This window comes from Paractinoplanes pyxinae, assembly GCF_026626335.1.
Classification (GTDB): domain Bacteria; phylum Actinomycetota; class Actinomycetes; order Mycobacteriales; family Micromonosporaceae; genus Actinoplanes; species Actinoplanes pyxinae.
Window position 1 is genome coordinate 567,093 of the sequence record NZ_JAPNTZ010000001.1, and the last position, 56,754, is coordinate 623,846.

48 protein-coding genes and 1 pseudogene (2 of these 49 running past the window's edge) are annotated in these 56,754 nt (G+C 72.0%); 28 read left to right on the top strand and 21 right to left on the bottom strand.

The window, feature by feature from the left end; all coding sequences use genetic code 11:
* Together OWR29_RS02425 and OWR29_RS02430 are read left to right on the top strand one after the other, a co-directional pair.
* On the top strand, positions 1–6,703 hold the 3' portion of the coding sequence (locus OWR29_RS02425) for a non-ribosomal peptide synthetase (RefSeq protein WP_267560616.1). It extends 4,940 nt beyond the left edge of the window; the window shows 6,703 of its 11,643 coding nt (coding positions 4,941–11,643); its start codon lies off the left edge, out of view; its stop codon occupies positions 6,701–6,703.
* Positions 6,700–6,909 carry an MbtH family protein gene (locus tag OWR29_RS02430; RefSeq protein ID WP_267560617.1) on the top strand — a complete coding sequence of 70 codons (210 nt, stop codon included), beginning with the start codon at positions 6,700–6,702 and terminating at the stop codon, positions 6,907–6,909. Before OWR29_RS02425 ends, OWR29_RS02430 begins: the two co-directional genes overlap by 4 nt.
* Here OWR29_RS02430 and OWR29_RS02435 read toward each other — a convergent pair.
* Entirely contained in the window at positions 6,906–7,343 is a 438-nt protein-coding gene (locus tag OWR29_RS02435; protein WP_267560618.1) for a hypothetical protein, read from the bottom strand. The two genes, OWR29_RS02430 and OWR29_RS02435, sit on opposite strands and share 4 nt — an antisense overlap.
* 124 nt (positions 7,344–7,467) lie before the next feature.
* On the opposite strand from OWR29_RS02435, the gene OWR29_RS02440 reads away from it, so the two are divergent.
* From OWR29_RS02440 to OWR29_RS02460, 5 genes are read left to right on the top strand one after another with little or no spacing between them, the layout of a single operon-like run.
* Entirely contained in the window at positions 7,468–7,932 is a 465-nt protein-coding gene (locus tag OWR29_RS02440) for a DUF6069 family protein (protein ID WP_267560619.1), read from the top strand.
* A 9-nt stretch (positions 7,933–7,941) separates the two neighbouring features.
* Positions 7,942–10,641, top strand: a complete 2,700-nt coding sequence (locus OWR29_RS02445) for a cation-translocating P-type ATPase (protein WP_267560620.1) — start codon at positions 7,942–7,944, stop codon at positions 10,639–10,641.
* Complete coding sequence (locus tag OWR29_RS02450) at positions 10,638–11,048, top strand: hypothetical protein (protein WP_267560621.1); 411 nt, start codon at positions 10,638–10,640, stop codon at positions 11,046–11,048. Before OWR29_RS02445 ends, OWR29_RS02450 begins: the two co-directional genes overlap by 4 nt.
* Positions 11,045–11,500 carry an RDD family protein gene (locus OWR29_RS02455; RefSeq protein WP_267560622.1) on the top strand — a complete coding sequence of 152 codons (456 nt, stop codon included), beginning with the start codon at positions 11,045–11,047 and terminating at the stop codon, positions 11,498–11,500. The genes OWR29_RS02450 and OWR29_RS02455 overlap by 4 nt, the downstream gene beginning before the upstream one ends.
* On the top strand, positions 11,497–12,564 hold the full coding sequence (locus OWR29_RS02460; protein WP_267560623.1) for a carboxylate-amine ligase: 1,068 nt from the start codon (positions 11,497–11,499) through the stop codon (positions 12,562–12,564). Before OWR29_RS02455 ends, OWR29_RS02460 begins: the two co-directional genes overlap by 4 nt.
* A 38-nt stretch (positions 12,565–12,602) precedes the next feature.
* Here the strand turns inward: OWR29_RS02460 and OWR29_RS02465 are convergent, their stop codons facing one another.
* Genes OWR29_RS02465 through OWR29_RS02480 form a run of 4 tightly spaced genes read right to left on the bottom strand, consistent with a single transcriptional unit; the run spans position 12,603 to position 13,944 of the window.
* The gene (locus OWR29_RS02465) at positions 12,603–12,857 is read right to left on the bottom strand and encodes an SHOCT domain-containing protein (protein WP_267560624.1); all 255 of its coding nucleotides are present in this window, start codon (positions 12,855–12,857) and stop codon (positions 12,603–12,605) included.
* A 5-nt stretch (positions 12,858–12,862) separates the two neighbouring features.
* Positions 12,863–13,312 carry a DUF6325 family protein gene (locus OWR29_RS02470; protein WP_267560625.1) on the bottom strand — a complete coding sequence of 150 codons (450 nt, stop codon included), beginning with the start codon at positions 13,310–13,312 and terminating at the stop codon, positions 12,863–12,865.
* A 10-nt stretch (positions 13,313–13,322) separates the two neighbouring features.
* Positions 13,323–13,541, bottom strand: coding sequence for a hypothetical protein (locus OWR29_RS02475; RefSeq protein WP_267560626.1), 219 nt, complete (start codon positions 13,539–13,541; stop codon positions 13,323–13,325).
* Positions 13,542–13,548: 7 nt separating this feature from the next.
* A complete protein-coding gene (locus OWR29_RS02480; RefSeq protein WP_267560627.1) occupies positions 13,549–13,944 on the bottom strand; it encodes a DUF6325 family protein in 396 nt (131 codons plus the stop codon).
* Between the two features lie 85 nt (positions 13,945–14,029).
* Here OWR29_RS02480 and OWR29_RS02485 point away from each other — a divergent pair, with 85 nt between their 5' ends.
* Entirely contained in the window at positions 14,030–15,514 is a 1,485-nt protein-coding gene (locus tag OWR29_RS02485) for a hypothetical protein (protein ID WP_267560628.1), read from the top strand.
* Here OWR29_RS02485 and OWR29_RS02490 read toward each other — a convergent pair.
* Genes OWR29_RS02490 through OWR29_RS02510 form a run of 5 tightly spaced genes read right to left on the bottom strand, consistent with a single transcriptional unit; the run spans position 15,499 to position 19,251 of the window.
* Positions 15,499–16,881 carry a DUF2252 domain-containing protein gene (locus tag OWR29_RS02490; protein ID WP_267560629.1) on the bottom strand — a complete coding sequence of 461 codons (1,383 nt, stop codon included), beginning with the start codon at positions 16,879–16,881 and terminating at the stop codon, positions 15,499–15,501. The two genes, OWR29_RS02485 and OWR29_RS02490, sit on opposite strands and share 16 nt — an antisense overlap.
* Positions 16,878–17,372, bottom strand: a complete 495-nt coding sequence (locus OWR29_RS02495) for a DUF1269 domain-containing protein (protein ID WP_267560630.1) — start codon at positions 17,370–17,372, stop codon at positions 16,878–16,880. Before OWR29_RS02495 ends, OWR29_RS02490 begins: the two co-directional genes overlap by 4 nt.
* A 4-nt stretch (positions 17,373–17,376) precedes the next feature.
* On the bottom strand, positions 17,377–18,519 hold the full coding sequence (locus tag OWR29_RS02500; protein ID WP_267560631.1) for an AI-2E family transporter: 1,143 nt from the start codon (positions 18,517–18,519) through the stop codon (positions 17,377–17,379).
* 2 nt (positions 18,520–18,521) lie between these two features.
* Positions 18,522–18,965 carry a DUF7144 family membrane protein gene (locus OWR29_RS02505; protein WP_267560632.1) on the bottom strand — a complete coding sequence of 148 codons (444 nt, stop codon included), beginning with the start codon at positions 18,963–18,965 and terminating at the stop codon, positions 18,522–18,524.
* A gap of 13 nt (positions 18,966–18,978) precedes the next feature.
* Positions 18,979–19,251 (bottom strand): DUF8691 family protein, encoded by a 273-nt coding sequence (locus OWR29_RS02510; RefSeq protein ID WP_267560633.1) that lies wholly within the window; start codon positions 19,249–19,251, stop codon positions 18,979–18,981.
* A gap of 116 nt (positions 19,252–19,367) precedes the next feature.
* On the opposite strand from OWR29_RS02510, the gene OWR29_RS02515 reads away from it, so the two are divergent.
* The 4 genes from OWR29_RS02515 (at position 19,368) to OWR29_RS02530 (ending at position 26,791) form a co-directional block, all read left to right on the top strand.
* Positions 19,368–19,859, top strand: a complete 492-nt coding sequence (locus OWR29_RS02515; RefSeq protein ID WP_267560634.1) for a DUF1269 domain-containing protein — start codon at positions 19,368–19,370, stop codon at positions 19,857–19,859.
* Positions 19,860–19,937: 78 nt separating this feature from the next.
* Entirely contained in the window at positions 19,938–22,598 is a 2,661-nt protein-coding gene (locus OWR29_RS02520) for an MGH1-like glycoside hydrolase domain-containing protein (protein ID WP_267560635.1), read from the top strand.
* A complete protein-coding gene (locus OWR29_RS02525; protein WP_267560637.1) occupies positions 22,595–24,055 on the top strand; it encodes an alpha-amylase family glycosyl hydrolase in 1,461 nt (486 codons plus the stop codon). Before OWR29_RS02520 ends, OWR29_RS02525 begins: the two co-directional genes overlap by 4 nt.
* 114 nt (positions 24,056–24,169) lie before the next feature.
* Positions 24,170–26,791, top strand: a complete 2,622-nt coding sequence (locus OWR29_RS02530; protein ID WP_267560638.1) for a winged helix-turn-helix domain-containing protein — start codon at positions 24,170–24,172, stop codon at positions 26,789–26,791.
* Here the strand turns inward: OWR29_RS02530 and OWR29_RS02535 are convergent.
* Positions 26,778–27,239 carry a DUF7144 family membrane protein gene (locus OWR29_RS02535; protein ID WP_267560639.1) on the bottom strand — a complete coding sequence of 154 codons (462 nt, stop codon included), beginning with the start codon at positions 27,237–27,239 and terminating at the stop codon, positions 26,778–26,780. The genes OWR29_RS02530 and OWR29_RS02535 overlap by 14 nt on opposite strands.
* A 360-nt stretch (positions 27,240–27,599) precedes the next feature.
* On the opposite strand from OWR29_RS02535, the gene OWR29_RS02540 reads away from it, so the two are divergent.
* Positions 27,600–30,203 carry a winged helix-turn-helix domain-containing protein gene (locus OWR29_RS02540; RefSeq protein ID WP_267560640.1) on the top strand — a complete coding sequence of 868 codons (2,604 nt, stop codon included), beginning with the start codon at positions 27,600–27,602 and terminating at the stop codon, positions 30,201–30,203.
* On the opposite strand, the gene OWR29_RS02545 is transcribed toward OWR29_RS02540, so the two are convergent.
* Positions 30,175–30,999 carry a YhjD/YihY/BrkB family envelope integrity protein gene (locus OWR29_RS02545; RefSeq protein WP_267560641.1) on the bottom strand — a complete coding sequence of 275 codons (825 nt, stop codon included), beginning with the start codon at positions 30,997–30,999 and terminating at the stop codon, positions 30,175–30,177. The genes OWR29_RS02540 and OWR29_RS02545 overlap by 29 nt on opposite strands.
* Positions 31,000–31,084: 85 nt before the next feature.
* Between OWR29_RS02545 and OWR29_RS02550 the strand changes: the two genes are divergently transcribed.
* Genes OWR29_RS02550 through OWR29_RS02575 form a run of 6 tightly spaced genes read left to right on the top strand, consistent with a single transcriptional unit; the run spans position 31,085 to position 38,415 of the window.
* Positions 31,085–32,980, top strand: coding sequence for a phage holin family protein (locus OWR29_RS02550; protein WP_267560643.1), 1,896 nt, complete (start codon positions 31,085–31,087; stop codon positions 32,978–32,980).
* A gap of 4 nt (positions 32,981–32,984) precedes the next feature.
* Entirely contained in the window at positions 32,985–33,827 is an 843-nt protein-coding gene (locus tag OWR29_RS02555; protein WP_267560645.1) for a class II glutamine amidotransferase, read from the top strand.
* Entirely contained in the window at positions 33,824–35,227 is a 1,404-nt protein-coding gene (locus OWR29_RS02560) for an amino acid permease (protein WP_267560646.1), read from the top strand. The genes OWR29_RS02555 and OWR29_RS02560 overlap by 4 nt, the downstream gene beginning before the upstream one ends.
* A 14-nt stretch (positions 35,228–35,241) precedes the next feature.
* Positions 35,242–36,462 (top strand): arginine deiminase, encoded by a 1,221-nt coding sequence (locus OWR29_RS02565; RefSeq protein WP_267560648.1) that lies wholly within the window; start codon positions 35,242–35,244, stop codon positions 36,460–36,462.
* A 9-nt stretch (positions 36,463–36,471) separates the two neighbouring features.
* Positions 36,472–37,473 (top strand): ornithine carbamoyltransferase, encoded by a 1,002-nt coding sequence (gene argF / locus OWR29_RS02570; RefSeq protein ID WP_267560650.1) that lies wholly within the window; start codon positions 36,472–36,474, stop codon positions 37,471–37,473.
* 3 nt (positions 37,474–37,476) lie between these two features.
* Positions 37,477–38,415, top strand: coding sequence for a carbamate kinase (locus OWR29_RS02575; protein ID WP_267560651.1), 939 nt, complete (start codon positions 37,477–37,479; stop codon positions 38,413–38,415).
* On the opposite strand, the gene OWR29_RS02580 is transcribed toward OWR29_RS02575, so the two are convergent.
* Positions 38,396–38,887 carry a hypothetical protein gene (locus OWR29_RS02580; RefSeq protein WP_267560652.1) on the bottom strand — a complete coding sequence of 164 codons (492 nt, stop codon included), beginning with the start codon at positions 38,885–38,887 and terminating at the stop codon, positions 38,396–38,398. The genes OWR29_RS02575 and OWR29_RS02580 overlap by 20 nt on opposite strands.
* A gap of 86 nt (positions 38,888–38,973) precedes the next feature.
* Here OWR29_RS02580 and OWR29_RS02585 point away from each other — a divergent pair, with 86 nt between their 5' ends.
* Positions 38,974–40,362, top strand: coding sequence for an MFS transporter (locus OWR29_RS02585; RefSeq protein ID WP_267560653.1), 1,389 nt, complete (start codon positions 38,974–38,976; stop codon positions 40,360–40,362).
* 96 nt (positions 40,363–40,458) lie between these two features.
* Here the strand turns inward: OWR29_RS02585 and OWR29_RS02590 are convergent.
* Both OWR29_RS02590 and OWR29_RS02595 read right to left on the bottom strand, forming a co-directional pair.
* A pseudogene (locus tag OWR29_RS02590) lies at positions 40,459–41,298 on the bottom strand (YihY/virulence factor BrkB family protein); the annotation flags it as partial.
* Complete coding sequence (locus OWR29_RS02595) at positions 41,208–41,621, bottom strand: DUF7144 family membrane protein (protein ID WP_267560655.1); 414 nt, start codon at positions 41,619–41,621, stop codon at positions 41,208–41,210. The gene OWR29_RS02595 and the pseudogene OWR29_RS02590, both read right to left, overlap by 91 nt.
* Before the next feature lie 144 nt (positions 41,622–41,765).
* Between OWR29_RS02595 and OWR29_RS02600 the strand changes: the two genes are divergently transcribed.
* A complete protein-coding gene (locus OWR29_RS02600) occupies positions 41,766–42,305 on the top strand; it encodes a hypothetical protein (protein ID WP_267560657.1) in 540 nt (179 codons plus the stop codon).
* A 103-nt stretch (positions 42,306–42,408) separates the two neighbouring features.
* On the opposite strand, the gene OWR29_RS02605 is transcribed toward OWR29_RS02600, so the two are convergent.
* The gene (locus OWR29_RS02605; protein ID WP_267560659.1) at positions 42,409–43,728 is read right to left on the bottom strand and encodes a diacylglycerol/lipid kinase family protein; all 1,320 of its coding nucleotides are present in this window, start codon (positions 43,726–43,728) and stop codon (positions 42,409–42,411) included.
* Between the two features lie 118 nt (positions 43,729–43,846).
* Here OWR29_RS02605 and OWR29_RS02610 point away from each other — a divergent pair, with 118 nt between their 5' ends.
* The 3 genes from OWR29_RS02610 to OWR29_RS02620 are packed head-to-tail and all read left to right on the top strand — an operon-like array spanning position 43,847 to position 45,377.
* Positions 43,847–44,689 carry a M48 family metallopeptidase gene (locus OWR29_RS02610; RefSeq protein WP_267560660.1) on the top strand — a complete coding sequence of 281 codons (843 nt, stop codon included), beginning with the start codon at positions 43,847–43,849 and terminating at the stop codon, positions 44,687–44,689.
* 25 nt (positions 44,690–44,714) lie between these two features.
* Positions 44,715–44,933: a DUF8691 family protein gene (locus OWR29_RS02615; protein ID WP_267560663.1), complete on the top strand. Its 219-nt coding sequence runs from the start codon at positions 44,715–44,717 to the stop codon at positions 44,931–44,933.
* Positions 44,934–44,939: 6 nt separating this feature from the next.
* Positions 44,940–45,377, top strand: coding sequence for a hypothetical protein (locus tag OWR29_RS02620; protein WP_267560666.1), 438 nt, complete (start codon positions 44,940–44,942; stop codon positions 45,375–45,377).
* On the opposite strand, the gene OWR29_RS02625 is transcribed toward OWR29_RS02620, so the two are convergent.
* Genes OWR29_RS02625 through OWR29_RS02640 form a run of 4 tightly spaced genes read right to left on the bottom strand, consistent with a single transcriptional unit; the run spans position 45,365 to position 49,800 of the window.
* Entirely contained in the window at positions 45,365–46,696 is a 1,332-nt protein-coding gene (locus OWR29_RS02625) for a dipeptidase (protein ID WP_267560667.1), read from the bottom strand. The genes OWR29_RS02620 and OWR29_RS02625 overlap by 13 nt on opposite strands.
* Complete coding sequence (locus tag OWR29_RS02630; RefSeq protein ID WP_267560669.1) at positions 46,689–47,114, bottom strand: hypothetical protein; 426 nt, start codon at positions 47,112–47,114, stop codon at positions 46,689–46,691. The genes OWR29_RS02625 and OWR29_RS02630 overlap by 8 nt, the downstream gene beginning before the upstream one ends.
* Positions 47,111–48,532, bottom strand: coding sequence for a glutamate/gamma-aminobutyrate antiporter GadC (gene gadC / locus OWR29_RS02635; RefSeq protein ID WP_267560671.1), 1,422 nt, complete (start codon positions 48,530–48,532; stop codon positions 47,111–47,113). Before gadC ends, OWR29_RS02630 begins: the two co-directional genes overlap by 4 nt.
* The gene (locus OWR29_RS02640; RefSeq protein WP_267560673.1) at positions 48,529–49,800 is read right to left on the bottom strand and encodes a threonine/serine exporter family protein; all 1,272 of its coding nucleotides are present in this window, start codon (positions 49,798–49,800) and stop codon (positions 48,529–48,531) included. The genes gadC and OWR29_RS02640 overlap by 4 nt, the downstream gene beginning before the upstream one ends.
* 132 nt (positions 49,801–49,932) lie before the next feature.
* Between OWR29_RS02640 and OWR29_RS02645 the strand changes: the two genes are divergently transcribed.
* The 4 genes from OWR29_RS02645 to OWR29_RS02660 all read left to right on the top strand — a co-directional run bounded on the left by OWR29_RS02645 (position 49,933) and on the right by OWR29_RS02660 (position 55,858).
* Positions 49,933–51,426 (top strand): MFS transporter, encoded by a 1,494-nt coding sequence (locus OWR29_RS02645; protein ID WP_267560675.1) that lies wholly within the window; start codon positions 49,933–49,935, stop codon positions 51,424–51,426.
* Positions 51,423–52,520 (top strand): aminopeptidase P family protein, encoded by a 1,098-nt coding sequence (locus OWR29_RS02650; protein ID WP_267560676.1) that lies wholly within the window; start codon positions 51,423–51,425, stop codon positions 52,518–52,520. Before OWR29_RS02645 ends, OWR29_RS02650 begins: the two co-directional genes overlap by 4 nt.
* Positions 52,517–53,425, top strand: coding sequence for a hypothetical protein (locus OWR29_RS02655; protein ID WP_267560677.1), 909 nt, complete (start codon positions 52,517–52,519; stop codon positions 53,423–53,425). Before OWR29_RS02650 ends, OWR29_RS02655 begins: the two co-directional genes overlap by 4 nt.
* Positions 53,426–53,497: 72 nt before the next feature.
* A complete protein-coding gene (locus OWR29_RS02660) occupies positions 53,498–55,858 on the top strand; it encodes a M4 family metallopeptidase (RefSeq protein WP_267560678.1) in 2,361 nt (786 codons plus the stop codon).
* On the opposite strand, the gene OWR29_RS02665 is transcribed toward OWR29_RS02660, so the two are convergent.
* Positions 55,859–56,754 carry the 3' portion of a proline racemase family protein gene (locus OWR29_RS02665; RefSeq protein ID WP_267560679.1) on the bottom strand. 124 nt of this gene lie beyond the right edge of the window, so the window shows 896 of its 1,020 coding nt (coding positions 125–1,020); its start codon lies off the right edge, out of view; it ends in the stop codon at positions 55,859–55,861.

The following is a 56,754-nucleotide window of genomic DNA, read 5'->3' on the forward strand; positions in this document are numbered from 1 at the left end:
GCTCGACACCGAGCAACAGGTGAACGGTTCGCTCAACGTCGCGCAACAGGTGAACGGTTCGCTCAACGTCGCGCAACGTGCGAGCGATTCGCTCGACACCGAGCAACAGGTGAACGGTTCGCTCAGCGCCGAGCAGGACGTGAGTGGTTCGCTCAACGTCGCGCAACGTGCGAGCGATTCGCTCAATACCGAGCAACAGGTGAGCGATTCGCTCAACGTCGAGCAGCAGGTGAGCGGCTCGCTCAACGTCGCGCAGCAGGTGAGCGATTCGCTCATTGTCGCGCAACAAGTGAGCGGTTCGCTCAACGCCGTGCAGGACGTGAGTGGTTCGCGCAAATCGATGACTGCTCTGCCGGGGCCGCGGGATGTGGCGTATGTGATCTATACGTCGGGGTCTACCGGGAAGCCCAAAGGTGTGGCGGTTGAGCACGCGGGCATCGTCAATCGGTTGCGGTGGATGCAGGCTGAGTATGGGTTAACCGCGGATGATCGGGTGTTGCAGAAGACGCCGGCTGGGTTTGACGTGTCGGTGTGGGAGTTTTTCTGGCCGCTCATCACCGGGGCCTCGCTTGTGGTGGCTCGGGCCGACGGGCACCGCGACCCGGCCTACCTGGCGGAGCTGATCCAGCGCGAACGCGTGACGACGGTCCACTTCGTGCCGTCCATGCTCGCCGCCTTCCTGGGCGAGCCAGCCGCGGCTGCCTGCACCTCGCTTCGCCGGGTTATCTGTAGCGGGGAAGCTCTGCCGTCGGCCCTCGCCGAGCGTTTCCGGGAGCTGCTGCCGAACGCCGAGCTGCACAACCTCTACGGGCCTACTGAGGCCTCGGTCGACGTGACCTCATGGCGAGCCGGGCCCGGCGCGGGTGAAGTGGCGGCGTCCTTTGGCGCCACGTCGGAGCCGGTTGGGCGCAAGGCGGAGGAGTCCGTTGGCGTCATCTCGGAGCTGGTTGGGCGCGGGGCGGAGGAGTCCGTCGGCGTCGGCTCCGGGGTGGCTGAGGCGTCGGGCGGGGTCGGACGGAGCACTGTGCCCATTGGTGGGCCGGTCTGGAACACCCGCGTCACTGTTCTTGACGCCTTTCTGCGGCCCGTGCCGGTTGGGGTGCCGGGGGAGCTCTATCTCTCCGGTGTTCAGCTGGCCCGTGGCTATCGGGGGCGGCCGGGGCTGACGGCTGAGCGGTTCGTGGCTGATCCGTTCGGGGGGCCGGGCGAGCGGATGTACCGCACCGGGGATCTGGTTCGCTGGGTGGCACCGGGGGTCCTCGAGTTCTTGGGGCGCGGCGATGGGCAGGTGAAGATTCGCGGGCTTCGGGTTGAGCTCGGCGAGATCGAGGCTGCCCTCACGGCTCAGGCCGGCATCGACACGGCGGTCGTTCTGCTTCGCGAAGACCGGCCGGGTGTGGCGCATCTGGTGGCGTACGTCATCGGCAGTAAAGCCGTTGATGAGCCGGCGCTTCGGCGGGTGTTGCCGGATCACATGGTGCCGTCGGCTTCTGTTCGGCTGGACGCGCTGCCGGTGTCGGTCAACGGGAAGCTTGATCGGGCCGCGCTGCCGGCGCCCGACTTCGCCGCCGCCTCGGGTGGTGCGGCTGCGCGCAACCCGCGGGAGCAGCTGCTGTGTGACCTCTTCGCCGAAGTGCTGAGCGTGCCGACCGTGGGCGTCGACGACGACTTCTTCCGGCTGGGCGGCGACAGCATCATCTCGATCCAGCTGGCGGGGCGAGCGCGGGCAGCGGGGCTGTCGCTCACGCTGCGGCAGATCTTCCAGCTGCGTACGCCGGCCGCGTTGGCCGCCGCGGCCGGGGCCGCATTCACGGCTGAGGCCGGCGAGGGCTCGCTGATCGAGCTGACCGACGCCGAGACGGCCGAGATCGCGGGGCTCGGCATCGACGTGGCCGAGGTGCTTCCGCTCTCCCCGCTGCAGGCCGGTCTTCTGTTCCACGCCTCGTTCGACGACGGCGGGCTCGACCTCTACACCGTCCAGATGGTGTTCGACCTGCCCTCGTCCATCGAGCCCAACCGGCTGCGGGCGGCGGCCCAAGCCCTGCTGCAGCGGCACGCCAACCTGCGGGCCTCGTTCCACCAGCTCGGCTCGGGCCGTCCGGTGGCCGTGGTGGCTCGCGCCGCCGCACTCCCGTGGTCCGAAGCGGATCTCTCGAAGCTGGACGAGCGCGAGACCGACGAAGCCTGGCAGCAGTGCCTCGCCGAGGAGGGGCGCCGCTTCGACCCGGCCGTCGCCCCGCTGCTGCGGATGATGCTCGTGCGTACGCGTAACGGCTACCGCCTCGTGCTCACCCACCAGCACATGCTGCTCGACGGGTGGTCGCGCGGCCCGCTCATGGACCAGCTGGCCGCCCTCTATGCGGGCACCACCGACGCCGATCCCGTGCCCTACCGCGACTTCGTCGCCTGGCTGGCCGCCCAGGACCGCACCGCCGCCGAGGAGGCGTGGCGCACCGCGCTCGACGGGGTCGTGGACGCCACCCGGCTCGCCCCGGCCGACCCGCAGCGCGAGCCGCTCGTGCCGTGGCTGATCGAGCAGGAACTGCCGGCCGACGTGACCACGGCCCTCACCGCGCTGGCCCGTTCACGTGGCCTCACTCTCAACACGTTGGTGCAGGCGGCGTGGAGCATCGTGCTGGGTCGCCTCACCGGCCGCGACGACGTCGTCTTCGGCGCGACCGTCTCGGGCCGGCCGGCGCAGCTGCCGGGCGTCGAGCGCATGATCGGCCTTTTTATCAACACCGTTCCGGTACGGGTCAAGCTGGACCCGGCCGAAGCGGTGCTCAACCTGCTGGACCGCGTGCAGGAAGAACAGTCCTCCCTGCTCGACCACCAGTACCTGGGCCTGGCCGACATCCAGCGCCTGGCCGGCGCCGGGGAGCTGTTCGACACCCTGCTGATCGTCGAAAACTACCCCGACCGCTCCGAAGATGGCTTCGAGGACGCGGCCGAGGCCGGCGGCCGCGACGCCACGCACTACCCGCTGACCTGGGTGATCGACCCCGGCGAGCAGCTACGGGTGGGCCTCGAGCACCGCCCCGACCTGTTCCCGGCCCCGGTCGCGACCCGGATCGTCACGGCGCTCACCACGGTGCTCACGGCCTTCGCGACCGACCCGACGCGCCCGATCGGCCGCCTCGATCTGGTACCCGGCCCCGCTCACCCGGCCGCCGAAACGAACGGCTTCGCTCAGTCCGCCGCCGAAACGAACGGCTTCGCTCAGTCCGCCGCCGAAACGGACGGCTTCGCTCAGTCGGTGGTTGAAACCGACGGCTTCGCTCATCCTGCGGTTGAAACGGACGGCTTCGCTCAGTCTGGGGTCAAAGCGGACGGCTTCGCTCAGTCGACGGTTGAAACGGACGGCTTCGCTCATCCTGCGGTCGAAACGAGCGGCTTCGCTCAGTCCGGGGGCGAGGTGAACGGCTTCGCTCAGTCCGGGGACGAGGTGAACGGCTTCGCTCGGTCGGTGGCGGAAGTGAACGGCGGGGAAGGCGTCGAGGACCGTGCGGGCTGGAACCTGCCGGCGCCCGCGGTCGGTGAGGACCTGACGATCGCGCAGATCTTTGAACGGCAGGCGGCCGAATCGCCGGATGAGCTCGCGGTTGTGTGCGGGGGCGTGCGCTGGACGTTTGCCGAGCTGAACCAGCGCGCCAACAAGCTTGCTCGGCTGCTTGTGTCTCGGGGGGCCGGGCCGGAGGACGTCGTTGCGCTGGCTATGCCGCGTACGGCGGACGCCATCGCGGCTATCTTGGCCGTCCTCAAGAGTGGGGCCGCCTATCTGCCGATCGATCCCGCGTACCCGAAAGCTCGTCGCGAAGCCATGATTGAGGACGCCCGGCCGCTGCTGGTGGTGGGCGTCGACGGCCTGCGCGTGGATGACGCGGCCGTGATCACGCAGCCGGGGCACAACATCGGCGACGACGAGCGGGTTCGGCCGGCCAAGGCCCAGCACCCGGCGTACGTCATTTACACCTCCGGCTCGACCGGGCGGCCCAAGGGTGTGGTGGTCACCCACCGCAACCTGGTCAACCTGTTCCGGAGCCACCGCGAGCAGCTGCACCGGCCCGCCCAAGTCCGCACCGGACGTCGCCACCTGCGGGTCGGGCACGCCTGGTCGTTCGCCTTCGACGCGTCCTGGCAGCCGCAGCTGTGGCTGCTCGACGGCCACGCCCTGCACATCGTGGACGAGCAGACCCAGCGTGACCCCGAGCGGCTGGCCCGGCAGATCCGTGACGAGGGCATCGACTTCATCGAGCTCACCCCGTCGCACTTCGCGCAGGTGGCCGAGGCCGGGCTCATCCGCGACGGCCGCTGCCCGCTCGCGGTGGTCGGTGTCGGCGGTGAGGCGATCCCGCCGGCTCTGTGGGCTCGCCTCGGCAGCCTGCCGGGGACCGAGGCCTTCAACCTGTACGGGCCGACCGAGGCCACCGTGGACGCGCTGTCGGCGCGGATCGCGGACTCCCCGGCGCCGGTGATCGGGCGCGCTGTCGGCGGGGCTCGTGCTTATGTGCTCGACAACGCGCTGCGGCCCGTGCCGACTGGGATCGCGGGTGAGCTATACGTGGCCGGGGAAGGGCTGGCGCGCGGCTATCTTGGCCGTCCGGGGCAGACCGCCGAGCGGTTCGTCCCCGACCCGTACGGGCCAGCCGGAAGCCGCATGTACCGCACGGGCGACCTGGTGCGCTGGACCGAGCAGGGTCAGGTCGAGTATCTGGGCCGGGTCGACGAGCAGATCAAGATCCGGGGCTACCGGGTCGAGCTGGGCGAGATCGAGTCGGTGCTGGCCGCCCGGCCGGGGGTGGCCGAGGCTGTGGTTCTCGCCCGCGCCGACCGGCCGGGGGTGCACCTGCTTGCCGGTTACGTGGTGGCCCCGGAGAATTTCGACCTTGACGCGCTGCGGAAGTCCATCGCCGACGAGCTGCCCGACTACATGGTTCCGTCGGCCCTGATCCGCCTCGATCGGCTGCCCACGCTGGCCAACGGCAAGATCAACCGAGCCGCGTTGCCCGCACCGCAGGTGGCGGCGGCGGGTGAGGGCCGGGCGCCCGAGAGCGAGCGTGAGCGCACCCTGGCCGATGTCTTCGCTACCGCGCTGGGTGTGCCCGCGGTCGACGCCGAGACGGACTTCTTCCTGCTCGGCGGGGACAGCATCGTGGCCATGCGGCTGGTCGGGCTGGCCCGCGCGGCCGGGCTGCGGGTCACGCCGAGGCAGATCTTCGCCGAACGTACGGTGGAAAGTCTCGCTCTGGTCGCCACGGCGGCCGTGCCGTCGGAGGACCGGGCGGGCGACGGCATCGGCGCCTTCCCGCTGACGCCGGTGATGCGCTGGCTCAGCGAGGTCGACGGGCCGACCCGGGGCTTCAACCAGTCCGCGGTCGTGCAGGTGCCGGCCAACCTCGGCTGGGAGCCGCTACTGACCGCCCTGCAGGCGCTGGCCGACAAACACGACATGCTGCGCGCCCGCCTGACCCCGCCGAAAGCGAACGCCGGCAACGAAACCGCCGGCAACGCGAACGCCGGGGACTGGATCGCCGAAGTTCTCCCGGCGGGCTCGTCGCGGGCCGAAGACTGGACCACGCGGGTCGACGTGACCGGCCGCAACATGTGGGAAGCGGTGGCCACGCAAGCGAAGATCGCCCAGGCCGGACTCGATCCGGCGACCGGGACGATGATCCGGGCGGTGTGGTTCGACGCCGGACCCTCCGCGCCCGGACGGCTTCTGCTGCTGGTGCACCACCTGGCCGTCGACGGCGTCTCGTGGCGGGTCCTGCTGCCCGAGCTGGGCGCGTTCTGGCGGGACGCCGTGGCCGGCCGCACCCCCGACATCACCCCCACGGCGACCTCGTTCCGCCGCTGGGCGACCGGCCTGGCCGCTCAGGCCCTCGACCCGGCCCGCGTCGCCGAGCTGCCCATGTGGACCGAGATCGTCGGCAAGGGCCAACCCCTGCCCGTACGCCGCCCCCTCGACCCCTCGGTCGATGTCGCCGCTACGCTGCTCGACCTGTCGCTGGCGCTGCCCGTCGACGTCACCGAGGCGCTGCTCACCCGGGTGCCCGCGGCGCTCGGCGCGACCATCAACGACGTGCTGCTGGGCGCGCTCGGCGTGGCCGTCACGCGCTGGCGGGGCGGGGACGCCGTACTGGTGGCCCTGGAAGGACACGGCCGCGAGGAGCATCTGGTGGCCGGGGCCGACCTGTCCGGCACGGTCGGCTGGTTCACCAACATCTTCCCGGTCTGCCTCGACACGTCCGGCATCGACGTCGAGGGCGGGGGACCGGCCGTGGCTGCCGCTGTGGAACGCGTACGCGGGAATTTGGCTTCTCTGCCCGACAACGGTATGGGATACGGGATGCTGCGCTACCTCAACCCCGCGACCGGCCCGCAGCTGGCGGCTCTGCCGCACCCGCCGATCCAGTTCAACTACATGGGCCGGTTCGACTTCCCCGAGACCGTCGACTGGGAGTACGCGCCGGAGGCCGAGGCGGCCGAGAACGGCGCCGACGACGGCATGCCGGAGACGTACGAGCTGGTGGTCAACGCCCAGACCGAGGACCGCGCCGGCGGCCCCCAACTCACCGCCACCTGGGCCTGGCCGTCGGCCGTCCTGACCGAGGAGTCGGCCGGCGCCCTGGCCCGCGGCTGGTTCGACGCATTGCAAGAGCTGGCGGCCCACGTCAGCGACAACCCCGAGGAGAACCGATGAGCACCAACCCGTTCGACAACGCCGACGGCGCCTTCCTGGTGCTGGTCAACGACGAGAACCAGCACAGCCTGTGGCCGGTCTTCGCCGAGGTCCCGGCGGGCTGGCGTACGGTCCACGGCCCCGCGCCGCGGCCGGAGTGCGTCGATTACGTCAACACCAACTGGACCGACATGCGCCCGCAGAGCCTGATCGACGCCGATCGTTAGGGAGCCAGCAAGCGGCCGAACTGCGCCGACAGCAAAGCCCCGCTGTGGCCGACGGCGGCGAAGGTACGGTCGGGCCCGAGCGCCTGCCGCAGGGTGACCGTCACCTCGCCGTTGTCAGTCTTGCTGTCCGCGCTGAGCACCGACGCGGGCGTGATGGTGGCGGCCGGGCCCCGGTCACGTTCGCGGGCGCCCTCGATCAGCCACCAGATCAGCCCGGCGGCGCTCACGGCCAGCAGCACGGCGCAGACGATCCAGAGCACGAGACCCACGGTGGTGGCGACCAGAGCGAGGCCGGCCGCCAGGATCAGCCCGCCCGCGCCCAGCTTGGCCGCCTGCTGCCGGGCCGGCCGCACCTCGTGCACCTCGACCTCGTCCGGGGTGAACAGCAGGGTCACGACCTGCCCGGTCTCGGTGCGCACGCGGGGAACTCTCACCCCGGAAGCCTAGAACCTCTTTTCATTCCTGCCGGATGAGGACCGGCCGGATCGCGGCGGGGACGCTCGGGGCGGCATTTGTGTGCTTACCCGGGAGGACGGCATGGCCGGAATGAACGCACCCATGGATCCGCGGCCCAGTCCGGCCGTCAACGCCGGGAAGTTGTGGGCCGGCGGGGCCGCCACGGCGGCGGTGGCCGCCCTGATCGCGATCGCCGGGATCCTGCTCGGGCGGGGGCTGTTCGACGTCGACGTGCTCGCGCCCAAGGGGCAGGGCACCTGGGGAGACGCCTCCACCGGCTGGTACGCGCTCGGCGCGGGACTGGCGGCGCTGGTGGCCACCGGCATCCTGCACGTCCTGCTGATCACCACGCCGCGGCCGATGCGCTTCTTCGGCTGGGTGATCGTGCTGGCCACCGCGGTGTCGATGCTCGCGCCGTTCGTCACCGACGCCAGCACCGGGGCCAGGGTCTACACCTCGGGCCTCAACCTCGTGCTCGGCGTGGCCATCGGTTCCCTGGTCGCCGGCTCCGGCAAGTCCGCCCTGATTCCCGTCGCGCCGCGGCCGGTCCCGCGGACCTACCGCTAGGAGCCGGCGATGGCCACGATGACCGAGGACACCAAGACTCCGGTGTTCCACGTCCTGTCGGTGCCGGAGGCGCTGGAGGCCGAGCACGTCGATCAGCGCAGCGGCCTGAGCAGCGCCGAGGCCGACGAGCGCCGCCGGCAGCACGGTCCCAACAAGTTCGCCGAGACGAAGAAGGAACCGTGGTGGCGGTCCTTCGTGCGCCAGTACGCCGATCCCATGCAACTGGTGCTGCTGGCCGCCGGCCTGGGCAGCCTGTTCCCGCTCAAGCAGTGGGGGACGGGCGTCCTGCTGATCGCGCTCACCCTGCTCAACGCCGCGCTCGGCCTGCACCAGGAGGGCAAGGCGGCGGCCGCGATCGACGCGCTGCAGAAGATGATGATCATCAAGACCAAGGTGCGGCGGGACGGGACACTGGCCGAGCTGCCGGCCGAGGAGCTCGTGCCCGGCGACGTCGTGCTGGTCGAGGCGGGCGACGTCGTGCCGGCCGACGGGCGGCTGCTGCGGGCGGCCACGCTCGAGATCGACGAATCGGCGCTGACCGGGGAGAGCCTGCCGGTGGCCAAGAACGTCGAGGCGATCGCCAAGGTGGACACCGACCTCGGCGACCGGGCCGACATGGCGTACATGAACACGAACGTCACCCGTGGATCGGGTGAGCTGGTCGTCACCGCGACCGGCATGACCACCGAGGTGGGCCGCATCTCGGGCATGCTGCAGACCGAGAAGGACGCCGAGACCCCGCTGACCCGGCAGCTGGCCAAGCTGACCAACCAGATCCTGATCGTGGCCGGCATCGCGCTGTTCGCCTCGGTGATCATCAACCTGGCCCGGGGCAACTCGTTCAACGTCGTCTTCACGGCGGCCATCGCGTTCGCCATCTCGGCCATCCCGACCGGGCTGCCGGCCGTGGTCACCACGATCCTCTCGCTCGGCACCCAGCTGCTGGCCAAGGCCAACGCCATCGTCAAGCGGCTGCGCTCGACCGAGACGCTCGGCTCGACCTCGGCCATCAACTCCGACAAGACCGGCACGCTCACGCTCAACCAGATGACCGCGATCGAGATGACCATCCCGGGCCGCCGGTACACGATCTCGGGCGGGGGCTACGCCACCGACGGCACGATCAAGCGGGTGGCCGGGCAGCCCGACGTCCCGCTCGAGGAGTTCCTGCTGCCGATGATCCTGGCCTCGGACGCCGTGGTCAGCGAGGGCAGGCTGATCGGCGACCCGACCGAGGGCGCCCTGGTCGTGCTGGCCGAGAAGGGCGGCCTGGACGCCGAGGCGACGCGTGAGAAGTACCCGCGCATCGCCGAGCTCCCGTTCGACGCCGCGTACAAGATGATGGCGACCTTCCACCGCATGGACGGGGTCGTCCGCTGCTTCGTGAAGGGCGCCCCCGACCAGTTGCTGATGCGCGCGGGCCAGGTGCCCGGGGACGACCTGACGCCGGTGCCGGTGGACGAGGCCTTCCGGGCGCGGTATCTGGCCGAGAACACCCGCCTGGGCGAGCAGGGCCTGCGGGTGATGGCCACCGGGCGCAAGGACTTCGACCCGGCCACCTTCGACCCCGGCGGCGACCTGCTGGCCATGCTGGACGGGCTGACCGTGCTCACCCTGGTCGGCATCGTCGACCCGCCCCGGCCGCAGGCCCAGGCCGCGATCGAGCAGGCCCACGCGGCCGGCATCGAGGTCCGGATGATCACCGGCGACCACGCGGTGACGGCGGCCGCCATCGCCGGCAAGCTCGGCATCCACGGGCGCGCGATCACCGGGGCCGAGTTCGCCGCGATGAGCGATGACGAGGCCGACCGCGAGATCGGCGGCATCGGCGTGATCGCCCGGGTCACCCCCGAGCACAAGGTGCGGCTGGTCGAGGTGCTCAAGCGCAAGGGGCACATCGTCGCCATGACCGGCGACGGCGTGAACGACGCCCCGGCGTTGAAGAAGGCCGACATCGGCATCGCCATGGGGATCACCGGCACCGAGGTGAGCAAGGAAGCCGCCGCGATGATCCTCACCGACGACGACTTCGCCACGATCGTCAAGGCCGTGGAGCTGGGCCGGGCCCTCTACGCCAACCTGAAGAAGTACATCTTCTTCCAGATGGGCGTGCTGGCCGCCATGATCGTCACGTTCCTGTCGGCCAGCATCTTCAACATCGCGGCCGGCGTGCCGTTCGTGCCGCTGCAGACGCTGTGGCTCAACTTCACCACGCAGGTGTTCCAGTCGGTCGGCCTGGGCTACGGCAAGGCCGAGCCGGACATCATGAAGCGGCCGCCCCGCCGGTCCGACGAGCCGCTGCTGAGCGGGCGGGCGCTGGGCTGGCTGGGCGTCGTCGGCCTGATCATGGGCGTGGCCACGCTGATCCTCATCTGGGCGGCCGACCGCGAGTACGGCGTCGACGTGGCCCGGACCATGGGCCTGACCTCGTTCTCGATCGCCAACCTGGTCTTCTCGTTCACCGTCCGCAGCGACATCCGCTCGGTGTTCAGCCTGGAGACCTTCGGCGACCGGCGCTTCCTGGTCACCACCGGCATGTCGGTCGCGGCCATCCTGCTCGCCACCGAGCTGGGCCTGTTCCAGCGGATCCTGAACACCACCAGCCTGAGTCTCGGGCAGTGGGCCGTCTGCCTGCTCGTCGGCCTGGTCGTGGTGATCCCGACCGAACTGCGCAAGATCTACCTTCGCCGGAAGGCAGGTGTGTCATGACCTCTCCGGGGCTGCTCGGCTGGGGCGACGTGGCGATCGGGGCCGCGGTCCGCACCGGCGAGAACGCCGCGATCACCGTGGACCGGCTGCGAGCCCGGTGGAACAGCCTGGGCGCCGACGCGTCGGGTCTGCGGCAGCGCCTGGCCGAGCGCGGCGCCACCGAACGCGGCCGGGCGGTCGGTGCGGGCTCCCGCCTGATCGACCAGCTCATCGACATCCCTTTGGAACGTGTGCTCCGCATCCTCGAGAACGAACCGGAACGCATCCGGGTGCTCGTCCGGGGCCAGCGCGAGACGATGGTCGACGAGGTCGTCGGCCGCGTGCGGGCCTCGGCGGTGGCCGGTGACGAGGCGGTCGACCGGCTGACCCTGCGCCTGGGCCGGCGCGCCCCGACCGACTCGAGGTGAGCGCCTACGCCAAGCCGGCGCCGGCCGATCCGCTTCCGGCGGCCTACGGGGGTCTGGTCAGCCGGCTTCTGGCGTACGTGGTGGACGCACTGATCGTCTCGATGCTCATCGGCGTCGCGGCAGCCGCGCTCGGTCTGGTCGCCTCAGTGGTCGGCTACGAGGCCCGCGAGCTGGCCCGGGCGGTGCTCTCGGGCTACATCGTGTTCCTGCCCTCGATCCTCGCCCTCTACTGCGCCCTGTTCTGGCTGCTCGCCGGGCGGACCCCGGGGATGGCCGTGCTCGGCCTGCGGGTGGTGACCACCGAGGGCCGGCCGGTGCGCTGGCTCGCCGCCCTCGTCCGGGCCCTGCTGCTCGCCTACTTCCCGGTCGGCGCCCTCTGGCTGCTGGTGAACCGCCGCCACCAGGGGATCCACGACCTGATCGCCCGCACCTCCGTAGTCCGCGGCCCGTGACCCGCGAAGGGACCGAACAAGTGCTGACCATGGGTGTCGAAGAGGAATTCCTGCTGCTGGAGCCGGACGGGACGCCCGCTCCCGTGGCGCCCGCCGTGGTGCGCCGAGCCGGCCTCGACGAGCAGATCAAGCCGGAGTTCATGGCCTACCAGGTCGAGACGGCCACGGCCGTGGTCACCGACCTGGCCGGGCTGGGGCGCGAGCTGCGCCGGCTGCGGCTGATCGCGGCCGAGGCGGCCGACCGTGAAGGCGTACGGCTGGTGGCGTCCGGCGCCGTGCCGTTCGCCTCGGGTCCGCAGGTGGTCGTGACCGACTCCGAGCGCTACCGGGACCTGGCCCGGCGGTTCCCCGGTGCGGCCGCGTACGGGACAGCGTGCGGCTGCCACGTCCACATCGGCGTGGCCGACCGGGAACTCGCCACCGCGGTGCTGACCCGGCTGCGGCCGTGGCTGCCGGCGCTGCTGGCCCTGACGGTGAACTCGCCGATCGCCGGGGGCGGCGACACCGGCTGGGCCAGCTACCGCTACCACGCCCAGATGCGCTGGCCGACCTTCCGGCCGCCGGGCATCTGGGCCGGCGCCGACCGGTACGACGAGGCCGTCCGGGCCCTGATCGCGACTGGCGCCGCCGCCGACGCCTCGGGCATCTACTTCCTGGCCCGGCTCTCCCCGCGGTACCCGACCATCGAGGTGCGGGTCGGCGACACGTGCCTCGAGGCGCACGACACCGTGCTGTTCGCGGCGGCGGTGCGGGCGCTGGTGGCCACGCTGATCGAGGACGTGCGCCGGCGGGTGAAGGTGCTGCCGGAGCGGGAGGCCACGATCCGGGCCCATCTGCTCAACGCCGCGTTCGGGCACACCGGCACGGCCGCCCTGCTGAGGCGGATCGAGCCGGAGCTCGACCGGACGGGCGAGACGGACGAAGTGCACGCTGGGTTCGAGCGGTTGCGGCGTACGGGCACCGGGGCCGACCGGCAGCGCCGGCTGTGGCGGGCGTACGGGGCGTCGAAGTCCTTCGTCGACGCGCTCGCCGAGGCCACGGCGCCGGTCGCCGCGGTGAACTGAGGCGCTCCAGCTGAAGCTGAAGCGCCTCAGCTGGGAAGTCAGCCCAGGATGCGGGCCTTCTGGGCCTCGAACTCGGCGTCGGTGAGCACGCCCTGGGTCTTGAGCTCGCCCAGTTGCTTCAACTGCTCGATCTTCGACGACATGTCGTCCTCGGGCGGAGCCTGCTCGTACTCCTCGGCCTCGGCCTGGCGGGACCACCGGCCGACCTGGCGGCGGGACACGCGGTTGGAGACCGCCGTGGCGGTTCCGGCGACGACGGCGGTGCGGGCTATGCCGCGCAGCAGTCCGGGCATCGGGATCATCCCTTCCGGGCGGTGATGGCGGGCTCGGTGGCGTCGAGCGCCGCGAGCAGGTCCTGCACGGGGATGCGACCGCCGGCCACCACCTGGGCGCCGTTGCGGCGCAGCGTCACGGCCAGGGGAGCGGCCCACAGGTTCTCGTAGACCAGCACGACAGCCGCCGACCCGGGCGCGAGCACCTGGCCGATGTCGCGCAAGTCGTCCCCGCCGAGCATGCCGGTGCCGGCGCCGTGGAAGGCGCCCAGCCCGCTCGCGTCCAGCTCGCCGCCGTCCAGGGTGAACACGCTGCCGTCCGGACCGGCCTTCACGAACAGGATGTCGAGCACCCGGATGATGTGCCGGTCGACCAGGTCGAGCAGCTGCGGCAGCGCGGTGCCCTTGAGGCTGCCCTGCGGAAACTCGATGCACAGATAGTCGACCGGGCCCATGGTTTCCAGATCTACCGCCATTGACCTCTCCTCAGTTGGGAATCAGAGCGGGGCCGGTGGCCGGGGTCCGGCCGGCCGGACGAGAACTGTCGCGCTGCGACACCAGCCGCACCACCAGCTGGTCGACCCCGATGCCGATCAGCGCGCCGACCGACGCCGCGAGCAGCGGGAAGACGATCAGAAGGCCGTAGTCGGGGCGCGGCGGGCGGCCGCGCAGGGCGTCGTACGCGTTGCTCAACCTGGTGTTCATCGCTCTCCTAAACGGGGGTCACCGCGACCGGCGCGCCGGGGATGTGGGTCAGCGCGACCACGCTGCCCCTCGCCCCGGCCACGTGTCGCTCCAGTTCGCGCAGCCAGCGATGCTCCAGCAGCACCGCCAGGGCGTCGGTTCCGTCGTCGACCAGCAGGCCGACCTCGCCGACGTCGACGGCCGTGATCAGCCCGCTGGTCAGGCCGGCCAGGCCGCGCAGGCCGGGCCGCTCGCTCAGCTCGACCGCCTGGGCTCGCCCGTCGGCGCCGGCCCGGACCACCAGCACGTCGACCACGCGCATCTCCCCGCCGGCGGTGAGCTTGCGGAGCGTCGCGTACGCGCCGTCGTCGAGCCGGTCGCGGGGGAAGGACAGCACAACGAGTTCCAGCGGGCCCATTGCCATGCCCCCAGCCTGCGCCGCGGCTCGCCGCCCGGCTTCATCCGCGGCGGATGAGGCGGCCCGCCACCCCGTTCGCGACCGTCGGCTCATGACGACCGCGACTCCCGAGCCGGCGACGACGGCCGCCGCGCCCGCGACGACTGCCCCCGAGCCGGCGACGACGGCCCACGCGCCGGCGACGACGGCCCCCGCGCCCGCGACCGAACCCGAGGAGACCGGCGAACTGGCCCGGCTGCGGGCCGAGGTGGCCGGCCTGAAGGCCGAGCTGGCGGCGGGCCGCAGGCGACGGGCCGGTGCCGCGACCTTCCGGCGGGCGGCCGCCGCGATCCTCGTCGCGCTGGCCGCGTTCGCGCTGGTCACGAGCGTCGTCGGCTTCTGGGCGGCCCGCACCACGCTGAACACCGAGCGCTGGGTGGCCACGGTGGCGCCGCTGCCGTCGGATCCGAAGGTGGCTGCGGCCGTGTCGGCGTACGCCACCGATCAGCTCTTCCAGATCGTCGACGTGGAGCAGCGGCTGCGCACGGTGCTGCCGCAGCAGGCCGCGTTCGCCGCCGGGCCGATCGCCGGCCAGCTTCGCGAGCAGGTGGATCGTACGGTGGGAAGGGTCTTGACCAGCGACCGCTTCCAGGTCGTGTGGGCCGAGCTGAACCGCCGCGTCCACCAGCGCATGATGGCCGTGCTCGAGGGCGAGAGCGACGTCGTGACGGCCGGGGACGACCACATCGACATCGATCTGCTGCCGCTGATCAACCAGGCCCTGCGCGAGCTGAGCGCCCAGCTGCCGACCCTGTTCGGCAAGACGATCACGCTGCCCGACCTGAGCAGCGGCGCCATCCCCGAGAACCTGCGGGCCCGGGTCGAGGAGCAGGTGGGCGTGACCCTGCCCGCGAACTTCGCCCAGTTCACCGTCTACGACGCGGGCCGGCTGCAGGCGGCTCAGGAAGCGGTGGTGACGGCCAAGCGTGGACTGGTGCTGTTCGGCTCGCTGGCGGTGCTGCTGCTGATCGCGGCGTACGTGGTCTCGCCCCGACGCCGGCGTACGACCGTGCAGTTCGGTTTGTGGCTGGTCGTGGCGGCCGTGGTGGTGACCGCGGTGCTGCGCGCGGTGCGCCGGCAGGTGGTCGAAGGAGTACCCGCCGGCACCTATCGCGATGGTGTGGACGCGGCCGTGACCACCGTCTTCGCCTCGCTGCGGGAACGCGGCACCCAGATCATCTGGATCGGCGCGATCCTGGCCGTGCTCGCCTATCTGGCCGGCCCGGGACGGCTGCCGGTGTGGCTGCGCCGCCAGATCCGGCGCGGCGCGGCGCGGGTGTGGCAGCTCGTGGGGCGGGCGCCGGTCTTCATCGCGGCGCATCTCGACGCCGTTCGCATCGCCGGGCTGATCGTGGCCGGGGTGCTGGCCCTGATCCTCACGTCGTGGACGGCGCTGCTGGTCATCGTGGTGGTGCTGGCCGCGTACGAGGTGGCCGTGACCCTGATCGCGCGGCAGGCGGCGGGCATCGCGCCGGCCTCGGCCGGCGGGGAGCAGCGGCCCGAGCGGGTGGACGAGCCGGATCAGATGCCGGTCTGAGCCGCGGCCCGGCCCTCGGCGACGGCCGCCGTGAACGCGTCGAAGTCCCGTTCGGTCTGATCCGCGTAGGCGGCGGCGAAGGCGGCCAAGGCTCGGTCGAAGCGGTCGTCGTCGCCCAGGTAGGCGGCGACGGCCACCCGGTCCCCGCCCCGCGCGTGGGCCCGGGCCAGCGTCCACGCGCACACCTGCCCGTAGCGCCGCAGCCCGTCCGGGTCCATGGCCTCGACCACGACCGAGCCCTTCCAGTCGCGCAGCTGCCGCACGTAGAAGTCGCGGCCCCGCCCGTCGAAGCCCGGGATGTGCTGCCAGCCGAGGAAGATGTCGCTGGCCGCCTGCATGAGCCGCTGGCCGTGCACCACCCGGCGCCCGTGGTGCTGCTCGGTCTCGGTGGCCGGCGAGTACCCGTCCAGCACCGAGGGCCCGGCCTCCTTGACCTGCAGCAGCAGGGGATCCTGGTCGTCGCGGCCGGTGAGCAGCACGATCCAGCACCGGGTGCCGACGCTGCCCACGCCGACCACCTTGCGGGCCAGGTCGACGAACGCGAAGTTGTCGAACAGCCGCCGCCGGTCCTCGGCCAGGGTGTCGCGGTAGCCGTCGAGCATCTCGAGGATCTGGGCCTCGAGCTGCTTGCGGGCCACCTCGGGCACCAGGTCGGCCACCGGCACGAGCAGCGGCGGGTCGGCCACGATGCGGCGGCGCCCGTCGACCACGGCGGTCAGCTTCTTGTACGCCTGCAGGCTGTTCCGCCCGCGCGCCTTGGTGCCGGCCGACGCGAGCCGCTTGCGCTGCTGCTTGCCGAGCTGGGCGGCGAACTCGTCGACGTCGGCGCGGGCGTACCAGACCTCCAGCTCGCGCATCGCCGCGAACCCGGCCATCGCCTCGCGGTAGGCCCGGGCGGCCGCCACCACCACGGCCGTGCGCTCCTTGCGCTTGAACCCGTTGGCCCGCCCGGCCAGTTCCAGGCTGGCCAGCAGCCGCTTGAGGTCCCACTCCCACGGCCCGGGCCCGGTCTCGTCGAAGTCGTTGAGGTCGAAGACGAGACGGCGCTCGGGCGAGGCGAACATCCCGAAGTTGCTCAGGTGGGCGTCGCCGCAGATCTGCGCGTGCAGCCCCGAGCCGGGCGTCCCGGCCAGGTCGGCCGCCATCAGCACGGCGCTGGCCCGGTAGAACGCGAACGGCGAGACCAGCATCCGGCCGTGCCGGATCGGCAGCAGCTCGGGCAGCCGGTCCTCCTCCTGGGCCAGCAGCAGGGCGACCGGGTCGGGCCGGTCGGCCGGCGACGCGAAACCGGCGTGCGCCGAGGGCGGGACGCGCTTGCGGGCCGCGCGTCCCGCCGCGGCGCGCTGTTCCGGGGCGGCAGGGCTCATTTCAGGTGGTCGCTGAACGTGTCGAGCAGGATCTCCTGCTCCTCGGTGGTCAGGTTGGTCGCCAGCAGCTTGGTGTGCAGGCCGTGGAACCGCTCGGCCAGCCGGTCGAGGTTGCCCTGATCGGTGACCAGGAACAGCGCCGAGGTGCCCTCGGTGACTTCCGTGCGGATCGTCTCCAGCTGCTCGCGGGTGATCCCGGTGCCCTCGGTCGCCTTGGCCAGTGCGCCCACCGTGGCGCCGACCGCGCCGCCCACGATGGGCACGAGGAACAGGCCACCGACCACGACGCCCCAGAACAGCCCCCATCCGGCGCCGTGCCGGCCGCGTTCGTGCTCGTGGTGGGTCTCCGGCTTGTCCGCGCCCTTGGGCCAGGTCACGACCGCGTAGTCGACGATCTTCACCAGGTGGTCGGCGGCGGCGTACTTGACGATGTCGGCGGCCTGCTCGGCCTGCCGCGGTTCGTCGAACTTCCATACCGTGAACGTGGTCATACCGTCATGGTGCGGGCCGAGTCCGCGCGGCGGCATCATCCCGTACGGGGGAGTCCGACAGCAGGGCGTTCAGCCAGCGGGTGGAGGGATCTATATCGACCAGCAACCCCTTGGTCAGCAGCGTCAGCGGAATGGCCAGCAGCGCGCCCAGCGCCCCCAGCACCCACGTCCAGAAGACCAGCGACAGGAACGACACGGTGGCCGACAGCCCCACCGCGTCCCCGACGATCTTGGGCTGGATCACCGACTGGATCACGAAGTTGACCGCGCAGTAGAGCAGGATCACGGTCAGCATCAGCTCCGGCCCGCCCTGCAGCAGGGCCAGCAGCGCCGGCGGGATCAGCCCGATGACGAAGCCGACGTTGGGGATGTAGTTGGTGATGAACGACAGCAGCCCCCACAGCAGCGGCAGCGGCACGTCGAGCCACCACAGCAGCACGGTGTCGACGACCGCGACGACGAGCCCGAAGACGGTGGAGACCAGCAGGTAGCGCCGGGTGCCCTGGGCGAAGCTGCGCAGCGCGCCGACGACCTGCGGCCGCTCGCCGGTGACCGACTGCAGCCGGGCCGGGAAGTTGACCGTGTCGAGGCACATGAACAGCAGCACGGCGAGCAGGAAGACGGTGTTGGAGAGCAGACCGGTCAGGCCGCCGACCAGACCCTCGGCCAGGCGTGCGACCGTGCCCGGGTCGGCCCCGGCCACCAGGTCGCGCAGCTGGCCGGCGCTGATCCCGAGGCCGCTCAGCCCGGACACGAGGTCGTCCCGCAGGCCCGCGAACTGGTCCTGGTACTGCGGCAGCAGGTCGACGAGCCGGGCCACCGAGACGAACAGGGCCCCGCCGAGCGCGAACAGGATCACGTAGACGGTGACCACAGTGGTCAGCATGGCCAGCCAGACCGGGGTGCCGTGCCGGCGCAGCCACTGCGTCAGCGGGCTCACCGTGACGGTGAGCATGAGCGCGAGCATGACGGGCGCGAGCAGATCGGCGGTGGCCTGCATGCCGGCCACCGTCACGACCAGGCCGGCCGCGCCCAGCAGAATGATGACACCGCGGGGCAGACCGGCCGGTTCGCCGGGCCCGGCGCCGTTGCCGCGACCGGCGAACCGGAGTGTTGGCCGTGGCGGCCGGGCCACCAGGCGGGTCATGCTCAGGCCCTGACCTCACGCCCGTGCACCGACAGGGCATAGATGATCAGCACGTCGACCGCGATGATGATGGAGCACCAGAACGGGTAGGCCGGCAGGAACGTCAGGTTCGCGAGCGCGCTGAGCACCGCGATGACGATGCCGACCACCCGGGCCCACATCTGCCCGTAGAGGATGCCCAGACCGGTGCAGACGCCGATCACCCCGATCAGGATGTGCGTCCAGCCCCAGGCGGTGAAGTCCATCGGTATCACCAGGCCCTGCCGGGTGGTCAGGAAGAAGTCGTCCTTGAACAGGGCGACCGTGCCCTCGATGATCTCGAACCCGCCCAGCATGAGCAGCATGACGCCGGCGAAGACGACCATGCCCACCCACCCGGACGGCTGCCCCCGGCGGGGCTGCGCGTACGGCTCGTCGTATGTCTGCCGTGGCTCGGTCTCGGTCATGCTGTTCTCCTAGTCATCGGCCTGATGTCGCGTCGGCCCGATCCTGTGACCGGGCCGGGCCGCTCACGCCATCCGCAGCGGATGAATCGGCCCGGACGCAGCTCAGGCAGACCACTTCGAGGCCGGACCGGTCGAGCCGGTCCAGCAACCGTTCGAGATCGGCGTCCGAGAGCCGGCCGCGGATCGTGCTCTGCGACGGCAGCGTGCGATAGCGCAGCTGGCCGACCGCGGTGCGCAGCAGCGGGCCCAGAAAGCCCCGGATCCGGATCTCGTATCGCTCGTCCATGCCCCGACGGTCCTCCCCATGCGGCGCGGGAAGTTCATCCCTGAGGAGTGAAGAGCCGCCGGGTTCCGCGTGGCTGACTGAGCGGACGACGAGACGACAGAAGGAGCAGGTGCACCATGGCAACTCTGATCGCCATCGGGTACCCCGACGAGAGCACGGCGACGGCGGCCTCCCAGGAGGCGAGCCGGCTGGCCAAGGACCTCATCATCCAGCCGGACGCGATCGCCGTGATCACCCGGGACCACGAGGGCAAGTTCCACGTGACCACCAACCATCACGCCGTCGGCGGCGGCGCGACCTGGGGAATGTTCTGGGGGCTGCTGTTCGGCATGCTGTTCTTCGTCCCCGTCCTCGGCATGGCCGTCGGCGCGGGCCTCGGGGCGCTGACCGGCAAGCTGGCCAAGGGCGCCATCAACAAGGACTTCCAGGAGCGGATCCGCGACGAGCTCAAGCCGGGCACGTCGGCGCTGTTCATGGTGGTCGAGGCGGTGACGCCGGACAAGGCGGTCGAGGCGATGAGCAAGTTCGGCGGCACGGTGCTCAAGTCCTCGCTGCCCAAGGAGACCGAGGAAGAGCTGCAGAAGGCGCTGCACGGAGCGGGCGCCTGACCGTCGCGGCCCGCGGACCGGCCGGTTTCATCCGCCTCGGGTGACGAACCGGCCGGGTCGCGGGCCGACGCTGGCCCCATGGCTGACACCGAGCAAGGGCGCCTCGACGACGCCGGTCCCTGGCGGCGCTGGGGGCCTTACCTGAGCGAACGACAGTGGGGCACGGTCCGCGAGGACTACAGCCCGGGCGGGGACGCCTGGGACTACCTCACCCACGACCAGGCCCGGTCGCGGGCCTACCGGTGGGGTGAGGACGGCATCGCCGGGTTCAGCGACGACCGGCAGACGCTCTGCCTGGCCCTGGCCCTGTGGAACGGCGCCGACCCGATCCTCAAGGAGCGGTTCTTCGGGCTCACCAACGCCGAGGGCAACCACGGCGAGGACGTCAAGGAGTACTACTTCTACGTCGACGGCACGCCGACCCACTCGTACCAGCGGATGATCTACAAGTATCCGCAGCGCGAGTTCCCGTACGAGGATCTGCTCGCCACCAACCGCGGGCGCGGCCGTAACGCCTTCGAGTACGAATTGCTCGACACCGGGATCTTCGCCGAGGAGCGCTACTTCGACGTGATTGTCGAGTACGCCAAGGCGAGCCCCGAGGACATCCTGCTCAAGGTGACGGTGCACAACCGCGGCCCCGATCCGGCCACCCTGCGGCTGTTGCCGACGCTGTGGTTCCGCAACACGTGGAGCGACGGTGGGCCGCGCCCGGGCCTGCGGCAGGTTCCGGACGGGGTGGAGGCGGTGCACGACCAGCTCGGCACGCGCTGGTTCCATGGCCTCGGCGAGCACGAACCGCTGTTCACCGAGAACGAGACGAACACGGAACGCCTCTTCGGGCAGGCCAACGCCACGCCGTACGTGAAGGACGCGATCGACCGGTACGTCGTGCACGGCGACACCGGCGCGGTTAACCCGGATCGGGCCGGCACCAAGGTTGCCCTCGACCACGTCCTCGACCTGCCGCCCGGCGGGTCGGCCACCGTCCGCGTGCGGCTGGCCGACCACCCCGAGCCACCCGGCCGCGACTCGGCCGAGGCGTTCGACGCGATCGTGGCCGGACGCCGGGCCGAGGCCGACGAGTTCTTCGCGAGCCTCTACCCGCCGCGGCTGGGCGAGGCCGAGCGGCAGGTCGTGCGGCAGGCCGTGGCCGGGCTGCTGTGGAGCAAGCAGTACTTCGGCTACGACGTCGAGCGCTGGCTGGCCGAGCACGGCCTCGATCCGCTCAACGCCGACGGCATCCGCAACGGCGAGTGGTTCCACCTGGCCGCGCACGACGTGATCTCGATGCCCGACGCCTGGGAGTACCCGTGGTTCGCGGCCTGGGACCTGGCCTTCCACGCGGTCGCGTTCAGCCTGGTCGACGTCGCGTTCGCCAAGGACCAGCTGGAGCTGCTGCTGACCCGGCGCTACCTGCACCCCAGCGGCCAGATCCCGGCCTACGAGTGGAACTTCGGCGACGTCAACCCGCCGGTGCACGCGTGGGCGGCCTACCTGGTCTACGAGTTCGACAAGGCCCGTACGGGTCACGGCGACCACACCTGGCTGGAGCGCATGTTCCACAAGCTCTCGCGCAACTTCACCTGGTGGGTCAACCGCAAGGACGCCGACGGCAACAACGTGTTCCAGGGCGGCTTCCTGGGGCTGGACAACATCGGCGTCTTCGACCGCAGCGCGCCCCTGCCCACCGGCGGCACCCTGGACCAGGCCGACGGCACCGCCTGGATGGCCCTGTACTGCCAGACGCTGCTCGAGATCGCGCTCGAGCTGGCCGTCGAGGACCCGGTCTACCTGGAGGACGCGCAGACGTACTTCGAGCACTTCGCCTGGATCGCGGTGGCGGTGAACGCCAACGGCAAGGCGGCGATGTGGGACGAGGACGACGGCTTCTTCTACGACCTGCTGCGCCTGCCCGGCGGCGACGCCGAACGGCTGCGGGTGCGCTCGATGGTCGGGCTGCTGCCGCTGGCCGCCGTCACCGTGTACGACCGTCGTGTGGTCGAGCGGCATCCGCAGGTGCTCACCGAGGCGGCGGAGTTCCTGGCCCGGCACTCGGGCCTGACCTCGGTGCTCACCGACGCCCGGGCCCCCAGCCCGCGCGGGGAGCGGCTGCTGGCCCTGTTCGACGAGTCGCGCCTGCGCCGCATTCTGGAGCGCCTGCTCGACGAGAACGAGTTCCTGGGGGAGTACGGGATCCGCTCGCTCTCCAGGCACCACGCCGAGCACCCGTTCGAGTTCCGGGTGGGCGACCGGATCTACTCCGTCGACTACCAGCCGGCCGAGTCGGACAGCGGCATGTTCGGCGGCAACTCGAACTGGCGCGGCCCGGTCTGGTTCCCGGTCAACGCGCTCATGATCCGGGCCCTGCTCAATCTGTACGTCGGCTACGGCGACGAGTTCACCGTGGAGTGCCCGACCGGCTCCGGCGTGCGGATGACCCTGTTCGAGGTGGCCCGCGAGATCTCCGACCGATTGACCCGTACGTTCCTGCCCGGCCCGGACGGTCTGCGCCCCTGCTACGGCGGTCAGCAGGTGTTCCGGAGCGAGAACTGGCGCGATCTGATCCTGTTCTCCGAGTACTTCCACGGCGACAACGGAGCCGGCCTCGGCGCCACCCACCAGACCGGATGGACCGCGCTGGTGGCCGTCTTCCCGATCCTGTTCGCCGGGCTCGACGGCCAGGACCTGCTGGATCACGGGATGACCGGGGTCTTCCACAAGAGGGAGGAAGCATGACCGGCTGGCCGGCCGCTCCGGCGGTGTACGAGATCGACACCTGGCCCTGGCTGACCGGTCTGGCCCGGCGCTACGGCCGGCCGGTCACGCTGGGCGACGTGCCGGGCGAGGTGTGGGACGAGCTGAGCGACTTCGACGCGGTGTGGCTGATGGGGGTCTGGGAACGCAGTCCGGCCGGTCTGGCCGTCGCGGTGGCCGACCCCGGGCTGCGCCGCGACTTCCACGCCGCGCTGCCCGGCCTGAGCGCGACCGACGTGGTCGGTTCGCCCTATTGCGTACGGCGTTACGAGGTCGACGAGCGGTTGGGCGGTGCGCCCGGTCTGGCCGTGGCCCGCTCCGAGCTGGCCCGGGGCGGCGTGCGGTTGATCCTCGATTACGTGCCCAACCACGTGGCCCCGGACCACCCGATCGTCGCCGGGCATCCCGAGTGGCTGGTCAACGGGGGCGAGGACGACCTCGCCCGGGAGCCCGGCGCCTGGTTCGCGGCGGGCGGACACGTCCTGGCCCGCGGCCGCGACCCGTACTTCCCGCCGTGGCCCGACGTCGTCCAGCTCAACGCGTTCGACCCCGGCCTGCGGCAGTGGACCGCGCGCACCCTGGCCGGGATCGCGGAGCAGTGCGACGGGGTGCGCTGCGACATGGCGATGCTGGTCACCAACGAGATCTTCGCCCGCACCTGGGGCCGCTGGGCCGGGCCGGCGCCGGCCGAGGAGTTCTGGCCCGCGATCATCGGCGAGGTCGGTTCGGGCCGGGACTTCGTGTTCGTCGCCGAGGCGTACTGGGACCTGGAGTGGGCCTTGCAGCAGCAGGGCTTCGGCTTCTGTTACGACAAGCGGCTGTACGACCGGCTCGTGCACGAGGACGCCGACGCCGTCCGCAAGCACCTGACGGCCGGCCGCGACTACCAGGACAAGCTGATCCGCTTCACCGAGAATCACGACGAGCCGCGCGCCGCCACCGCCCTGCCCGGCGGGCGGGGCCGGGCGGCCGCCGTGGCGATCGCCACCCTGCCCGGGGCCACGCTGTGGCACGACGGCCAGTTCGAGGGCCGCCGCACCCGGCTGCCGGTGTTCCTCGGCCGCTACCCCGACGAGCCGGTCGACGAGGATCTGCTCGCCTTCCACCACCGGCTGGCCCGGCTGAAGGTCGACCGGGGCGACTGGCAGCTGCTCGAGTGCTCCGGGTGGCCGGACAACCCGAGCTATCAGGGTGTGCTCGCCTGGTCATGGCGGGACGGGGGTGACCGGCGCCTGGTCGCGGTGAACTTCAGCGACGGCCCGGCCCAGGCCCGGGTTCCCGTGCCGTGGTCGTCGCCCGGCGGTCGGTGGCGGCTGACCGACCTGCTCGACGGCCGGGTCTTCGAGCGGGACGGGGACGAGCTGTCCGGCCCGGGACTCTACGTCGATCTGCCGCCGTGGAACGCGCACGTTCTCGAAGCGCGGTCGCTTGTGCACTGAGTGCCGACGGGGGCGCCACCGAGGGTCACTATTATCCGATCCGGACGATGCGCCGGGCCGAACCCGAATCGGACTCTGAAACGAGAGATCGATTCGGGTCACTAGGGGGTAGCGGTGTCCATCGAGCCGAGCGCGGATTCCGCCGGATCACTGCTGAACTCCAAGTTCGCCGTGCCCGCGCCACCGCCGTTCATGGTCGACCGGCCCGCCCTCGCGGACCGGCTGACCGAAGGCGTGCAGGGGCCGCTCACTCTGGTGACCGGTCTGGCCGGAAGCGGGAAGACCCAGCTGCTGGCCTCCTGGGCGCGCAGCGGGGCGGTGCGGTGGCCGATCGTCTGGATAGCGGTCGAACCGGGCGACGAGCGGGGCGCCACCTTCTGGACCTACCTCATCGAGGGCCTGCGCCGGGTGGGGGTGCGAGTTCCGGCGCAGGTCCCGGCCGCGCCCGGGGCGGCGGCCGGCCGGCCCTTCCTGGCCCGCGTCGCCGCCGCCCTGGCCGCGTGTCCGACCCCGGTCGTGCTCGTGCTCGACGGCGCCTCCCAGCTGGCCGGCCGGGACTGGGCGGCCGGGCTGGAGTTCCTGCAGAGCCACGCGAGCGGCCTGCGGCTGGTGCTCTCCGGGCGGTGGGATCCGCCGCTGCCGCTCTACCGGTACCGGCTGGCCGGCGAGCTGTCCGAGATACGCACGGCCGACCTCGCCTTCCGTGCGGACGAGGCCGCCCGGCTGCTCGAGCTGCACGGGGTGACGCCGACCGGGGACCAGGTGGCCGAGCTGCTCGACCGGACCGAGGGCTGGGCGGCCGGGATCCGGCTGTACGCGTCGGCCCGGCAGGGCTGCGCGGACCCGGCGGTGTGGCCGGGACTGACCGGGAACGAGAGCTCGGTCGCCGAGTACTTCATCGGCGAGGTGCTGCGCTTCCAGCCGCCGGTGATGCGCCGCTTCCTGCTCGAGACCAGCGTGCTCGACACGTTCACGGCCGAGTTCGCGGCCGCCGTCACCGGCCGGGCCGACGCCGGTCGCCTGCTGGCCGGGCTGACCCGGGAGAACGCCTTCATCCAGCCGGTCGGCGACGGCACCGGCCTCTACCGCTACCACCACCTGTTCGCCGACCTGCTGCGCGCCCAGCTCGCCTGGGCCGAGCCCGACCAGGTGGCGCTGCTGCACGGGCGGGCAGCCGACTGGCTGTTCGCGCACGGCCGGCTGGCCGACGCGGTGGCCCAATGCGCGCGGGCCGGCGACTGGGAGACCGCGGCCACCATGGTGATCGAGGACTTCGCCGTCGGGCAGCTGGTGATCGAGGGCAGCGCCGGGCGGCTGGGCGGCGTGCTGGCCGGTCTGCCGCAGCACCAGACGGTTCCCGAGACCGTGCTGGTGCGGGCGGCCCTCACCTATGGCGACGGCGACCACCTGCGGGCGGCCGAGCAGTTCGCGTACGCCAGCAAGCTCCTCGCCGTCCACGGCAGCGCGTGCGGCGACGGCCTCACCCTCGCCTTCCACCTGATGCAGCTGCTGACCCTGCCCGTCGGCCCCGAGCCGGAGCAGGTCGAGGAGCTGGCCCCGGTGGTCAAGGCGTTCCTGGCTGTCACGCCGGAGCGGCTGCGGACACGCCACCCCGAGCTGCGGATGCTGGTGCACGCGGCCGAGGGGGTGGCCCGGGGCGCGTACAGCGCGGGCGACGAGACGGTCGACGCGCTGGCCGAGGCGGTCGCGACCGCGCCCCCGGGGGCCGAGCTGGTGAAGATCGACTGCCTGGGCCGGCTGGCCGTCACCGAGGCCTACCGCGGCTGGCTCGGGCGGGCCGAGACGTACGCCCGGCAGGCGCTCGACCTGGCCGCCGAGTGCGGGCTGAGCCGCGACCGGTGGCCCGCCGCAGCCGAGGTGGCCCTGGCCTGGGTGGCGCTCGAGCGCTACGACATCGACGCCGCCGACCGGCATCTGCGGGCCGCTCAGCCCCTGTGCGCGACCGGATCCGACGGGCCCGCCGCGCTGGCCTGCGCCGTGGTGAAGGCGCGCCGACTGCAGATCCGGGGCGAGACCCGGCAGGTGATGAGTGTGCTGGTGGCGGCCGGGGAGAACGGCGACGAGCCGCCGCGCTGGCTGTCCCGCGAGATCGCCCTGAGCCGGATCCGCCTGCTGATCACCGCCGGTCGCACCGCCGAGGCGGCCGAGCTGCTGGCCGGCCTGCCCGCGACGGGCACCGCGGACGTGGCCGTGACCCGGGCCGCCCTGCTGATGGCTCAGGGCGAGTCCGGCCCGGCCCAGGACATCGCGACCGCTGTGACCCGCGCCTGCGGGGTGCCGCGGCCGGTCGTGCTGGAGGCCTGGCTGCTACTGGCCATGCTGGCCGAGGGCGCCGACGACGCGGCGGCCCGGGAGGCGTTGCGCCGCGCGCTGACCGTCGCGGCCCCGGAGTCGTACCGGCGCCCGGTGCACCAGGTGTGGAACGAGCTGCGGCGGTTGCTGCGCGACGAGGAGCGCAGCGCCGTGCAGCAACGCGTGCTGAGCGGGGCCGCCGGGCCGGCCGTGGCCGAGCCGATCGTCGTCGAGGCGCTGAGCAGGCGGGAGCTGGACGTGCTGCGGGGGATGGCCGAGATGCTGCCGACCGAGGAGATCGCGGCCTCGATGTACGTGTCGGTCAACACGGTCAAGACGCACGTGCGCAACATCCTGCGGAAACTGTCGGCGTCCCGGCGCAACGAGGCGGTGCGGCGGGCCCGCTCGCTCAAGCTGATCTGACGTCCTGCTCGTGACGCCGCCGGACGTCGCCGCCGTGCGCGCACAGGGCGTACAGGATGAGAATGTCCATGGTGATCAGGATGGCGCCCCAGATCGGCACGGCCGGTATGAACAGCAGGTGCACGAAGGCGCCGAGCGCGGCGATCAGCGCGCCCAGGATCCGGGCCCACAGCAGGCCGGCCAGCACGCCGGCCCCGGCGGCCAGCGCGAGCACGCCGAGGATCAGGTGCGTCCACCCCCACACGGTGTGGTCGAGCTCGAACAGCTGATCCGCGGTCACGATGAATACTTGCTCACGGTAAAGGGCGACGATGCCCTCGACGACCTGAAACGCACCGAGAGTGAGCAACATGATCCCGCCGAAGACGACCACCCCGATCCACGCGGTGAGCGGCGGGGCGGGCGCCGCATCCGTGGGCCGTTCGCTCGCATAGCTGCTGCTCGTCATCGTTCCGTCCCTCCGTGCGCATGAATGGCGTGCATCGAGCGTCCCCGGCCGGGCGGGTCGGCGGCTCATACCGGGCGGATGAGCCTTCTGCCTGGTCGCGCCCTTCAATGTCCATCCCGGACGGATGTCGGCCAGATTCGCGTGGAGGTCTTGCCATGCCACGGCGATTGTGTTTGCGTGGCGGAGGCGGCGCACCTCCACGTTTCACTGTCCGTAATCGCGACCATCCCGGACGGCGCGTTCCCCCCACGATCTGGCTCTCAGTGGTGACGCTGCACGTATCGAACGAGTAGCACCGGCGGGACCTCCGTGCCGCGAGCGGACGTCCCGCACCGAGCGGACTGTGCGGAGGGGGAGCGCATGCGCGAAGTCGCGAACAACGACGTCTCCGTACGGGTCCGGGCCGTCCCGCGTCCCCGGCCGCGGCTGCCGAGCAGCCTGATCTGGCGGCCCCGGCTGGTCGACGCCCTGGACGCGGGGGTCCGTCGCACGGTGACGCTGGTCTGCGCCGGCGCCGGCTGGGGAAAGACCACTCTGATCGCTTCGTGGTGCGGGGCCCGATCGGCGTCCGGCCCGATCGCCTGGCTCACCCTCGACCACGAGCACGACGAGCCCGACGTCTTCTGGTCCGACCTGCTGCTCGCGCTGACCACGGCCGGGGTGATGCTGCCCCGGCCGGTGCCCCGCGCCGACGACAGCCGCTTCGCCCGGTGGCTCGGCGCGACGCTGGCCGCCCTGCCCTCGACCCTGGTGGTGGTGCTGGACGACGTGCACAAGGTGACCGACCGCCGGGTGCTGGGCGGGCTGAGCGGCCTGCTGCGCCGGGCGCCGCAACGAGTCCGCTTCGTGCTGGCCGGCCGGCGCGAACCGGGCGTCTCGCTGCACCAGCTGCGGGTCTCGGGGGACGTGGCCGAGATCCGCGGGGCCGACCTGGCGTTCCGGGTGGACGAGGCGGCCGGCCTGCTCGGCCTGCACGACCGGAAGTTACCGGTCGACGACCTGGCCGCGCTGGTCCGGCAGGTCGAGGGCTGGCCGGTGGGCATCCGCCTGGCCGCCGACTCGGCCGACGGGCGCTTCCCGGAACGGGCGGCCGAGGACTACCTGCTCGAGGAGGCGCTGGCCGGCCAGTCCGAGGACACCTGGCGGTTCGTGCTGCGGACCAGCGTGCCCGACCGGATCTGCGGCCCGCTGGCCGACGCGCTGACCGGCGGCCAGGACGGGCAGCGGACGCTGGAGATGCTGGCCCAGGCCAACCTGTTCATCGAGCCGGTCGGCACCCGCGGCTGGTTCCGGTACCACCGGACCTTCCGTTCGGCCCTGCGCCACCGCCTGCAGGCGACCAAGTCCGGCCTCGTGCCCGCCCTGCACCTGGTCGCGGCGCGCTGGCACGCGTCCTCGGGTGACGTTCTGCCCGCGCTGTCCCACGCCGCCGGCGCCGCCAACTGGCCCCTGCTGGCCCACCTCGTGATGGACCGCGGCATGCCGCTGTTCAACTCGGGTGATCGAGCCGAACTGATCGAGATCCTGCGCCGGATCCCGGCCGCCCGTCTGTCCGACAACGCCGATCTGGTGCTGTGCGCGGCCATCCGCGCCTTCGACCGCGGCGACATCGCGGCCATGGCGGCGCGGCTGGCCGAGGCCCGGACGCTGCACGGCTCGGGCGAGGGCCGCCCGCTGACGTCCACCGGCGTGGCCCTCGGCGTGATGGAGTCGGCCATCCTGGTCCGCTGGCAGGGCGACATGCCGCGCCTGCTCGACCTGTCGACCGAGCTGCTGGCCGACATCGCGGCCCTGGACACCGCGACCGGCCCGGCTCTGCCGCAGTACCGGACCATGGCGCTCACCAACAAGGCCATCGCGCTGCTCTGGTCGGGACAGTTCGATCACGCCGACCGTTACCTGTGGGCCGCCTCGTCCGGCGCCCGCGGGGCCGGCATGCCGTTGATCGCCGCGTCCGCGCTCGGGCATCTCGCGCTGCTCGACTTCCTGCGCGGCTCGATCCACGAGGCCGAGCGCAACGGGACGGCCGCACTCGACCTGGCCCGGCGCATCGACGCGTCGACGCGGCCCGCGGCCGCCCCGGCTCACCTGGTCCGGGCGCTGATCGAGTCCGAGCGCGGCCGCGGCATCGAGGCCGGCGACGCCCTGCGGATGGCCCTGCACTCCGGCGGTGAGGTGCCCGAGGCCGTCCTCGTGGTGCTGGCGGCCCTGGTGCGGGTGCGGTTGCTGGTCGACCGGGGCGAGGCCCTCGGCGCCCGTACGGTGCTGCGGCAAGCATGGGCCGAGGCCCGGCCGGGCTTGGTCGCGCCGGTGCTCATGCGCCTCACCGACGTGGCCGAGTCCGAGATCGACCTGGCCCTGGGGGACGCCTGCGCGGTGTTCGCCCGGTACGGCGGCGACCGCCCGCTGGCCCCGCCCGAGCAGGCCTGCCTGGCCCGGTCCTACCTCGCGACCGGGCGGCACGACGCGGCCGAAGCGCTGGCCGGGCTCGTCCGCACCTCTTCCGACCGGGTGTCCGCGGTGACGGGCTGGGTGATCACCGCGCTGGCCGCCGACGCCCGGGGCCGCAGCGTCACCGCCGGCGAGGCGCTGGAGCGGGCGCTGACGCTGGCCGAACCCGACCACATCCGGCGGCCGTTCCGGCACTGCGACCCGCAGCGCCTGCTGCAACTGGCCGGGCGGCAGCAGTGGCTGACCGAGCTGCGCGGCCCGGCCGGCGACAACCTGCTGGGCGACATCACCGGCGAGCTGCCGGTCGTGATCCCGTCGGCCGGCCCGCTCAGCGAGCGCGAGCTCGAGGTGCTGCACTACCTGCCGACGATGCTCACGGCGGGCGAGATCGCCGAGAACCTCAACATCTCGATCAATACGGTGAAGGCCCACATGCGCTCGATCTATCGCAAGCTGGGAGCCGGCCGCCGCCGCGAGGCGGTGGTCACGGCCCGGCAGCTGGGTCTGATCTGACGAACCACCGGGGTAGCCGATCGGCCAGCACCACGGCCAGGATCGCCGACAGGAGCAGGCAGAACGACAGGACGTAGAGCCAGCCGATGTACGTGAAGGCCAGCCCGATCGTGCCGTAGCGCTCGGTGCTCGACTGCAGCGCGCGCGGCAGATAGATCGCGCCGGCCGCCCGTACGCCGAGCATGATCAGGCCGAACAGCAGGCCACCGAGCAGCAGGCGGTCCCGCGGCACCACCGGCCCCAGCAGCACGCGGGGGAGCAGGACGGCCAGCCCGCAGTCGGCCAGCAGGGTGACCACCACCCCGGCCACCCCGGCCGCGGGCAGCAGGTCGGTCAGGTGCACGAGGAGCCGCACGCCGATCAGGAACAGCACGACCAGCAGCACGGTGCCGATCTGCCAGCCGGTGTCGGCTGGGCCCGCCCGCCGCCCGGCGACCGACCAGGTGGCGCGGTAGGCCCGGGCCAGCGCGCGGGCCAGCCCGGTCGCCGACAGCACCACGATCAGCGAGCCGAGCACCCCGAAGGCGCCGCTGCGGCTGCCGCCCAGCGCGTCCTGCACCAGGCGGGTGCTGTCCGCGGGCAGGCGGATCAGGTCGGTCAGCCGGTCCCGAGCCGCGCTGCCGGAGAGCGCCCCGATCATGATCACCAACGGGAAGAGCGACGTGAAGGCCTGCGCGGCCAGGGTCATCGCGCGGTCGAAGATCTGGACCCGGACGAGCTCGCCGAGCAGACGCTGCACGGCCGCCCGCAGCGGGTGCGGCACCGCGTCCAGCACTCGGCGCGAGAGCGTCGTCATGCCGCCATGCTCGGCCCGGCCGGAAAGGGGCGCGCCATCCGTGGCGGGTGAGCCCCCGCCGCCGGCCGGCCGGGACACTCGCCGCATGCTGTCCGTCCTGTTCACCGTGGGCCTGGGCGCGGCCGTGCTGGGCGTGGTCATCGGCGTCGTGCCGGGACTGCACGCGGACAGCGGCTGGGCGGTGGCGGCCGCCGCGGTCGTGCTCGGCGGGCTGGGGGCCGTGCTGCGCCCGCTGCTGGTGGCGTTGTGCTCGGCGGCGGGCTGGCTCGGTGTGGTGGCCGGGTGGCTGGTCACGCAGGCGCTGCTGGTCTGGGCCGCGCTCGAGCTGACGCCCGGGGTGCACGTCGACGGGTTCTGGCCGGCGTTCTGGGCCGCCTGGCTCGGGGCCGGGCTGACCAGCGTGGTGCTGTGGTTCGTGACGGCCGGGCAACCGGGCGCGGCGACCCGGCACCTGCTGCGTGTGAACCGGCGCTATCGGCGGGCTGTGCCGCGTACGGAAATTCCGGGTGTTCTCATCGTTCAGATCGACGGGCTGTCGGCGCCGCTGGCCCGGTGGGCGATCGAGGCCGGCAACCTGCCCACGCTGGGCCGATGGCTGCGGGCGGGCAGTCACACGCTGACCGAGTGGCACGCCCAGCTGCCGCCGACCACACCGGCCAGCCAGGCCGGGCTGCTGCACGGCGCGAGCGATCAGGTGCCGGCGTTCCGGTGGTACGAGAAGGACACCGGCCGCCTGGTCGTGACGAACCGGCCGCGGGACAGCGCCCTGGTCGAGGCCCGGTGCTCGGACGGGCACGGCCTGCTGGCCGGCGGGGGAGTGAGCGTCAGCAACGTCTTCTCGGGCGACGCCGCCACCTCGCTGCTGACCATGAGCCGGGCCGGGACGAACAAGCCGGACCGGGCGGTGGCGGGCTACCTGCTCGACCCGTTCGGGCTGACCCGGTCGCTGGTGCTGACCGTGGGCGAGACCGTGAAGGAGCTGGCCCAGGCGCGACGGCAACGGGTGCGCGGGGTGCTGCCGAGGATGCGCCGCCGCGGCTCCTATGTGGTGCTGCGCGGGGTCACGAATGTGTTGCTGCGGCACCTGAATCTGGCCGTGCTGGCCGAGCAGATGATGCGCGGGGCCCCCACTGTCTTCTGCGACTTCGTGGATTACGACGAGATCGCCCACCACGCCGGACCGGCCCGGCCCGAGTCGCTGGCCTCGCTCGAGGGCATCGACGCCGTCCTGGCCACGCTGGAACAGGTCGCGGCGGCCGCGCCCCGCCCGTACCACCTGGTGGTTCTCTCCGACCACGGGCAGAGCCAGGGATCGACCTTCGCCCAGCGCTACGGCCTGCCCTTCGAGCAGCTTGTCCGGGAGCTGACCGGATCGGGCGACGTGGTGGCGCCGCCGGCCGACGAGCGGGAGCACCGGGCGCGGCCCGCCGAGCCCGAACCGGCTCCGGGCCACCCCGAGGTCGTGGTCGCCGCCTCGGGCAACCTCGCGCTGATCTACCTGGCCCGGCTGCCCGGCCGCGCGACCCTGGAGCAGATTGAGCACCGGCACCCCCGGTTGCTGGCCGGGCTGACCGCTCACCCCGGCGTCGGGTTCGTGCTGGTGCGCTCGCAGCACCACGGCGCGCTCGTGCTCGGCCGGGACGGGCGACGCCGGCTTCGCGACGACCACGTCGAGGGCTGCGACCCGCTGGCCGCGTTCGGCCCGCACGCCGCCGACGACCTGCGCCGCCACGACCGCCTCGGGCACACCGGCGACCTGGTGGTGAACAGCTTGTACGAGCCGGGCACGGGCGAGGTGGCCGCGTTCGAGGAGCTGATCGGCTGCCACGGCGGCCTCGGCGGCGACCAGAGCCGGGCGCTGCTCGTGCTGCCACGCGGGTGGAACCGGCCGGGCGAGCTGATCGGCGCCGACGCGGTGCACCGGCTGCTCCTCTCATCCATCCGGGATGAACCGGAACGTTCGGCCGCGCGGCAACCATGACGCCATGTGTCGCTGGCTGGCCTATTCGGGCACCCCGATCCGGCTCGAGGAACTGCTCTACGAGCCGCGCTTCTCACTGATCGACCAGAGCATGCACTCGCGCCTCGGCGTCGAGACCACCAACGGGGACGGGGTGGGCGTCGGCTGGTACGGCGTCGACGCCCCGCCGCTGGCCGAGCCCGCGCTGTTCCGCGGCACCGGCCCGGCGTGGAGCGACCTCAACCTGCGCGAGCTGGCCCGCTCCACGGTCTCGCCGTTGTTCCTGGCCCACATCCGGGCCAGCACCGGCACGCCGGTGCAGCAGACCAACTGCCACCCGTTCCGGCACGGCAACTGGCTGTGGCTGCACAACGGGTGCATCCGGGAGTTCGCCCGGCTCAAGCGCGACCTGGTGCTGGCCATCGACCCGGCGCTGTACCCGTCGATCGCGGGCTCGACCGACTCCGAGGTCATGTTCTATCTCGCGCTCACGTACGGGCTGCGGGACCGGCCGGCGCTCGCCGTGGAACGGATGGCCGGGCTGGTCGAGTATCTGGGCCGGGCCCACGGGGTGGAGAACCCGCTGCAGATGACCGTCGCGACCACCGACGGCGACCGGGTCTGGTGCTTCCGCTATTCGTCCGAGGGGCACAGCCGCTCGCTGTTCTACAGCACCGAAATGTCGGCCCTGGTCGCGTTGTATCCCGAGAACGCCAACCTGCGCCGGCTCTCGGAGGAGACCCGGCTGGTGGTCTCCGAACCGCTCGGTGAGCTGGAAGGGGCCTGGCAGCCGGTGCCCGAGTCGAGCTACGGCGTGATCCAGAAGGGTGACGACGAACTCGGCCGCTTCGAGCCGGTCGAGCCATGACCGGCCTGAAGGCGCCGGCCGCGCCGACCCGGCCGGCCGAGGAGCGCACCCTCGGACTGCCTCAGGCGACCGCGCTGATCCTGGGCAGCATCATCGGGGTCGGCATCTTCAACCTGCCGTTCTCGCTGGCCGCGATCGGCCCGATCAGCATCGTGGCGATGGCGCTGACCACTGTCGGCGCGCTCAGCCTGGCCGTCATGTTCGCCGTGCTCTCGCGCCGGCTGCCGGCCGACGGCGGGCCCTACGCGTACGCCCGGGCCGCCTTCGGCAACGGCACCGGCTTCCTCAACGCGTGGTCGTACTGGATCACCGCCTGGGCCGGCAACGCGGCCATCGTCACCGGCTGGGTCTTCTACGTCGAGCACTTCGTCAACAAGGACGGGGTCGTCGGCTGGTCGATCGCCATCGCCGTGATCGGGCTGTGGCTGCCGGCCCTGGTCAACCTGACCGGCGTCAAGAACATGGGCGCCGTCCAGCTGTGGACGACCGTCATCAAGTTCATCCCGCTCGCCATCATGTCGACCGTCGGCCTGTTCTTCATCACCACCGCCAACTACAGCCCGGCCAACGTCAGCGGGGACAGCGATCTGAGCGCGATCGGCAGCGCCATGGCCATCTGCCTGTTCAGCTATCTCGGCGTCGAGACGGCCGCCGTCGCCGCGGCCAAGGTGCGCGACCCGTCCCGCAACATTCCCCGGGCCACCGTGTACGGCACGCTGGGCAGCGCCGTCGTCTATCTGCTGTCGATGATCGCCATCTTCGGCATCGTGCCCACCTCGCAGCTGGCCGAGGAGGCCAACAAGGCGTCGTACTCGGTCGCGGCCAACAGCATGGCCGGCAGCGGCACATGGGCCGGTGACCTGGTCGCCCTGGCCGTGATCGTCTCGGGGCTGGGCGCGCTCAACGGCTGGACGATGATCTGCGCCGAGATGCCGCTGGCGGCGGCCAAGGACGGGGTCTTCCCGGCCACGTTCGGGCGGCTGTCGCGGCGCGGGGTGCCGACCGTGGGCATCATCGCCAGCACCGTGCTGGCCACGGTGGCCATGGTGGTCAGCTACTCCGGCTCCAGCGGGGCCACCGTCTTCAACACGCTGGTGCTGATGACCGGCATCACGGCCGCCATCCCGTACGCCTTCTCGGCGCTGGCCCAGCTCAAATGGCGTCTGCTCGATCGCCGTACGGGAAACGGCGCCCGCTTCGCCCGGGACTCGGCCGTCGCCGTGCTCAGCCTGGCCTTCTCGATCCTGTTCGTCTGGTACTCGCGCAACTCCGGTGACGACTGGTGGGTCGTCTGGGGCCCGTTCCTCATGGCCGGCGCGGCGTTCCTGCTGGGCGTTCCGGTCTTCCTCGCCGTCCGCAACCGGATGTCGGCGCCGCCGGCGGTGCCGCCCTACCAGTGAACCCGGGAGAACCCATGAGTTTCCACGTCGACTCCGAGATCGGCCGGCTGCGTCAGGTCATCCTGCACCGGCCCGGGGTCGAGCTGAGCCGGCTCACCCCCGACAACGTCAAGGACCTGCTGTTCGACGACATCCTGTGGGCCCGCCGGGCGCGCGAGGAACACGACGCCTTCGCCGAGGTGCTGCGTGAGCGCGGCGTCAAGGTCCACTACTTCGCCCAGCTGCTGGCCGACGTGCTGAACATCCCGCAGGCCCGGGCCTGGGTGCTCGACCGGATCATCACCGAGGACACGGTCGGGCCGACGCTGGCCGGACCGCTGCGGGCGCTGGCCGAGCGGGCCGAGAGCGAGATGCTGGCCGACTACCTGATCGGCGGCGTGCTCAAGAACGAGCTGGCCGGCTTCACCGTGAACAGCCTGCGCTGGGAGCTGATGAGCGCCGACGACTTCGTGCTCACCCCGCTGCCCAACCACCTGTTCCAGCGGGACAACTCGGCCTGGATCTACGGCGGGGTCAGCATCAACCCGATGGCGATGGCGGCCCGGCTGCGCGAGTCGGTGCACAGCGCGGCCATCTACCGCTTCCATCCGATGTTCGCCCTGGCCGACTTCACCGTCTGGTACGGCGGCGACGACCGCCCGCACCAGCCGGCCACCCTCGAGGGCGGCGACATCCACGTGCTGGGCAACGGCGCCGTCATGGTCGGGCTGGGGGAGCGCTCGACCGCGATGGGCGTCGAGAACCTGGCCCGGCAGCTGTTCGCCGAGGGTGCCGCGACCAAGGTCGTGGCCATCGAGCTGCCGCACTCGCACGCCATGATGCACCTGGACACGGTCATGACGATGCTCGACCGGGACACCTTCGTCATGTACCCGTACCTGCAGGGCTCCCTGCGCTCGTGGACTGTGCTGCCCGGCGATGACGCGGACGGGCTCCACGTCGTACGCAATGACGACCTTTTCGCCACCATCGCCGAGATCCTCGGCATCGACAAGATCCAGGTGCTCGAGACCAACGAGGACATCCGGGCCGCCCAGCGCGAGCAGTGGGACGACGGCACCAACTTCCTGGCCGTCGAGCCCGGCGTGATCGTCGGCTACGAGCGCAACGTCACCACCAACACCTTCCTGCGCCGGCACGGCATCGAGGTCATCACGATCGCCGGCGGCGAGCTCGGCCGGGGCCGCGGCGGCCCCCGCTGCATGACCTGCCCCATCGAACGCGACGCTGTCTGAGGAGCCGAGATGTCCGTCAACCTGCGCAACCGCAGCTTCCTCAAGGAGCTCGACTTCACCCCCGGCGAATGGCGCTTCCTGCTGAAGCTGGCCGCCGAGCTGAAGTCGGCCAAGTACACCGGCACCGAGACGCCCCGGCTGGCCGGCAAGAACATCGCCCTGATCTTCGAGAAGACCTCGACCCGCACCCGCTGCGCGTTCGAGGTGGCCGCGCACGACCAGGGCGCCCACGTCACGTTCCTCGACCCGGGCAGCACCCAGCTCGGCCACAAGGAATCGGTCGAGGACACGGCCCGGGTGCTGGGCCGGTTCTACGACGGCCTCGAGTACCGCGGCTTCGGCCAGGAGAACGTCGAGACGCTGGCCCGCCACTCCGGGGTGCCGGTGTGGAACGGGCTCAGCGACGAATGGCACCCCACCCAGACGCTGTGCGACCTGCTCACCATGCGCGAGCACACGGTCAAGCACGACAACGAGATCGCCTTCGCCTTCCTGGGCGACGCCCACAACAACATGGGCAACTCACTGCTGGTGGCCGGGGCCATGATGGGCATGGACGTGCGGATGGTGGCGCCCGAGGCCCGCTGGAACCCGGACGAGGTGGTGAAGGCGGCCCGGGCCATCGCCGAGCAGACCGGCGCCCGGATCACCCACACCGAGGACGTGGCCGAGGGCGTGCGCGGGGCCGACTTCCTCTACACCGACGTGTGGCTGTCGATGGGCGAGCCCAAACAGGCCTGGGACGAGCGGATCCGGCTGCTCAAGCCGTACCAGGTGAACATGGACATGGTGCGGGCCACCGGCAATGCCGCCGTCAAGGTGATGCACTGCCTGCCGGCGTTCCACGACCGGCGTACGAAGGTCGGGGAAGAGATCTTCGAGCACACCGGGCTGGACGCGCTGGAGATCACCGACGAGGTGTTCGAGTCGCCCTACTCCGTCGTCTTCGACCAGGCCGAGAACCGCATGCACACGATCAAGGCGGTCATGGTCGCCACCCTGGGAGCGTGAGAGATGCGCATCGTCATCGCCATCGGCGGCAACGCGCTGCTCGAACGGGGACAGCGGCCGGACGCGGCGATCCAGCAGGCCAACGCCCGGCGTGCGGTGGCCGCGCTGGCCCCGCTGGCGGCCGAGCACGAAGTGGTCGTGACGCACGGCAACGGACCGCAGGTGGGCATGCTGGCCATCCAGAGCGCGGCCGACCCCACGCTGCGCGCCCCCTACCCGTTCGACGTGCTGGGCGCCCAGACCCAGGGCATGATCGGCTACTGGCTGCTGCAGGCGTTGCAGAACGCGCTGCCGGGCCGGCAGGTGGCCGCCATCCTCGACCAGACACTGGTCTCGGCGGCCGACCCGGCGTTCGCCCAGCCGACGAAGTTCGTCGGCCCGGTCTACGACAAGGGAACGGCCGACCGGCTGGTGGCCACGCACGGCTGGGCCATCGCCCAGGACGGCCCCAACTGGCGGCGCGTGGTGCCGTCGCCCCAGCCGCAGCGGATCGTGGAGACCCGGCTCATCCGCAAGCTGCTCGAGAGCGGCACCGTGGTGGTCTGCGCCGGCGGCGGCGGCATCCCGGTCATCCGCAACAGCGCCGGGCTGCTGGCCGGGGTCGAGGCCGTGGTCGACAAGGATCTGGCCACCGCGGCGCTGGCCGAGTCGCTCGACGCCGACGCGTTGCTGCTGCTGACCGACGTCTCCGCGGTGCAGCGCGGCTTCGGCGGGCCCCGCCCCGAACCGATCTACCGGGCCACCCCGGCCGAGCTGCGGCGCGAGAACTTCGCCGCCGGGTCGATGGGGCCCAAGGTCGAGGCGGTGTGCCACTTCGTCGAGATGACCGGGGACGTGGCGGCGATCGGGTCGCTCTCCGACGCCGGGCTCATTCTGGCCGGTAAGGCGGGAACCGTTGTCACCCCCAACGGGGACTACGAACTCAGTGCAGCAAGGTCTTGAGGACGACCATCGCCGCGCCGAACGCCCCCGCGGTCACCGTGGACACCAGGCGTTCGGCCGGCGTGAGTCGTCCGCCGGCGCCCATCCGCCAGCCGGCCACGCACAGCAGAAGCGTGCAGCAGGCCAGCGCCGCGAACTCGGCCGCCACCATGCGGGCGCCCGCGAGCCGGACGATCACCAGCACGAGCAGCGGCAGAGCCGAGGCTGTGATCAGCTCCCAGCCGTGGGTCAATTGGTGGCGAACGGTGTGCCAGGCCGGGCGGCGTCCCTCGTGGATCCGCTCGGCCACGATCCGGGCGTAGCGTTCGGCCAGCCAGTAGATGGTGAGCGTGACGAGAACGGCCAGCACCTCCCGCCAGGCCCGCTCGGCGTGCGCGGTGACCAGCATGGCGGCGCACACGATGAGCCCGTAGATGCCGGAGGCCGTCCCCTCCGCGGTGTCATGGGTGAGGCGGACGAAGCTGCGCTGCATGCCCTTCAGGCTGGCCGGGCGCGTACCCCCGGTCCTCATCCGGCCGGGATGAACCCGCGGCGCGGTTCCGGTGCCAGCGTCGGCTCATGACACAGCGGACCGCGAGCGGGCGCTTCCCGACCGAGCTCAGGCAGGCGCTGGTGGCCTTCGCGCTGGCCCAGTTCATCTGCAGCTTCGCCGGCTCCAACATGAACGTGATGATCACCGACATCAGCCGGGACCTGGACACCGACGTGCAGGGCGTGCAGCTGACCATCACGATCTTCCTGCTGGTGATGGCCGCCCTGATGATTCCGGGTGGCAAGCTGACCGACCGCTACGGGCGCAAGCGGTGCCTGGTGGCCGGGCTCGCCCTGTTCGGCCTGGGCGCCCTGCTGAGCGCGGTGGCCCCCGGGCTCGGGGTGCTCATCATCGGCAACTCGATCCTCGAGGGCGTCGGCACGGCCCTGCTGATCCCGCCCGTCTACATCCTGACCATGCTGGTCTTCACCGACGTGGGCTCGCGGGCCCGGGCCTTCGGCGCGATCAGCGCGATGGGCGGGGTGGGCGCGGTGGCCGGGCCGCTGATCGGTGGTTTCATCTCGACCGCGATCAGCTGGCGGGCCGCGTTCGGCTTCCAGGCGCTGATCGCGCTGGCCATCGTCGTGCTGAGCCGCCGGGCCGTACGCGATCCCGTGCCGCCCGACCCGGCGCGCGCGTTCGACGTGCGGGGCGCGGTGCTCTCGGCGGCCGGCCTCTTCCTGTTCGTGGGCGGGATCCTGGTCGCCGACGACAACGTCTGGCTCATGCTGGGGCTGCTCGCCGCGGGCGCGCTGGTGCTGGCGGGCTTCTTCGTGTCCGTACGGGCCAAGGAGCGGGCCGGGCAGGAGCCGCTGCTGTCCACGTCGCTGTTCCGCAACCGCACGTCTAACCTCGGCCTGATCACCCAGAACGCGCAGTGGCTGATGGTGATGGGCACGTCGTTCGTGGTGTCGGCCTACCTGCAGGTGGTCCGCGGCTACAACGCCATCGAGACCGGCGCGGTGTTCACGGCCACCACGGTCGGCCTGCTGCTCTCGTCGCTGGGCGCGGAACGGTTCGCCAAGCGGCGGGCCCAGCGCACGCTCATCGTGGCCGGGTTCGTCATCACGGTGGCCGGCGTGGTGCTGCTGATGGCCCTGGTCGCCGCGGTGGGCGGGGTGTGGCCGTTCGTGCCCGGGCTGTTCGTCATCGGCTTCGGGCTGGGCCTGATGCTCACCCCGTCGGTGAACGTCGTGCAGTCCGCGTTCGGCGAGGACCGGCAGGGCGAGATCTCGGGGCTGTCCCGCAGCGTCTCCAACCTGGGCTCGTCACTGGGCGCCGCGCTGGCCGGCACTATTTTGGTGGCCGGCGTCGGCGACCAGCCCGGACGCGCGTACGCGCTGGCCCTGACCGCCGTCGCGGTCGTAGGGATCATCGGGCTGGGCGCCGGCCTGCTGCTGCCCCGGCGGCGCTGACCGGTCCTGCTCACGGGTCAGCAGCTGCTGGGCTTTGCGATCGGCCGGGGTGGGCCTTCTCGGGTCGGCCGAGCGCGGCCACAGGTGCGCGGTTCGCACCGCGGCCACCTCGGCGCCGAGGACGAGCGCGTTGCTCAGCAGGTACAGCAGGGTGAAGATCGCCGCCACGGTGGCGAAGCTGCCGTAGACCAGACCGGCCCCGCGCACCAGCCGGGGCAGGACGGCGGCGGTCAGATTCAGCAGCGCGGTCACCGCCACCCCGCCGATCAGCGCGGCCGGCCAGATCGCCCGCAGCGGAGCCGGCCGGTCCAGCAGCAGGCGGGCCAGGACGATCAGCACCAGGCCCATGATCAGACAGGAGCCCGGGATCCCGGCGGCCGTCGACGTCGTGAGGATCCCGCCGATCAGGGCGCCGATGACAATGACGGCCAGCCCAGCCAACACCCGCAAACAGCGGGAGAGCAGGCCGCGACGGCGGTTCCACGGCACCGCGGCCAGATGGTTCAGCGTGAAGTAGGCCGAGAGGACCACCCCGGAGCCGGAGTAGGCGAGGCCGATCAGACTCACGACGAGGGCGGCGGCCGACGTCGACAGCGCCTCGACCGAGTCCTGGACGTCGGCCTGCAGCCCCGGTGGAACGAGTGCCGCGATCAAATCGTCCCGGACGAGCATGCGGGAGACGATCGCCGCGCCTAGCAGCAGCACCGGGAACAGGCTGAGGAAGCCGTAATAGGTGATGAGCGCGGCCTCGCGCGGGCCGCCGTCATCGAGGTACTTGACGACCACGGCGTGGCCGAAGGCGACCGGCGCGTGTCGGCGCTGCAGGTCGTCGAGGCGGCGGACGATCACCGGCCGTACGCGTCGTAGACCTCGTCGCCGTGGACGGCGGTGGCGTAGAGGACCACGCCGCACAGGACGATGATGATGGCGGCCCACACCGGGTAGACGGTGGCGAACACGAAGCTCATCAGGCCGGTGAACAGGGCGACCACGATCGCGACGAAGCGGGCCCAGGCCAGGCCGCGGAACAGGGCCACGCCGGTGACGGCGGCGCCGGCGCCGAGCAGCAGGTGACCCCACGCCAGCACGGTCAGCGGCAGGTCGAGCAGCACGTCGGGACGCGTGCCGGCCAGGATGTCGGGCTCGAAGATGGCCAGGGCGCCGACGGCCGCGTGCGCCGAGCCCAGCAGCACCAGCATCAGGCCGGCGAAGAACACCCAGCCGACCCAGCCGGTGGCCCGGCTCTGTTCTACCTCCATGACCCGCTCCCTCCTGCGTGCACGACTGTGTCCAGTGCACCCGGGTCGGGCGGCGCCGTCCTCACTCGTGCCGGATGAGGCGTCGGCGCCACCCGGCGGCCGACGATCGGAGCGTCAGTCACTTGGCGAGAGGGGCGGCAGCAGATGGCCATCGGACCGGTTCAGCTGATCGTGCTGGGCTTCAGGCACCCGGACTTCCACGGCGAGATCATCGCCGAGCTGGAACGTCTGCGGCAGAACGACACCGTGCGCGTGATCGACGCGCTCGCGGTCTACAAGGATGCCGACGGGAACATGGCCGTCGAGCACCTGAGCAACCTCACCGAACAGGAGGCGATCGAGCTCGGCAGCAAGGTGGGCGCCCTGGTCGGGCTGGGCATCGAGGGCGAGAAGGGGATGGCCGCGGGCGCGGTGCTGGGCGGTGCGGCGGCGGCCGAGCACGGCGTCGCCGTCTTCGACGATCCGCAGGCGTGGGACGTGCTCGAGGACATCCCGCCGGACAGCGCGGCGGCCCTGATCCTCATCGAGCACAACTGGGCCGTGCCGTTGCGCGACGCCATCGCCCGGGCCGGCGGGTTCCGGATCGGTGACGCCTTCATCAGCCCGTTCGACCTGGTCGGCATCGGCCTGGTGAGTGCCGAGGAGGCCAAGGAGCTGGCCGACCTCGAGACATCAGCGGCATAGCGACAAGGAGGAGACGCCATGTTCGGATCACGCAGAGTCGCCCGGCGCACCGGCCGGCGCACGGCCCGGCGAGTGTCCCGGCGGACCGGCCGAAGGCGGTGAGTCACGCGCGGCGGCCGGCCACCAGTACCGGCCGCCGCAGGTCCGGCAGGGCCAAAGTGCTCAGTCGCGCCCAGTCCATCTCCGGTAGCGCCACCCGCACACCGGGCCGATGCCGGGGCAGCCGCACCCGCAGCGCGGCCGGGCGGATCTCGCACCGCACCGGCACGGGCAGCTCGATAGCTTCCCCGTCGACACCCACCGGCACGGAGGGGGCGTCCGCGTCGACGACCACCTCGGTGCTCGTGCACCGCATCACCGATCGGCCCCGGCCCCGGCCGCCGACCATCCCGGCCGCCCCGGACGCGCCGCGCACGAGCACCGTCAGCACGCCGAGCACCCCGCCGTCGAGCCGGGGGCGGCGGCCCATCCCGGCCAGATCCTCCGACGCGTACGGGTTGTTGCTGACCAGCACGGCCTGGGGCCCGCTCAGCTCGGGTCCGCTGCCCGCCCGTACGCGAATCGCGCCCTGCTCGCCGGTGAGAGCGGCCGGCAGCAGCCGCAGCGCGGTGCCGACCTTGTCGTCGCGGTAGGCCGGGCTGCGCACCACCGTGGCGTAGGCCCCGAACGAGACGTTGTTGACGAACGTACGGTCCCCGACCCGGCCCAGGTCGATGCGCACCTCGACCCCGTCGACGAGGGCGTCCAGGCAGGTCGACGGATCCTGCCGATCCAGGCCCAGGTCGAGCGCGAAGTGGTTGCGGGTGCCGGCCGAGATGACCAGGAACGGCACCCCGTGCTCGGCCGCGACCCCGGCCACCAGGGCCTGGGTGCCGTCGCCGCCGGCCACGCCGAGCAGGTCGGCGCCGTCCCGCACGGCCTGCTGGGCCAGCTCCTCGACGTCCACGGCGGGCCCGTCGAGCAGCCGCACCTCGGCCCCCAGGATGCGGGCCCGCTCGGCCAGGTGGAAACGCTCGACCTTCCCGCCGCCCGACCGCGGATTCATGATGAGGTACGGGCGCCGGGGCGGTGAGGCCTCCCATTCCAGGGGCTCGCGGGCGTCCACGTGGAGGGCGCGCCGCCCGGCCGCCACGGCGCCGGCCCACAACAGTCCGAACAGGACGACCGCCCAGACGAGGTCAGCCCGGGCGAACAGGACGGCCACGGTCAGCGGCGCGAGGACGACCACGGCGCCGGCCGCCCACCGCCGTACGCCGCGATGGGTCAGGAACCACCAGGCGGCGGCCAGGCCCAGGGCGGCGCCGCCCAGCGCCACCAGGATCAGGAACAGGCTGCCGCGGAAGCCGGCCGCGGCGAGGACGAGAAGCACGGCCGCGCCCGCGGCGAGGAACGAGAGCCGGGCCAGCCAACGCCGGGAAGTCATGCCGCCAGCGTCGTCCCGCTCCCGCCGGTGGTCCTCATACCGGCGGGATGAGGCGCGCGGCGATCAGCCGGTGAAGGGTCGGGGGATCGCAGGGACAAAGGGAACAGGGGGAACCACGGTGTCGAACTCCACACGGCTACGGCACCCCGCCGAGCTGCCGTTCTTCGTGTTCATGGTGGTGCTCAACGTGGCCATCATCTGGTTCATCGTGCAGGCGGCGATCACCTTGCCCTTCCTGCCCGAGCGGTTCCACGACTCCGGGTGGGCGACCACGGTGCGGTCCGCCTTCATCGGCTTGCTGTTGCTCGTGCCGGGCCTGATCGTCGTCCGCGAGACCCAGCGGGCCCAGATCCGCGGCACCGCGGTCGAGCTGTCGCCGCGGCAGTACTCGGAGCTGTACGCCGTGGCCGACGATTTCGCGCACAAGCTCGGGCTGCCGCGCCGGCCGAACATCTATCTGGCCAACGGCAACGGCACCCTCAACGCGTTCGCGGCCCAGGCCACCGGTCACGACTACGTGGTGCTGTCGAACGAGCTGTTCGTGAACCTGTACCAGAACAATCGGGAGGGCCTGCGGTTCATCCTGGGTCACGAGCTGGGGCACATCCGGCTGCACCACGTCGCGCTGTGGTATCAGCTCGCGGTGGCCTACTCGGAGCGCATCCCGTTGCTCGGCCCGGCGCTCTCGCGGCTGCGGGAGTACTCGTGCGACCGGCACGGCGCGCACCTGTGCCCGTCCGGCGCCACCGGCTTAGTGCTGCTGGCCTCGGGCCGCTACACCGAGCACACCACCGACGTGGACGAGCTGGTGCGTCAGGGCCGGCGGCTGCGCGGCTTCTGGGTCGAGCTGGCCCAGCTGCCGCAGTCGCACCCGTTCACCGTCCGGCGCCTGGAACGGTTGTTCCGGCTGGGGTTGCTGCACGGGCGTCTGCGGGGCGCCGAGTCCGAGACGACGGTCTGATCGGAGCGGGGGAGGGACGAGTCCGATGACTGACGCGACCTACCAGGTCCGGGTGTCCGGGGTGCTGCCCGACGAGCTGCTCGACGAGCTGCGCGACCTCACCGTGAGCGTCGAGCCGCCCGAGACCGTGCTGCACGGCTCGCTGCCCGACCAGTCGGCGGTGGTCGGGCTCATCTCGCGCATCCACGGGCTGGGTCTGCGCCTGATCGAGGTGCGCCGGCTGCCCGCGGACGAGGACGTCTGAGCCGTCATGCGCGCGCTCGTCGCTGTTTCCGTGCTGCTGGTCGTTCTCGCCCTGGTCCGGGAAGTGCGGGCGCGGCGGCGGTTCGCCCAGGACGGGCCGTCCTTCCGGTGCCGGTTCCGGCGGGTCTACGGAGAGGCCCCGGCCGGTTGGCCGGGCCTGCGCCGGCTCTGGACGCGGCCCATGTGGGCCCGCTGGAGCGGTGACGTGCTGGTCGTCCGGCGCGGCCCGGTGCGCGATCGCACGCTGCGGCTGGCGGCCAAGGTGCAACCGGTCGGGGTGTACGTGCGGCCCCGCACCGCCGACCTCTCGGTGCGCCTGTCGGTCGGCGGCGCCATCGTGGAAATGACCGCCGCGGCCGAGGCCCGGCTCGAACTGGTCGGGCCGTACCTCGCCGCGGCGGTCAGCGATCTGCCGAAGCCCCCGGCCGGGCTCTATCCCTTGTAGCTCCGCAGGAACAACGCCTCGGCGGTGGCCAGGGCGGCGATCTCGGACGGGTCCACGCTCTCGTTGGGGGCGTGGATCAGCGCGAGCGGCTCCTCGACCCCCATCAGGATGATCTCGGCGTCCGGGTAGGTGTCGGCGAAGACGTTGCACAGCGGGATCGAGCCGCCCTGGCCGAGCGTGGTCATCTCTCGCCCGTACGCCGTCCGCATGGCCGCCGCCAGCGCCTGGTAGGCCGGTCCGCCCGAACGCGCCTCGAACGGCTGCCCGAGCGCCTCCTCGTCGACCCGCACCCGCACGCCCCACGGCGCCGCCGCGTGCAGGTGGGCGACGAGCGCGTCCTGCGCCTTCACCGCGTCCGTGCCCGGCGGCACCCGCAGGTTGAGCCGGGCCCGGGCGTGCGGCTGGATCGCCGCGGCCGAGCCGACCACCGGCGGGCAGTCGAGGCCGAGCACGGTGACGGCGGGCCGGGCCCAGATCATGTCCGACACCGAGCCGTCGCCGAGCAGGCTCACCCCGTCGAGCAGCCCGGCGTCGGAGCGGAAGGCGGCCGCCGGGTAGGGCGCGCCGGTCCAGGACTGGCCGTTCTCGAGCCCGGCGATCGTGGTGTTGCCGGCCCTGTCGCGCAGGCTCGCCAGCATCTGCACGAGCGCCGCCAGCGCGTCCGGGGCCGCCCCGCCGAACATGCCGGAGTGCAGTTCCCCGGCCAGCGCCTCGACCGTGACGACCACGTTGACCAGGCCGCGCAGGGTCACCGTGGCGGCCGGGACGCCGACCGCGGCATTGCCGGTGTCGCAGACCAGGATGGCGTCAGCCCGCAGCAGATCCGGGTTGGCCGTCACGAAGTTCTCGAGGCCGCCGGTGCCCTGTTCCTCGGAGCCTTCCACGATCAGCTTGAGGTTCACCGGCACGTCGTCGCCGAGGGCCCGCAGCGCGGTGAGGTGCATGACGATGTTGCCCTTGCAGTCCGCGGCCCCACGCCCGTACCAGCGGCCGCCGGCCTCGGTGAGCTCGAACGGCGGCGTACGCCAGGCCTTCTCGTTCAACGGCGGCTGCACGTCGTAGTGCGCGTACAGCAGCACGGTCGGAGCGTCCTTCTCGGACGATCGCCGTTCGCCGTAGACGGCCCGGCTTCCGTCGCTCGTCTCGTGCAGGCCGAGGCCGGTGAGCCCGGCCTCGGCGAAGTGGTCGACCACCCACCGGGCCGCGCGGGCGCACTCCTCGGGCGGGTACTGCCGGGGGTCGGCGACCGACGGGATCGCCACCAGGGCGGCCAGGTCGTCGCGGGCCCGGCCCATCAGGGAATCGATAAGGTCACGCATCGACGGCTCCGGTCTTGAGGTCGCCGGCGATCCGCTGCAGCTCGTCCAGGTGCTGCGGGCAGTAGACCTTCATGATGGCCAGCTGGCCCTTGAGCACGTTGTTGCCGGCGATGACCGGACGCTGCCCGGGGCCGGCGGCGCCGTTGGTCAGCATGCCGTAGAGGGTGCTGCGGCGCAGCGCGTTGCCCGGGTCGGCGCAGACCGCGCCGCCGTCGTCGCCCAGCACGCGGGCGATCTGATCGGGGGCCGGCGCGCGCAGGCCGGCCGAGACGAGTTCCGCGTTCAGGCGTACGGCCTTGGCCTCGGCGTCCTGGTCGTCGTCGTCGCCGCTCGTGAAGGTGAACAGCGCGACGCCGGTCAGCAGCAGGAAGGCGACGCCGAGGACCAGATAGGTCACCGGACGGGTGTTGTGCATCATGAGACCGGAACCTTCCAGGAGGGCTTACGCAGCTTGAGGAACAAGTAGGGCACGAGCAGGCCGAGCCCGAGCGCCCCGCCGGCCACGATCACCAGGTAGACGCCGACGCTGCCCGACCCGAACTGCGACGGCGGGATGAAGCCGATGAGCAGGGCGGCCAGCGAGGCCGCGAAGCCGACGCCGCACAGCGAGGTGAGCATCGGGGCGCGGTAGCCGCGCGGGTGCTCGGGCTGGTTGCGGCGCAGGCGCACAGCGGCCACGAACATCAGCAGGTACATGATCAGGTAGACCTGGGTGGTGATCACCGAGAAGATCCAGTACGCGCTGGAGACGTCCGGGATGAACGCGTAGGCCAGCGCGATCAGCGTGGTCACCAGGCCCTGCGTGACCAGGATGTTCTGCTGGACGCCGTGCTTGTTCAGCCGCTGCAGGAACGGCGGCAGATAGCCCTCCTGGCGCGAGATCAGCAGCAGGCCCTTGGACGGCCCGGCCAGCCAGGTCAGCATGCCGCCGAGCGACGCGGCGACCAGCATGACGCCCAGGATAGGGGTCAGCCACTGCGAGTCGAAGGCGGCGAACACCGCGTCGAACGCCTGCATGACGCCGGCGGTGAGCGACAGCTGGTCGGCCGGGACGATCCAGCTGATGGCCAGCGCGGGCAGGATGAAGATGACCAGCACCAGGCCCATCGACAGGAACATCGCGCGGGGGAACTCGCGGCCCGGGTTGCGCAGCGACGAGACGTGTACGGCGTTCATCTCCATGCCCGAGTACGACAGGAAGTTGTTGACGATCAGCACCAGGCTGGACAGCCCGGCCCAGGCCGGCAGCAGGTTGCTCGCGGCCATCGGGGCGGCCGATTCGTTGCCCTGCCCCAGGAAGGCGATGCCCAGGATGACCAGCAGCGTCCCCGGGATCAGGGTGCCGATGATGAGGCCGCCGCTGGCCAGCCCGGCCACGCCGCTGGTGCCGCGGGACGAGACCCACACGCCGGTCCAGTAGCAGACCATGATGACGATCGCGGTCCAGACGCCGCTCGCCGCGAGGTCGGGATCGATGACGTACGCCAGCGTGCTCGCCACGAAGCCGAGCAGGCTGGGGTAATAGAAGATCGTCATGGCGAACTGGCACCAGACGGCGAGGAAGCCGAGCGGCTTGGACAGCCCCTGGCTCACCCAGTTGTAGACGCCGCCCTCCCAGCCCGAGGCCAGCTCGGCCGAGACCAGGGCGGTCGGCAGCAGGAAGACCAGGGCCGGCACGACGTACAGGAAAATGCTGGCCAGACCGTAGACGGCCATCGTCGGCGCCGGTCGCAGGCTGGCCACCGAACTCGTTGTCATCAGCGCCAGGGCCACCCAGGAGATGTAGGCGACCGTCCGCCTGGTTCGCACACTTGTTTCGTCCGGCACCGTGCTCATGCCGCTTCCTCTCTGCGCGTCGAAGATCTGCCCGCATCATCGGCGCGTGCGGATGACCGCACCTCATCCCGGGAGAGGGATGCCGCGGCGACCACCATGCCCACGGCGATGGCGATCAGGAGCCCCACCATGTCGGCGACACCGGTCACGCCGCCCACCTCGTCGCCGCCGATCCAGCTCTCCAGCCCGCGCAGCCCGTGCGAGCCCGGAGTGAGCACATAGAACGCGCCCAGATACAGCACGTACGCCGGAGGCAGCCCCGGCCGGCGGCCGAGCAGCAGCGCGGCCAGCGTCATCGCGATCGCGCCGAAGAAGGTGCCCGCCGGGTCGCCGAAGGCCCGCGTGCCCAGCTCGGTGACCCCGGCCGTGAGCAGCACCAGACCCAGCGCCCACGGGAAGTCACGCGGCGCCATCGAGAAGGTCAGCATCACCCCGATCGCGAACAGCACCCAGCCGCCCCACACCAGCAGCGGGCCGAGGTTCCCGGGTACGGTCGTGTCGAACAGGTCGCTCGCCGGCGCCCGCAGCAGGACCGCGGCCACCAGGGCGCCGAACGCCAGCACGAGCAGGACGACCACGCTGTAGACCAGGCGGGCGGCGCCGGCGGTCATCCGGTTGGTGGCCAGCTCGAGGGCGGCGGCGCTGATGGCGTCGCCCGGGATGAAATAGAACAGCGCGGGCACGATCAGCTGGATCGGGCCGCCCTCGATGAACCCGTGCTCGGCCAGCGTGAGCACGATCCCGGTCACGACCAGCGAGGCCAGGAACGGCGAGACCAGCACGACCCGGCGGTGCGTGCCGCCCGCCACCACCAGCAGGCCGACCAGCAGCCCGGTGAGCGCCGAGACGGCAACCTGCTGCGAGGTGGCCTGCACCGAGATGCCGAAGCCGACCGTGAAGCAGACCAGGCCGGCCACCTGCCACGGCTTCGACCAGCGGGGTGGCATCGCCCGGATCGCCGCCAGCCGCCGGGACGCCTCGGCCGGCGGCACGGGACGGCGGTGGATGTCGGCGACCAGCCGCTTGAATTCCGACACCTGGTGCAGCGGGGGAACACCCGGTTCCCGCGCGTACGACCGGGTCCGCCCGCCAACCGTGACGATGGCCGAGTCGGCCAGGAACGTCACCTCCACCGAGTGGCCGTACCGCGCGGCGATGTCCCGCACGACCGCCTCGCAGCGCATCGTGCCCTCGAAGCTCGAGCCGAGCAGCCAGTCGGTCAGGTCGCCGAGCAGGTCGACCACCTCGTCCTCGGCCGCCCTGGTCACTGCGCAGCTCTCCGGAGCGCCCGGTACAGCACGGTGTCGGTCATGCCCGGACGCTAGGGCCGGAGCGTGGCCCGCGTATTCATCCCTCGCGAAGGATGCCCCGGCCGCCCGCGCCCGGAGACGCTTCACGCCATGACGCAGACCGGAGTGCGGAAGTCGGCCGGGCTGGGCGTGCTGCTGGCGGCCTGCATCTCGGCGCTCGTCGTCAACGCCAACACCTCGGCCGTGACCATTCTGCTGCCCGCGATCAGCGCCGACCTGGGCGCGCCGATCGATCAGCTGCAGTGGGCGGTCACCGGCTACATGCTGGTCGGCGCGGCCGTCATCGTCACGTCGGGCGCGCTGGGCGACGTCTTCGGCCGCCGCCGCGTCTTCGTGCTCGGGCTGCTGCTGTTCGTGGCCTCGTGCGTCGTCATTGCGCTGGCCCAGGGTGGCGCCGGAGTCATCATCGGCCGGCTGATCCAGGGTGCGGCCGGATCGACCATTCTGGCCTGCGGCATGAGCTTGCTCTCGGTCGACTCGTCCGGCGCGGGTCAGATGAAGGCCATCACGTTGTGGGGCGCCGCCTCGGCCGTGGGTGCGGCGGCCGGGCCGCTGATCGGCGGCGTGCTGGTCGACGCGGCCGGCTGGCAGGGGCTGTTCTGGATCGACGCGCTCGTCGCGGCCGCCTGCGTGCCGCTGACCGTGCTGACCGTCAAGGAGTCCCGCGACCCCGACCGGCCGCGCTCGATCGACGTGCTCGGGACCGTGCTGGTGGCGGTGGCGCTGGTGCCGCTGGTGCTGGCGCTCAGCGAGGGCAGCAGCTGGGGCTGGTTCTCGTGGCCCGTCCTGCTCTGCCTCGTCATCACAGTGGGCGGGACGGTCGGATTCGTCGCCGCCGAGCGCCGGGCCACGGCTCCGCTGGTCGACCTGAGCCTGCTGCGCAACCGGATCCTGGTCGGGGCGACGCTGGCCATCCTGCTCGTGGCCGGGGCCATCAACGCGCTGATGTATCTGCTCAGCCTGTACTTCCAGGACCCGGCCGCGTTCGCCCTGAGCCCGCTGCAGGCCGGTCTGGCCACGCTGCCCGCGGCGGCCGCCATGATCGCCATCACCCCGGTCATCACGCCGCTGGCCGTGCGGATCGGCAGCCGGGCCGCGGTCGCCCTCGGGTTCGGCTTGGGCGCGGTGGGCTTTCTCATCCTGTTCTTCGTGACGGCCTCGTGGACGTACGCCGGGTTCATCGGGCCGCTGATCGGCATCGCGGTCGGGCTGGGCCTGGCCAACGGGCCCGCCTCCTCGGCGTCGACCGCGGCCGTCAGCCCCGAGCAGGTGGGCGCGGCCTCGGGCATCTCCAACATGGCCCGGTACGTGGGCGGGTCGCTCGCGGTGGCCGCGGCGGCCACGGTCTCGACGGCGGTGACCGACGCCCGGCGGGCGGCCGGAGAGTCGGCGGCCGAGGCGCTGGCGGCCGGCTTCTCGCGGGCGTCGCTGCTGCTGGCGGTCATGTCGGCCCTCGGCGTGGCCCTGCTGCTGCTGATGGGCCGGCACCGCGGCGGGCGGGTCGAGGCGGTTCACCGCTCGGCCGCGGCCGCGTCGACCAGCCACACCATCCCTGTGGTCACAACGGGAGGTTCCAGGTCATGAAGTCGTACGCGCATCGGATCGAGCGGGCTTTGGCCCAGGCGCACGAGGCCGGGCTGGACGGGTTGCTGGTCACGCCCGGGCCCGACCTCGTCTACTTCACCGGCTACCAGCCGACCGCGATCACCGAGCGGCTCACCGTGCTGGTGCTGGTGGCCGGGCGCGACCCGCACCTGGTCGTGCCGGTGCTCGAACGGCCGGACGCCGAGGCGGCCGACGGAGTCGCGGCGGTGACCCTGGCCGATTGGAAGGACGGCGACGACCCGTACGCCGTGCTGGCCGGGCTGGTCGCGCCGCGTGGGCGCTATGCGTTGTCGGACTCGGCGTGGGCGATGCACCTGCTGGCCCTGCAGCTCGCGCAGCCGTCGGTGCGGTGCACCTCGATGACGAGCACCCTGCCGATGCTGCGGGCGGTCAAGGAGGAGGACGAGGTCGAACGGCTGGCCGCGGCCGGGGCGGCGGCCGACGCGGCGTACGAGAAAATCGTCGGCGTACGGTTCGCCGGTCGCACCGAGACCGGGGTGGGCACCGAACTGGCCCGGCTGCTGCGCGAGTTCGGGCACTCTCAAGTGGACTTCACGGTGGTGGGCTCGGGGCCGAACGGCGCCAACCCGCACCACGAGATGGGCGACCGGGTGATCCGCGACGGCGACATGGTGGTGCTCGATTTCGGCGGGCTCAAGGACGGCTACGGTTCCGACACCACGCGTACGGTTCATGTCGGGCCGCCGACGGCGGGCGAGCAAGAGGTGTTCGACGTGGTGCGGGCGGCCCAGCAGGCGGCCTTGGAGGCGGTGCGGCCCGGCGTGGCCTGCCAGGAGATCGACCGGGTGGCCCGGCAGCTCATCACGGACGCCGGCTACGGGCAGTTCTTCATCCACCGGGTCGGGCACGGCATCGGCCTGACGACTCATGAACCCCCTTATCTCGTACGCGGTGAGGAGCACACGCTCGTGCCGGGGATGTGCTTCTCGATCGAGCCGGGCATCTACCTGCCGGGGCAGTTCGGCGTCCGCATCGAGGACATCGTGACCGTGACGGAGACGGGTGGGCGCCGCCTCAACAACACCGACCACGGCCTGCGGATCGTCGCGTGAAGCGATCGGTCGTCCTTCTGCCGGCTGCGGTGCTGGTTCTTGTGGCGGCATGCGGAGACGGGGGTGGCGTCGAGTCGTTGCCGTCGTCGCGGCCGTCCGCCGAACGCACTGCGTCGCCGCGGCCCACTGCCGAGCCGACTCGCACACGCGAGACGGTCACCGCCGAGCCCACCCGCACGCGCGAGCCGGCCACTGCCGATCCGACCCGCACGCGCGAGGCCGTCACCGACGAACCGACCCGCGCTCAGCCGGCCCCCACTGCCGAACCGGCTCGCACCACGCTGCCGGCCACCGTCGGGCCTTCGCGGACTGCAGCGCCCGCTCCCGCCGAGCCGGCGCGGACCACGGCGCCCGAGGCGCCGGCCGGGACTACGCCGGCATCCGCTGTGGCGGTCGCCGACGATTCCGGCTCGGGCGGCTTCGGATGGCTGGGGTGGCTGCTCGTGCTCGGCCTGTTCGGCGCGCTCGTCGCCGTCCTGCTCGTCGGCCGCTCCCGGCGGGCCGCTCAGTGGCGGGCCTTCGCGTCCGGGCTCGCCGCCGAGACGCGTACCGAGATCCACACACGCCTTCCCCGCGTCCGGGCCCAGCGGCCGACCGCCGACCAGGCCCTGTCGTGGCCCCCGGTGCGCGAGGAACTGGCCGGGCTGGCCGCCCGCTGGGCCGACCTGTCCACCCGCGCCCCCGATACAGCGGCCCAGGCCGGCGCGGCCCAGATCGCCGGCCTGCTGCGCGACCTGATCGCCGCCGTGGACGACTTCACCGTACGGGCCGAGAACGAACTGTCCCGCTCGGAGGTCGACACGCTGCTGGACGCGCTCGAGGCTGCCCTGCCGCCTCCGCCGGTCATCCCGCCCGCCCAGCCCGGTCCGGCCGCGTACCCCGGTGGTGAGCCGGGCCACATCTGAGCTTCGGGATCGATCGATATAGAGAAAGTCCGCTATGTTGCCCTCCGGCAATCAACGGGGAACGGGGAACAAGTGGCTGCACAACGCCTTCTTCCGGGCGTCGCGGCGCTCATCGCGGTGGTCGCCGCGGGCGCCGCCGTCGTGACGACGACCGACCAGGCGATGGCCGCGCCTTCGCCGAGTGATCCGGCCGCGCGGCAGCGGGCCGCCGCCGACGCCAAGTCGCTGGTGCAACGCAACCGGGGCGTCGTGCGGGGCGGGGCCGACGAGAAGTACACGGCTCGCAGCGTCGTGGTGGACGCCGACGGCACCCGGCACGTGCGCCTCGACCGCACGTACAAGGGCCTGGCCGTGCTCGGCGGCGACTTCGTCGTGCACTCGCGGCCGGACGGCCGTCTGCGCGGCGCCACCGTGGCGCAGGAGCAGGCCATCAAGGTGGCGACCACGCCTGCCGTCTCCGCTGCCAAGGCGGCCACCACGGCCAAGCTGCCGGCCGGGAAGCGGACCGCCGAGCTGGTCGTCGACGCCACCGCGGGCAAGCCGGTGCTGGCCTGGCGCATCGACGTCGACGGCCGCGACGCCCAGTTCATCGTGGACGCCACGACCGGCGCCCTGCGGCGCAAGGTCGGCACGGTCCACACGGCGGACGGCACCGGGCGCGGGGCACTGGCCGGCCAGGTGGCGCTGAGCACCACCCGGCGGGACGACGGCGCCTACGAGCTCGTCGACCCCGCGCGGGGCAACTCCGAGACCCGCGACGGCCAGAACCTCGACTCGCCCTCCCGCGAGCAGACGGCCGCCTTCACCGACGCGGACAACGCCTGGGGCGACGGCACGCTGGCCGACCCGGCCACCCTGGCCGTCGATGTCCACCACGGCGTACAGCAGACCTGGGACTACTTCAAGGGCGCCTTCGGCCGCAACGGCATCGCCGACGACGGCCGGGGCGCGCTGACCGTCGTGCACGACCGCTCGGCCGACGGCAACGCGATGTGGGACGACGAGTGCCGCTGCATGCGCTTCGGCGCCGGCGACAGCTACAGCCGGGCGCTCACCTCGCAGGACGTCGTCGCCCACGAGTGGAGCCACGGGGTCACCGGCGCGACCGCCAACCTCGAGTACTGGGGTGAGTCGGGCGCGCTGAACGAGGCGACGAGCGACATCTTCGGCACCTTGGTCGAATTCGCCGCGGCCAACCCGGCCGACGCGCCGGACTATCTCGTCGGCGAGCTCACCGACTTCGGCGGCCCGGGCCAGCCGCTGCGGTACATGGACGACCCGGCCCGCGACGGCGAGTCGGTCGGCTGCTGGGACGGCGACTACTACCGGGACGTGCACTACAACTCGGGCGTGGCCAACAAGTTCTTCTACACGCTGGCCGAGGGCAGCGCGAAGTCCCAGTGGGGCGAGTCCGTCCCGTGCGACGGCGCCGCCGCGGTGACCGGCATCGGGCGCGACAAGGCCGGGGCCATCTGGTACCGGGCGCTCACCCGCTACATGGTCTCCACGACCGATTTCGGCGACGCCCGGGCCGCCACGCTGAGCAGCGCCACCGACCTGTACGGCAAGACCAGCGCCGAGTACGCGGCAGTGGCCGCCGCCTGGACCGCCGTGCACGTCGAGGCCAAGCCGCCGGTCCCGCAGTACCCGGTCGTCGTGGAGGTCGACGACCAGTTCAACCTCGTCGGTGACACCGTGCGCCTGCAGGTCCAAGCGACCGACACCGAGGGGGAGCGCCTGATCTTCACGGCCGAGGGGCTGCCCCAGGGCCTCACCATGACCGAGGACGGCCTGATCACCGGGACGCTGGTCGAGGACCGCTCGTCGGTCGTGTCGATCACGGTGACCGACCCGACCGGCCGCAAGGCGTACACCGTGTTCACGTGGCACGTGAACACCCCGCCGAAGGTCGAGAACCCGGGACCGCAGCGGACGCGGGTGGGCGAGTCCGTGCTGCTGCGGCCGCGCCTGGAGGAGCCGGACATCGTGACGTGGAGCGTCAGCGGTCTGCCGGACGGCCTGACGCTGGACGAGGGCACGTACGGCTACGAGATCCACGGCAAGCCGACGACGGTGGGCACGTTCGAGGTCACCCTCACGGCCACGGACAACGACGATGCGGTCTCGTCGGTGACGTTCACCTGGACGGTCGACGAGCCCGCGCCGCCGGCCCCGGCGCCCTACATGTTCGCCTACTTCACCGGGCCGGACGCGTTCGCGCAGTGGGGTGCGCCGTCGAGCGACTACGACTCGTTCGGCTACGAGCTGACGATCGAGCCGGGCGGCCCCACCATCATGATCGAGGACGGGGCGACCACGTACGCCGAGATCCCCGGCCTCGACCCGGCCAAGCAGTACACCGCCACCGTCGTGGTCGTCTACAAGGACGGCCGCCGCAGCGCGCCCCTGACCGTCGAGGTGTGGCTGGAGTAGTCAGCGCAGCACGAACCCCGGAACCAGGGTGTCGGCCGGATCGACCACGAACAGGTGCTCGCCCGTCTTGTGGGCCGTGCCAGTGACGACCGGGATCACCGCGGGCCGCCCGCCCGCGGTGACGTGCTGTTCGATGTGAGCGAGGAAGCGGGACCCGACGATCGAGTCGTGGACCAGCCGTTGGCCGTCACCGAGTTCTCCGGTGGCGGCCAGCATTGCCACCCGGGACGCCGTGCCCGAGCCGCACGGCGACCGGTCGACCTCGCCGTCGGCGAAGACGGTGACGTTGCGCTGGTGCGGGTTCCCGTCCGCGTCCCGGCCCAGGTCGTCGTACAGGATCGTGCCGTAGATGCCGCTGAGCCGGTCGTCGTCCGGGTGGCGGGCGTGCTCGCTGTCGTTCAGCGCCCACTTGATCTCGCGGCCCACGGCGATCAGCTGGTCGATCGCGGCCGCCTCCACGCTGAGTCCGACGGCCGAGGCCGGCACGTGGGCGTAGATGGCTCCGCCGTACGCGATGTCGGCCATGACTTCGCCCCGTGACGTCGGCACCTTGACCTGCCGGGCGATCGGATAGCTGGCCACGTTGACGAAGTCGGCTCGCGTGACTCGGCCGCCGTCGGTGTGCACGCGGGCCACCACCCGCCCGGACGGCACGTCGATGGGCACCTCGGTGACGCCGGAGGGGTCGGGTGCCACCAGACCGGACTCGATCGCCCAGGTGCCGAGCGCGATGGTGCCGTGCCCGCAGGCGGTCGAGAAGCCGTCCTTGTGCCAGAACAGCACGCCCAGCACGGCGCCGTCGTCGTCGGGCGGGGTCAGGAACCCGCCGTACATGTCGGCGTGGCCGCGCGGCTCGAAACAGAGCAACCGCCGCAGGCCGTCGACGGCGGGGTCGT

Bases quoted from the DNA above. Each gene is read 5' to 3' on its own strand.
- OWR29_RS02505 (WP_267560632.1), bottom strand. From the start codon at position 18,965: ATGACCGAGACCGAGCCACGGCAGACATACGACGAGCCGTACGCGCAG.
- gadC (WP_267560671.1), bottom strand. From the start codon at position 48,532: ATGAGCACGGTGCCGGACGAAACAAGTGTGCGAACCAGGCGGACGGTC.
- OWR29_RS02580 (WP_267560652.1), bottom strand. From the start codon at position 38,887: ATGCAGCGCAGCTTCGTCCGCCTCACCCATGACACCGCGGAGGGGACG.
- OWR29_RS02600 (WP_267560657.1), top strand. From the start codon at position 41,766: ATGGCCATCGGACCGGTTCAGCTGATCGTGCTGGGCTTCAGGCACCCG.
- OWR29_RS02535 (WP_267560639.1), bottom strand. From the start codon at position 27,239: ATGACGAGCAGCAGCTATGCGAGCGAACGGCCCACGGATGCGGCGCCC.
- OWR29_RS02475 (WP_267560626.1), bottom strand. From the start codon at position 13,541: ATGAACACCAGGTTGAGCAACGCGTACGACGCCCTGCGCGGCCGCCCG.
- OWR29_RS02440 (WP_267560619.1), top strand. From the start codon at position 7,468: ATGGATCCGCGGCCCAGTCCGGCCGTCAACGCCGGGAAGTTGTGGGCC.
- OWR29_RS02585 (WP_267560653.1), top strand. From the start codon at position 38,974: ATGACACAGCGGACCGCGAGCGGGCGCTTCCCGACCGAGCTCAGGCAG.
- OWR29_RS02575 (WP_267560651.1), top strand. From the start codon at position 37,477: ATGCGCATCGTCATCGCCATCGGCGGCAACGCGCTGCTCGAACGGGGA.
- OWR29_RS02520 (WP_267560635.1), top strand. From the start codon at position 19,938: ATGGCTGACACCGAGCAAGGGCGCCTCGACGACGCCGGTCCCTGGCGG.
- OWR29_RS02450 (WP_267560621.1), top strand. From the start codon at position 10,638: ATGACCTCTCCGGGGCTGCTCGGCTGGGGCGACGTGGCGATCGGGGCC.
- OWR29_RS02545 (WP_267560641.1), bottom strand. From the start codon at position 30,999: ATGACGACGCTCTCGCGCCGAGTGCTGGACGCGGTGCCGCACCCGCTG.
- OWR29_RS02510 (WP_267560633.1), bottom strand. From the start codon at position 19,251: ATGGACGAGCGATACGAGATCCGGATCCGGGGCTTTCTGGGCCCGCTG.
- OWR29_RS02615 (WP_267560663.1), top strand. From the start codon at position 44,715: ATGACTGACGCGACCTACCAGGTCCGGGTGTCCGGGGTGCTGCCCGAC.
- OWR29_RS02495 (WP_267560630.1), bottom strand. From the start codon at position 17,372: ATGACCACGTTCACGGTATGGAAGTTCGACGAACCGCGGCAGGCCGAG.
- OWR29_RS02620 (WP_267560666.1), top strand. From the start codon at position 44,940: ATGCGCGCGCTCGTCGCTGTTTCCGTGCTGCTGGTCGTTCTCGCCCTG.
- OWR29_RS02500 (WP_267560631.1), bottom strand. From the start codon at position 18,519: ATGACCCGCCTGGTGGCCCGGCCGCCACGGCCAACACTCCGGTTCGCC.
- OWR29_RS02515 (WP_267560634.1), top strand. From the start codon at position 19,368: ATGGCAACTCTGATCGCCATCGGGTACCCCGACGAGAGCACGGCGACG.
- OWR29_RS02555 (WP_267560645.1), top strand. From the start codon at position 32,985: ATGTGTCGCTGGCTGGCCTATTCGGGCACCCCGATCCGGCTCGAGGAA.
- OWR29_RS02560 (WP_267560646.1), top strand. From the start codon at position 33,824: ATGACCGGCCTGAAGGCGCCGGCCGCGCCGACCCGGCCGGCCGAGGAG.
- OWR29_RS02550 (WP_267560643.1), top strand. From the start codon at position 31,085: ATGCTGTCCGTCCTGTTCACCGTGGGCCTGGGCGCGGCCGTGCTGGGC.
- OWR29_RS02480 (WP_267560627.1), bottom strand. From the start codon at position 13,944: ATGGCAATGGGCCCGCTGGAACTCGTTGTGCTGTCCTTCCCCCGCGAC.
- OWR29_RS02625 (WP_267560667.1), bottom strand. From the start codon at position 46,696: ATGCGTGACCTTATCGATTCCCTGATGGGCCGGGCCCGCGACGACCTG.
- OWR29_RS02430 (WP_267560617.1), top strand. From the start codon at position 6,700: ATGAGCACCAACCCGTTCGACAACGCCGACGGCGCCTTCCTGGTGCTG.
- OWR29_RS02470 (WP_267560625.1), bottom strand. From the start codon at position 13,312: ATGGCGGTAGATCTGGAAACCATGGGCCCGGTCGACTATCTGTGCATC.
- OWR29_RS02565 (WP_267560648.1), top strand. From the start codon at position 35,242: ATGAGTTTCCACGTCGACTCCGAGATCGGCCGGCTGCGTCAGGTCATC.
- OWR29_RS02645 (WP_267560675.1), top strand. From the start codon at position 49,933: ATGACGCAGACCGGAGTGCGGAAGTCGGCCGGGCTGGGCGTGCTGCTG.
- OWR29_RS02445 (WP_267560620.1), top strand. From the start codon at position 7,942: ATGGCCACGATGACCGAGGACACCAAGACTCCGGTGTTCCACGTCCTG.
- OWR29_RS02485 (WP_267560628.1), top strand. From the start codon at position 14,030: ATGACGACCGCGACTCCCGAGCCGGCGACGACGGCCGCCGCGCCCGCG.
- argF (WP_267560650.1), top strand. From the start codon at position 36,472: ATGTCCGTCAACCTGCGCAACCGCAGCTTCCTCAAGGAGCTCGACTTC.
- OWR29_RS02465 (WP_267560624.1), bottom strand. From the start codon at position 12,857: ATGCCCGGACTGCTGCGCGGCATAGCCCGCACCGCCGTCGTCGCCGGA.
- OWR29_RS02630 (WP_267560669.1), bottom strand. From the start codon at position 47,114: ATGATGCACAACACCCGTCCGGTGACCTATCTGGTCCTCGGCGTCGCC.
- OWR29_RS02650 (WP_267560676.1), top strand. From the start codon at position 51,423: ATGAAGTCGTACGCGCATCGGATCGAGCGGGCTTTGGCCCAGGCGCAC.
- OWR29_RS02605 (WP_267560659.1), bottom strand. From the start codon at position 43,728: ATGACTTCCCGGCGTTGGCTGGCCCGGCTCTCGTTCCTCGCCGCGGGC.
- OWR29_RS02595 (WP_267560655.1), bottom strand. From the start codon at position 41,621: ATGGAGGTAGAACAGAGCCGGGCCACCGGCTGGGTCGGCTGGGTGTTC.
- OWR29_RS02540 (WP_267560640.1), top strand. From the start codon at position 27,600: ATGCGCGAAGTCGCGAACAACGACGTCTCCGTACGGGTCCGGGCCGTC.
- OWR29_RS02490 (WP_267560629.1), bottom strand. From the start codon at position 16,881: ATGAGCCCTGCCGCCCCGGAACAGCGCGCCGCGGCGGGACGCGCGGCC.
- OWR29_RS02525 (WP_267560637.1), top strand. From the start codon at position 22,595: ATGACCGGCTGGCCGGCCGCTCCGGCGGTGTACGAGATCGACACCTGG.